Source organism: Luteimonas sp. Soil_C_5, assembly GCF_057656615.1.
Genome location: NZ_JBDGKA010000005.1, coordinates 1 through 55,778 on the forward strand (window position 1 = coordinate 1; position 55,778 = coordinate 55,778).

A 55,778-nucleotide genomic window follows, 5' to 3' on the forward strand; every position below is an offset into this window, starting at 1 on the left:
GCCGGCTCGGGCCCCTGCGCTTCTCGGGCACCGGGGCACGCAGCCCAAACTCGCTGCGCTCAGACATGGGCTGCTCTCCGGCCCCGCCGCCCTGCGATGCTCGGCTCGCTTTACGGCTCGATGAAGCCAAGGGCACAAGCCGAAGCCGAAACCGAAGCAGAGCGAAAGCCAAAACCAAAACCAAAACCAAAACCAAAACCAAAGCCAAAACCAAAACCAAAACCAAAGCCAAAACCAAAGCCGAGGCCGAGGCCGGAGCCGGGGCCGGGGCCGGAATCAAGGCAGAGGCCATAGCCCGAACGCCTTCGGGCGCCGGTACACATCGAACCAGAACACTGCTGTACGGCTGCGGCCGCAGGCCGACCAGCCAGGACGCCCGCCGGCGTCGACAACCGCTCAAGCATGGGGGCTTCAACCCCGCGGGTGGTTCAACACCAACCAGTACAGCCCGATCTGCTTGACCACTTCGACGAACTTGCCGAAATCCACCGGCTTGCGGATGTAGCTGTTGACGCCCAGCGCGTAGCTGGCCTCGACGTCGAAGGGCTCGGTGCTGGTGGTCAGCACCACGACCGGCAGGCCGCGCGTCGCCGGGTTGGCGCGCAGCGACTGCAGCACCTCGCGGCCGTCGAGCTTGGGCAGGTTGAGGTCCAGCAGCACGATCGACGGCAGGTCGGTCGGATCGCGATGCGCATGCGCGCCGCGGGCGAAGAGGTAGTCGAGGGCCTCGGCGCCGTCGCCCACCACGACCAGCTGGCTGTCGATCCCGGCCTCGGCGAACGCGATGCGGGTCAGCTCGGCGTCGTCGGGGTTGTCCTCGATCAGCAGGATCGTATGTGCGCTCATGGTCGTGCGGCGTCCTCGTCCGGCACCGCCGGCAGTTCGATGGTGAAGGTGGTGCCGATGTCCGGTTCGGACTGCACCCGGATGTGACCGCCATGCGCCTGCGCGATTCGCTGGGCGATGGCCAGGCCCAGGCCATGGCCTGCGCCGTCGTCGGCCCCGTGCAGCCGTTTGAACGGCACGAACAGTCGGTCAGCATAGCGCATGTCGAAACCGCGTCCGCCGTCGCGCAGGCGCAGCCGCATGCGGTCCCCGACGCGTTCGCCGTCGAGTTCGATGCGCACGCGGTCGCGGTGCGCGGAGAACCGCCAGGCGTTGTCGAGCAGCTTGCCGAGCAGCTGCTTGAGCGCGTGTTCGTCGCCCCAGGCCCACAGGTCGGGGGCGATCTGGACATCGGCGGCGCGCGTGGGCGCGGCGTCCTGCAGCTCGGCGCAGATCCAGTCGCCGAGCAGGCTGATGTCGACCGGGCCGGGCGCACGCGGCGGCCGCGAGGCGCGCATGGTTTCGAGCAGGCCGTCGATCAGACCGCCGGCCTGACCGGCAGCGGCGCGGATCCGCTGCAGATGGTCCAGTGCGGCATCGGTTTCGAGCGTCGCGCTGCGCTCGGCCAGCCGGCGCGAGAACTGTTCGATCGCCCGCACCGGCGCGCGCAGTTCATGGGAGATGCCGAAGGCCAGCGTTTCCTGCACCTGCTCCAGCGCATGCAGCGCGGTGACGTCGCGCAGCTGCAGCAGCAGGTCGCCGTCCGGCCCCAGGGCCTGCAGGTCGAGCAGACAGTGCCGGACGGGCCCGGTGTCGCCATCCAGCGCAACCGGCAGGTCGCGCAGACCGGTGCCGTCCCCGGCAAGCGCCGCATCGATGCGGGCGGCATCCGCCCCGGCGAAATGATCACGATGGGCCCGGCCGCCCCGCAGTACGTCCGGTGCCACGCCCAGCAGGGCGCCCATTGCCGGGTTGGCCTGGCGCCACTGTCCGTCCGCTGCCAGCACGGCGGCGGCCACCGACAGGGCATCGAGCAGGGCGGCGACCGTCACCTGTTCGGTGGACGGCGGCAGGACGGCAGCATCGGACATCGGCGACGGGCGCGGGCGGAAAGACCGCGCAGTGTAGGAAATCCCGGTGTGGACACGGGGTGCAGACCCCGTGAGGCGGGCCGCCCATCGGCCTGCTAGAACAGATCGCCCTGTGGCGACGCGGGCCGCAGCCGCTGGAACAGGTCGGTGCGCAGCGGCGGCAACCGCCCGAACCCGAGCGCGCGATGTGCCCGGGCGAAGCGCGAGGCCAGCAGCTCCGCGAACGGGCCCTGGCCGCGCATGCGCGTGCCGAAGCGGCTGTCGTAGTCCTGGCCGCCATGCAGCTGCTGCAGCAGGCTCATCACGTGGGCGGCGCGCTCGGGATAGTGCAGGGCCAGCCATTCGCGCCACAGCGTCTTCAGCTCGTGCGGCAGGCGCAGCACCACATAGCCGGCCGACGCCGCGCCGGCCTCGCGCGCCGCGCCCAGGATGGCCTCGAGTTCATGGTCGCTGATCGCCGGCACCACTGGCGCCACGATCACGCCGACCGGTACGCCGGCCTCGTGCAGCGTGCGCATCGCCCGCAGCCGCGCGTGCGGGGCGGCCGCGCGGGGCTCCATCCGGGCCGAGAGGCGGTTGTCGAGCGAGGTCACCGAGAAGTGCACCGTGACCAGGCCGTCGGCCGCCATCGGCGCCAGCAGGTCGAGGTCGCGGACCACGTTGGCGCTTTTGGTGACGATGCTGAAGGGATGCCGCGCCTCGGCCATGACCTCGATCAGCGCGCGGGTCAGTCCGTAGCGGCGCTCGATCGGCTGGTAGCCGTCGGTATTGATGCCCAAAGCAATCGGCGAGCACGCGTACGCCGGCCGGGCGAACTCGGCGCGCAGCTGTTCGGCGGCATTGGTCTTGGCGAACAGCCGGGTTTCGAAATCCAGCCCCGGCGACAGGTCCAGGTAGGCATGCGAGGGCCGGGCGAAGCAGTAGACGCAGCCGTGTTCGCAACCGCGATACGGATTCACCGACTGCGAGAAGCTGATGTCGGGCGACTGGTTGCGGCTGACGATGCTGCGGGCGCGCTCCTCGGTGACCACGGTCTGCGGCGCGTCCGCCTCGTCCTGCTGCGCCTGCAGGCCGTCCCAGCCGTCGTCCTCGGGCACGGCGACCTGGGTCTCGTAGCGCCCGGCCACCCACGACGCGCTACCGCGCCCCTTGCGGGCGGTGGCGACGGGTGGACGGAGGCGGCCAGCGGACATCGCGGCAGTCTGGCAGCCGCCGGTCTCACCCCGTGCGACGCCGCCGGTGGCCGATCCGCCCCCGGTCCCGCGTTGGTAACGCCGACAGCCGGGGCAAGGGAGAGGGGCATGTCCGTACATCAGAGGCCGGCAGCGACCGGTCCTGCGTCGTCGTCGCCGACCGGCGGGCCGGTATGGCGAGCTTGAACGCGCCGACCGCGCAGCGCTGCGCGATCTGGTTCGGCGCACCGACGCGGCGCGAGCAGGCGCAGCTTGCCGCCGGCGGCTGGCACCTGCGGGTGGCCGACCACGACGCCAGCCGCCAGGTCGGCATGCGCGGCGCCGACCTCGTAGTCATCGTCGCCGACCTGCGCGGCGCCGACGCAGGCCGCCTGGCGGCACTGGAACGCATGCTGCTGGAACATGTCGACCTGCCGTCGCTGGCGCTGGTGGACGGCGATGACGACGGCGACCCGATCGGCCAGCGCATCCGCACGGCCTGCGGCCGGGTGCTGCATGCGCCGCTGGATGCCGACCGGCTGGCCGACGCGCTGGCCGACCTGGTGGCCCGGCCGCGCCGCGACATCGACAGCATCGGCGGCCGCAGTCCAGCGATGCTCGGGGTGCGCGCGATGCTGCATCGCTACGCCGACGTCGACCTGCCGGTGCTGGTGACCGGCGAGTCGGGCACCGGCAAGGAACTCGCCGCGCATGCGCTGCACGACCTGTCACGCCGCCGCGAGCGGCCGTTCGTGGCGATGAACTGCGGCGCCATCGCGCCGACGCTGGTGCAGTCCGAACTGTTCGGCCACGAGCGTGGCGCGTTCACCGGCGCCACCACGCGGCGGGTCGGCCTGTTCGAATCGGCCGACGGCGGCACCGTGTTTCTCGACGAGATCGGCGACCTGCCGATGGAGGCGCAGACCAACCTGCTGCGCGTGCTGCAGGAAGGCACGCTGGAACGCGTGGGCAGCAACCGGGCCGTGCACGTGGACGTGCGCGTGATCGCGGCCACCCATGTCGATCTGGACGCGGCGATCGCCAGGGGCCGCTTCCGCGAGGATCTCTACTACCGCCTCGACGTGCTGCGCCTGCGCCTGCCGCCGCTGCGCGAGCGCGGCGACGACATCGAGCTGCTGGCGCGCGAGTGCCTCGACGCGTTCCGTGCGCGCCATGCGGTGCAGGCGCGCGGCTTCAGCGCGGCCGCACGGCAGTGCCTGCGCACGCATCCCTGGCCCGGGAACGTGCGCGAACTGCTCAACCGCGTGCGCCGCGCGGCCGTGGTCGCCGAGCACGCGCTGATCGAACCCGACGACCTGCAGATGGGCGCCGCGACCGCGCGCGTGGTCGCACTCGACGACCATCGCGACCGCACCGATCGCGATGCGCTGCTCGATGCGCTGCGCGCGACCGGCGGCAACGTCAGTGCCTGCGCGCAGCGGCTGTGCATTTCGCGGATGACGGTCTACCGGCTGTGCCGCAAGCACGGCGTGTCGCTGGACGCCTGCCGCTGGAAATGACGCCGGTACCGGCCGGCGCCGGGCACCGGCCCTACAGCGCGTAGGGCACCTTCACCGTGAGATTGAAGTCCGGCGCATCGGGCGTGAGACCGATGCCCAGCACGCCGACGAAGGTCGCGCTGGGCGTCATCGCATGGGTCACGCCCAGGCTCATCGTCGCGGCGTTGGCGTCGCTGCCGATCAGCTTGCTCCAGTCGCCGCCGTCGTAGCGGGTGCGCGCGCGGGCATTGAGCCGGTCGCTGAAGGAGATGCTCAGGCTGGTGCGTTCGTTGAACGCGAATGCCAGACCGGCGCCGAAATAGTAGGCATCGCCCAGACGCACGCGGCCGGGATTCACCGTGGCCGGGTTGTTGTCGAGATCGGCGAAATCGCGCGCGAACGAGCGCGCATAGCCGATGTTGCCGAACAGGATCGCCGGATCGGTGGTCTTGACCGCCGACAGGCCCACGGTCGCCTGCCACAGGCCGTTGCCGGTGGGCTGCTCCTCGGGCACGGCGAAGCGGATGAAGTCGTCGGCGTCGCGTTCGAGCACGCGCCACGGAATGCCGTAGGGCTCCTGTCCGGTCGGCGCGGTCACTCCGACGTTGAGCACCGTCTCCGGCCACGGCCCGCGTTCGCCGAAGAGTTTCCAGTTGGCGCTCGCGCTGATGTCGCCCAGGCCCGCGCCGTCGGTTTCCTCCTGCGCGATCGCCGCGGCCGCGCCGCCGGCGCCGCCCTTCTGGTAGACGGTCTTGCGCGCGATGTAGGGCACGTCGAGGTTGAGGCTCAGGCGCGGACTGACGCCCCAGCGCGCGGCGAAGTTGTAGTTCACCGTGTCGGATTCGACGTTCTCGATCGCGATGTTGCCGAGGAAGATCGCATCCAGCGCGAGAAAGCCGTTGAGCGTGACCTGCTTGCGGTCGTAACGGTTGTAGCTGATGCCGTTCTCCAGCGTGAGCCGGCGATTGAACAGTGCAGTGCTCTGCTGCTTGACGTCGGCGACGCTGCGCGAATCGGTCTCCTGCGCGCGTTCGGCATCCTCGGCGGTGCCGGCGTAGCCCGCGTCGCTGCGAGGCGACGGCGCTGCAGGCCCGGCGGGCGCAGGCGCAGCCGCAGGGGACGGACCCTGGGCACTCGCGGCGGTATCCGTCGACGGCGGCATCGCGCCGCCGACGCGCGCCTGCAGCGCCTGGATCTGCATGTCCAGTTCGCGCAGTCGGCGTACTTCCTGCGCGTAGCTCTGCTTAAGCGACGTGAGGTCCTGCAGCAGCTGCTGCATCTGTGCCCGGTCGGCCGGCGTCAGCGCGCCGGCATCCTGGGCCAGTCCGAGGGTCGGGGCGCACAACGCCAGCCCCAGCGCGATGGCCAGTGGCCGCCGCGCGCGTACGAGTGTCGATTTCAAGATTGCCCCCTCCCGCATCGACGCGTGGATGTGTGGTCTCAAAGCCCGCCGGCGCGGGTCATGCCGATGGCCTGGACCAGGTTCTGGTGGACGGTCTCGCTGGCCGGTGTGCCCTGGCGCACCAGATCGAGCTGCAGACGGTTGGAAACGGCATGGCCGTCGCCGGTGAGACGGATGCTCTGGCCGACGGCACGCGCGTCGATCCACTGCTCGACCGCGCCCTGGCCCGCGACCTGGAGCAGCACGCGCGCGCCGGCGCCGTCGACGGCCGCGCGCGCATGCGCGCCGGACGCTGTGGCTTCGGCGGATCCGCCACCTTCGCCGCCGACCTGCGACGGCACCGCGCCCTCGCGGATGCGCAGCCTGAGGCCATTGCGGGCGGTATTGCCGTCGCCGGCCACCTGCACCGCCTGGACCAGACCAGCCACATTCGCCAGGCCGGATGCATCGACCTGCCCGCTGCCGGCTGCCACGGCGGGCAGCGCACCGTCGGTGATGGTGACGCTGGGCTCGAAGCTCACATCGGGCCGGGCGCCACGCAGGTCGAAGCCCAGCGTCATCGCGCCCTGCAGGCGCTGGCCGGACGTGGTCATCCAGTCCGACACCATGGTCACGCCGAACCAGGCGACACGATCGTCGCCGACGATGTAGCGGCCGCGCATCGCGCCGAGTTCGGCATCGGGAATCTCGCGCAGGCCGAACGGCCGCGGCGACGCGTCGGTTTCGGCGCGGACCGGTGTCACCAGGGCGACCGCCAGCAGCACCAGACCCAGCCGCGATGTCATGTACGTCTTCATGTCGGAACCTCGTTCAGAACAGATCCGCGTGGCTGAAGCCGAAATCCAGCAGCTCGGCGTCGGTCAACGGCCCCTGGCGGGCGAACAGCGCCTTCGCGCTCGGGCGCGCGACCGGCTGCAGCAGCGCGGTCTCGCGATCGAAGTCACTGGCTATGACGATGAAAATGGCGCGCGACGGCCACGATTCGAGAAACTCGGCCATCGGCACGCTGCGGTTGCCGAGGATCGGATCGGCGACCTCGACGATGTCGTCGGCCACATGCTTGAGCACGACGAAATGGCGGAAGCCGCGGACGTCCATCAGCACCAGGCCCGGGACGCGCAGTGCGCGCAGGCGGTCCTCCTCGATGCGGTAGCCACGGCCGCGCATGCCCAGCGATTCCACGTAACGCTTGATGTCCAGCAGCGAGAAGCCGCGCGTCTGCACCACGTCCGGATCGGCCAGACCCATCATTCCTTCGATGACCGTGGCCTCGTCGACATCCAGCCGGTAGGCGTACTTGAGGACCGTCGCCAGTGCGGCCGCGCCGCAGCTGTAATCGGTGTGCTGGCGGACGATGTTGCGGAAGCGCGCCTCGCGCATGCTCTCCACCCGCACCGGCATCACCGCGCCATTGGGCAGGATGCCGTGCACCTGCACATCGGCCGCACGCGCACGCGCAGCGACCATCAACACCAGCAGCGCCAGTACGACGGCGGCGAGCAATCGGATCATCGTCGGGCCTCGTCTGCAGAGGAGGCCCCGCGCCACGGGGCAGGTGGCGCGGGGCTCCGGGGAAACCCCGACCCGGACCGCGGTCGGGGGTCACACCTGGTGGGCGCTTACTCGCCGCCACCGCCCGGGGGCGGCGCTGCGGCGCCCGGCTGCGCGACCGCCATCGACAGGCTGTTGGCCTGCAGATTGCCGGTCCCCGCCGCCACGTTCACACCGATGTTGCCGGAGGCGTTGCTTAAGGCACTGCCGCTCAGGCTGGCGGTGTTGGTCGCCGCCACCGACACCCAGCGGCTCGTGTTGACCTCACCGCTGAGCGCGGCCTCGAGCTCCATGTAGCCCAGCTCGATGAACGCCAGATCGCCTTCCTCGCGGCCCGAGTAGCTGCCGCGCGAATCGGTATCGAACGCGAGGCCGCCCACACCCTGACGGTAGGGATTGCGCACCGCGCCCTGGCTGTCGATGTCGAAGTCGGTATGGCCGGTCGAATCGCCCGCCGGATGCCGCTCGCCTTCCCACATGTCGGCGTAGAAGTTCGACTGCTGGTAGGCATTGCCGCGCGAGGTACTGGTGCCGGAGGACGATCCCTCATAGGCGCCCATGCCGACCGCGATCGAACCGCCGCTCATCGTGCCGCTGAGCGACATCTCGGTGGTGTCGTCGAAGCGCTCGTGGCTGCCGGCGTTCGACGTCACGTTGCCCGTCGACACCTGGTTGGAGCTGACGCTGGCCTGCGAATAGGCCGCGGTGGCGACCGAAGCGGCCATCGCGTTCTTCTGCGCATTGTTGTTGCCCGAGGCGATGTTGACGCCGATGTTGCCGCTCGCCGACGAGAACGCGTTGCCGCCCAGACCCGCGGCATTGGTCACGCCTTCGTTGACGGTGGTGTTGCCGTTGCCCGCCTGGTTCACGAACACCTCGGCATCGGCGAGACCGAATGCGAAGCCCGCATCGGCGGCCGACAGCGCCGCGGCATTGTCCTGCACGTTGTTGTCGCCGGCGGCGACGTTGAACAGCAGGTTGCCCGAGGCCTCCGCGCCCACTTCGTCGGCGATCGACGCTTCGTTCTCGACCACCTTGTTGAGACCGATGTTGCCGCTGACGGACTGGCGGTTGTCGACCACCGCGATCGCGGCCGAATCCAGATCGATGTCGCCGGTGATGGTCGGATCGCCGCTGAAGCTGATGTCCGAACTCAGCGAGAGATCCTTCTCGAGGTTCACCGCGACGCCGTGTTCGTTGCGCTCGCGGCGGATGTCGGAGTTGACGTTCTCGGTGCGCTCGATGTCTTCGTACACCTGGTTGGTGCGGATGCGGTGGGCCTCGTCGAGGCTCTGGCTGACGTCGCGGCTGTAGGTGTCGCTGGTGCTGATGTCGTGCGACTCGGTCAGGCTCTGGTCGACGGTCTGGGTGACGTCGCGGGTGAACGAATCATTGACGCTGATGTCCCAGGTTTCGGTCAGCGACTGGTCCACCGTCTGGCTGATGTCCTGGGTCTGGTTCACCGTGGTGTTGACCTCGGTGTTGATCGCCGTGTCGGTGTTGGTGACGTTGGTTTCGTAGTTGCGCGTGTCGTCGATGGTGATGTCGTAGTCGACGATCCGGCGGTCGACCTGCTGTGCCTGCGCGTTGCCCGCCGCGGCTGCGCCGACGGCCAGCGCCAGGACGGTCAATTTCATGGTCTTCATGTTGATGTCTCTCTCTCGTGGTTCGCGTGGAAGTTCGGTTGATTCCCGGTCACGGTCCGGACTGGATCGACATCGACACTGCGTTGCCGGTGTCGTTGCCCGAGCCCGCGACCTGGTTGAGTTGCACCACACCCTCGAAGCCCTGCAGCGCAGTGGACTCGACGGATGCCACGCGCCGTCCCCCGGCCGCGCCCCCTCGGTCGAAACCGTGCTGTTGCCCCGCCGACGCGAACGCCGCCGACAACGTGCCGTCGTCGTCGGTTTCGCGTATGCCCTGTTGCGCCAGTGCCAGGGCGACTCCGTTGAATGTGGAGTTGCCGCTGCCACTGGCCTGATTGATGCCGGCCAGTCCCGACGCGCCGGCGAAGGCCTGGCCGCCGATGACGGCCGATGCGCCGTCGGGTGGGGTCGCGCTGTCGCCGCGGCGTTGTTGCCGCAGTGCGACGTCGGCGCTCGCGTCCGGCCCGACGGCCAGTGCGCGCAGGTTGGCCTGCTGGTTGTGGTCGCCGGCGGCGACGTTGAGCGCGAGTGCACCCGAGGCGCCGGCGAACGCCTGGCCGTCGATGCGCGACTGGGTGAGATAGCCGAGCATCGCGCCGTAGTCGTCGGCGAGGACCGGCGCCGCGGCGATGCAGGCGAGTACGGCCAGTGCGAATCGCGTGCTCACGGACCGTTCCCCGCCGCGGCTTGCCCGAACGGCATCTGCGACAGCGCGCCGGTGATGTGGCCGCCGATGCCGCGGGTGGCCTGGCCGACCGCGCCGAGCGGCCCGCCGGTGGCGGCGCCCAGCGTGCCCGCGGTCTGCACGCCGCTGGCATCGCGCGCCGTGCCGCCGCCCATCGACGGGCCGGTGAGCGTGCGCACCATCGGACCGGCCAGGCCGCCCGACGCGGGACCGCGGGTCTGGACCTGCTGTCCGGTGTCGAGGGCGAGGAAATCCGCGTCGCTGAGTTCGTGGCTGGCCAGTGCGGGCAGCAGCTGTCGGTTCGGGGTCGGATCGACGATCAGGCCGATGCCCGGCGGCGACGGCCGTACCGCATGACGTGCACTGACATCGCGCAACAGGACCATCTCGCCCGGCTGGGGCTGCACGCCGGCGCGCGCGCCCGCGGCCTGGGCGGCAGGACCTGCGAACGCCAGGCAGGCGATCAGCAGGCCGACGCGGGTCTGGACTGGATGGCGCATGGCGGTTGATCCCCGGTTCGACTGATGGGGGAGTCAACGCATAGGCCGTGCCAGCCTTTTTATTCCTTGTATTTCAATTAGTTGATTGAAATCCCGTGGGATCGAACCCTTCCCTCGCGTCCCCGGCCTGTGGCAGCCCGCGAGCGAAACCCGGGCACCAGCCGCGTCACCGCGCGGTCCGCCGGCTGTCACAGGAGTGCGACAGCCGGATGTGACATGTCTCCGCCCGGGTGATGGCACGCACTGCGTCGCCGGCGATGTCGGTGCAGACAGGGCGCCGCCGGTACCCTGTGCGCCGGCGCGATGGGCGCCGCTCGCCGGGTCCACCATGTTCGACGCGCTTCAGCAGGCCTGGGATGCCCTGGTCACCGCACCGCATCTGATCGCGCTGCTCGGCGTCGGCTGGGTGCTTTACCTGGTGATGCTGGGCGGCTGGATCGTGCTGCAGAAGCGCGAGCCGGTGGCCACGTTGAGCTGGCTGTTGGGCCTGGCGTTGCTGCCCTATCTCGGCTTCCTGATCTATCACGTGTTCGGGCCGCAGAAGATCCGCCGCCACCGGCTGCGCCGCAGCCGCAGCCGCGCGGCGATGCACAAGTCGGCGCTGGATGCCGAAGACGGCGAGGCGGCCGAACTCGTCCGGCTGGCCCAGGCGACCACGGGCTTGCCGGTCACCTCGTCGGCGCAGGTCGAGTTGCTGGTCGACGGCGCCGCGAAGTACGAAGCGCTGCTGGCCGACATCGCCCGTGCCGAACATCACGTCCATCTCGAGTACTACATCTACGAACCGGACACGATCGGGCAGATGCTGCGCGACGCGCTGGTCGAGCGCGCACGTGCGGGCGTGCGCGTGCGCCTGCTGATGGATTTCGTCGGCTCCGGGGCGTCGCAGCGCTTCTTCGCGCCGCTGATCGAGGCCGGTGGCGAGATCGCCTGGTTCCATCCGATGCGGTTCGGGCGCATCTGGAAACGCCCGTGGACCAACCTGCGCACCCATCGCAAGATCGTCGTGATCGATGGCCGCATCGGCTACACCGGCGGCATGAACATCACCGACGAGCAGGACGAGCGCCAGCGCATCGATGCCTATCGCGACCTGCACATGCGCATGACCGGCAAGTCGGTGCGCGTGCTGCAGCTGGTGTTCGCCGAAGACTGGGCGTACGCGACCGGACGTCGCGATTTCCTCGCCGAGGTCGAGCAGCAGACGCCGGCAGCGGATCCGGGACCGATCCGCACCCAGATCCTGACCTCGGGCCCGGATTCGACCTGGGAAGCGATCCATCGCGCGCATGTCGGCGCGATCCACGCCGCGAAGCAGCGCGTGTGGATGACGACGCCGTATTTCGTCCCGGGCGAAGCGGCCATGATGGCGCTGACCTCCGCCGCGCTCGCCGGTCTCGACGTGCGCCTGATCGTGCCGCGGGTCAGCGATTCGCGCCTCGTCACGCTGGCGGCGCGTTCGTACTTCGGTCAGCTGCTGGTCGCGGGCGTCAAGGTCTACGAGTACCGCTCGCGCATGCTGCACAGCAAATCGCTGCTGGTGGACGACCACCTCGCGATCATCGGCAGCGCGAACTTCGATCACCGCAGTTTCCGCCTGAACTTCGAACTGTCGGTGCTGTTCGACGATCCCGGGCTGGCAGGCGGACTGGCGCGCCTGATCGAGAGCGAATTCGCCAACGCCTCGCGTGTGCACCGCGGTCGCCATCGCCCGCTGCTGACCGCGCGTCTGCCGGAAGCGCTCGCGCGGCTGTGTTCGCCCTTGCTGTGACGCGCAGTCCGCACCGCCCGCGCACGCACGCAACGCCACGGGCGCTTTCCTGACGCCGTGCCCGGTGGCGCGCGGGCCATGGTGGTTTAGACTGCGCCCACGTCCGGCGGAGACCGATCCATGCCTTGGTTGTGCCTGCTGCTCGCACTCGGTGCGCTCGTTCTTGCGTTCTCCACGACTTCGGTGCCGCTGGCTGCCATCGCGCTGCTGCTGGCCCTGGTCCTGATCGTCATCGGCGTGCTCGGGCTGCTGGCCCAGCGTGTCGGCAATCAGAGCCGCAGCGAAGCGATGATGGTCGACCCGGCCGAACTCCGCCGCCTGCGCGAGCAGGCCGAAGCCCGCCGCGCCGCCGCCGAAACCACGCAGGCGCCCGGCACGCCGCCGTCCGGCCTCTGATCCACCGATCGATGCACGACCCCGCCCGACCCCAGGCGCCGGCGACCCGGCTCAGCGTCAACCTCAACAAGATCGCCGTGCTGCGCAACTCGCGCGGCGGTGATGCACCGTCCGTGATCCGCGCCGCCACCGTCTGCCTCGACGCCGGTGCCCACGGCATCACCGTGCATCCGCGCCCCGATGCCCGCCATATCCGCGCTGACGACGTCTTCGCGCTGTCGGCACTGACCCACGCGCGCGGTATCGAATTCAATATCGAAGGCAATCCCTTCGCGCCCACACGCGACGGCTATCCCGGCCTGCTCGCGCTGTGCGAGCGCAACCGCCCCGCGCAGGTCACCCTGGTGCCGGATGGCGACGGCCAGCTGACCTCCGACCACGGTTTCGACTTCGCCCGCGATGCGGATGCGCTGCGCCCCTTGATCGCTGCATTCCGCGCACTCGGTTGCCGCGTCAGCCTGTTCGCCGATGCCGGCAGCGATGTCGAGGCGGCGGCCGCGATCGGCGCGGACCGCATCGAGCTCTATACCGGACCCTGGGCATCGGCATTCGCGGACGGTGCGCCTGACGCAGCATTGCCCGCCTTCGTCGACACCGCCCGCCGCGCGCGCGATGCAGGCCTGGGCGTCAACGCCGGCCACGATCTCAGCCAGGCCAACCTCGGCCCGTTCCTGGCGGCACTCGGCGGCATCGACGAGGTTTCGATCGGACATGCCCTGATCGACGAGGCCCTGTACGACGGACTGGACACGACCGTGCGCCGGTATCTCGAGATCCTCGACCGGCCGACCGACAGCACGGCCGCCGCCGCATAGCGCACGCCGTCACTCCCGCGAATGCGGGCATCCAGCGCCGTTCGCGTTTGCCCGAGACCGGCGCCAGACAGCACGATCAAGCCAGATGCCCGCGAGCGCAGGAATCACCTGACGACACGCGGTCCGCATCGGAATTCTGCATACGCCGCTGCTGATCTCGGCCTGATCCCGAACAGATTCGAAGGCGTGCAGATTTGCGCCGAGCCGCGGGCGGGTCGTCCGCCACCACGTCCCGGTCGGGCGGGATCAGCCGCACCGGGCATGGCCTCTTTGGACGGGCACTCGATCTTCTTGAAGACCTGCAGGCACCGCCGTCCGCCAGACACGACGCATGGATGGAGGCTTGGCGTGGCGCACCGTTGCACCACGACCATCTCCAGAACTGCAGCAGGAGAAGCCGCCGCAGGGTCAACGTACCCGCGTATTCCAAGCCTGTTTTCACGCCCAAAGAAAACGCCGACCTGTGTGCTTCTTGGCACAAAAAAAACGCCGCCCGAAGGCGGCGTCAAATCGAACAAGGGAAGCGTCGCGCGTGCTGCAGGCCCGCGCCGACGTTGATGCGTTTACTGCCGAACGAACCCGATCTTCTGCATCTGCGCGTTCTTGGCTTCGGCCAGTACCTTGGCCAGCACGCCATAGTCCGCGTCCGCGTTCGTATCGATCTCGAGCGTCGGCTGATTGGTCGGATCGCGCTGGATCTCCGACTCCATCATGTTGCGCAGCGCCGAAATCGGCGTCGGACTGTCGTTCCAGAACACCTGGCCCGAACCGTCGATGCGCAGCTTGATCGGCTCCGGTGGTTCGACCGGATTGTCAGGCGGCGTCGTCGAACGCTGCGGAAGATCGATGTCGATCGGGTAGGACGCCTTGGGCGCAGTGACCATGAAGATGATCAGCAGCACCAACATCACGTCGCAGAGCGGAATGATGTTGATGTCGGCCATTGGGCCTTCGCCACCGGAAGAAAATGCCATGCGTGTTGCTCCGGTTACCTGATTTCGGTCGTCGCGATGAAGCCCACCTTGCGCATGCCCTGGGCCTGCGCAACGTTGACCACGTCGTTGATCGTCCGGTACTTCGTCGTCGAGTCGCCACGAATATTGACCGGGGGCTGCGGCGTCTTCTGCGCTTCGACCGAGAACGTGCTCTCCAGCAGCTGGAGGGTCACGGGCTCGTCGTTGAGGAAGATGTCGCCTGCCTCGGTCACCGCCACGGTGAGCGGTACACCGGGCAGATTTTCCGGCCTTTCATCGAGGTCGGCCTCCGGCAGTTCGACCTGCACCTTGTGCGCCATCAGCGGTGCCGTGACCATGAAGATGATCAGCAGCACCAGCATGACGTCGACAAGCGGGACGATGTTGATCGTGGCGTTGACCTTGTCGTTGCCACCACCTGAGCTGAAAGCCATATCGAAACTCCGTTGTCGCTAACTGCTACGAGACGTTTTGTGCTTAGACCTTGGCCGAAGCCGGCGGAGCGACGTCACCGACGCGCGAACCGGTGGCGAAGAAGTCGTGCAGGTCGTGGGCGAACGTGTCGAGCTTGTTGTTCGTACCGCGGTTGATGCGGACGAAGAAGTTGTAGCCCAGCACCGCCGGGATCGCGACGCCCAGACCGATCGCGGTCATGATCAGCGCCTCGCCGACCGGACCCGCCACCGCGCCGATGTCGGCCTGGCCGCTGGCACCGATGCGGATCAGGGCGCGATAGATGCCCCACACCGTACCGAGCAGACCCACGAACGGCGCGGTTGCACCGACGGTGGCGAGCACGGTCAGGCCGTCTTCGAGCTTCAGCGATTCGCGGGTCACGGCCTGACGCAGGGCGCGATCGACGAATTCCGAACGGTTCAGCGACTCGACCAGACGCGAACCTTCATGACGCTGATGGTGCGCGGCGGCCTGGGCAGCGTCGAGGGCGACCTTCGAGAAGGGCTCGCTCTTCGGCTGCTCTTCCATGAAGCGGATCGCATCCTGCGCGTTCGGGGTTTCCCAGAACGTGTTGATGACGCGATCGTTGCTGCTGCGCAGACGCGCATTCTTGATCGCATTGAAGATGATCCAGAAGATCGACATGGCCGACATCACGATGAGCACGATCAGAACGGTCCAGTTGACCGCGTCCATGTGCTCGATCATGTCAGCGAAGCCCATCGACTCCAGACCTGCAGCGTTGGACACAGCGGCGTTGGTGGTTTCCTGCAGCATGACGCTTACCTTCTAGATGTAGTGGTATGAAGAGTTGAACGTTGAAACGGGTCTAGCGGGCGCTCCGTGTGGAGCGCCTGGATCTGTGTAACGCGGTCCGGATCAGCCGAGGCTGAAGTCGACCGGCACGCGGACGCGACCGGCGGCCGGCTGGCCATTCGACATGGCCGGCGCGAACGACCACTTGCGTGCGGCTTCGATCGCGGCGCGATCGAGGTCACGGTTGCGGCTGGACTTCTCGACCGACACGTTGGTCACGTTGCCGTTGGCGTCGACGTCGATGACCAGGATCACCGTGCCTTCGATCTGCGCGCGGGCAGCGGCAGGCGGGTAACGCGGCGGATTCATGTTTTTCGACGAGATGTCGACGCTGGCACCGATGTCAGGCGACGGCGCGGGCGGCGCAGGCGGAGCGGGCGGCGGGGCCGGCGTATCCATCGGCGACGGCTCGTCGAACACGACCGGCGGCGATTCCGGCGGCGGTGGCACCGGTGTCGGTCGCGGAGGCGAAAGCTCCTTGATCGGCTGCGGCTTCGGCGGTTCCGGCGGCGGCGGCGGCGGCGGCGGCGGCGGCGGCGGCGGTTCGATGATCACGACACGCGTGGCCATCTCTTCATCCGGCGCGGTATTCGGCGGGTTCACCGGGGCCAGCAGCAGCATGACGGCGGCGGCATGGAACGCGACCACCATCGTGAAGCCGGCGATGCGAGCCCAGTTCAAGCCCTCGTCTTCGTCGTTGGTCGTCGTCGAACGTTGCGTCATGCGGAGAACTCTGGTCAGGCCGGGGCGAACCCCGGTGGGAATATTGAACTGCAACCGTTGCGGGCAGCAGGAACCCTAAAGCTTATACCAAGACAAGCTGCGTGCACCATCCATGGGACACACAACTTTTCCTTAACGTGACGAGATGATGCGCTCGGCGTCCGCGTTGGATTTCAGACCCTTCGCAATCGCCTGGCGTGCCGCTTCCTTCGCTTCCGCGCTGCGGCCTTCCTGATGCAGCACGCGCGCGAGGTTGAGATAGGTCTCGCCATTCTCGGCCAGCGGTGCGGCCTTCTGCCACGCCTCGATCGCAGGACCGACCTGGTCGGAGAAGTAGTACGCCTGACCGAGCGCCGACATCGTGCGGTAGTCGGGCTGCAGGACGTTCTTCTCCAGGCCGTCGTTGATCACGGCGATGGCCTCGCGCTCCTTGTTCTCGCTGTTGAGGTACAGCGCGTAGAGGTTGCGGTATTCGCTGTCCTCGGTGAGCTGGCCGCTGGCGCGCAGGCGCTCGAACACCTCGATCGCCTTGTCGTTCTGGTCGGTCTGCAGATACGACACCGCGAGATTGATCTGCGAGCGCTTGTCGTCCGGCGTGGCCTGGGCGACCTGTTCGGCGAGGCGCGTGGCTTCGGCGTTGTTGCCGGACTCGGCATAGGCGCCCATCAGGATCTGCGTCCACTGCGGATCGACCTCACCACCGGATTCGACCAGCGGCTTGAGCACCGCGATCGCCTCCGGATAGCGCTCGAGGCGATAGAGCATGTTGCCCTTGAGCGCGAGGTCCTTGGGATCCGTGGAACCGGACTCGGTGAGGTAGCGATCGAGCGAGACGAGCGCGGTGTCGTAGTCCTGCTCCTGCGCCTGCAGCTGGGCAATGATCAGCATCGCCTGGAAATGGTTGCTGTTGTCGAGGCCGCCCAGATCGATGGCCTGCTGCAGATACGTCGTGGCACGCGCGTTGTCCTCGTTGAGGAGCAGCTGGCCGGCGAGCAGCGCGGCGATCGACTTGTCGTATTCGTTGGCGCGATCGTTGGCGAGGATCTCCTCGGCGATCGGCAGGCCCTTGGCCGCGTCCTGCGCGGTATTCGCCTCGGACAACGTGTTGAGCTGCTTGGCCAGACGCTGGCTCGCCGACACGCCCGGTTCCTGGCGCGTCGCGTTCGGGTAGCGCGCCGCCTGCTGCGGCTCGGCCGCCGCTGCCTGGCGTGCGTTGCGACGCTCGCTGCGATCGCTCGAACGCGCACTGCTGTCCTGGGCATGGACCGCGACGGGTGCTGCGAAGGCCATCAGCGCGGTCGCAACAGCACCGGCCAGGATCGAGTTGGACAGGCGGAACTTCGACATCGAATCACCTCGTTGGGCAACCACGACCGCTCGGAGACGGTCGCGAAAATGGAAGACGGCCATTATGGACGAGCGGTCACGCGTCGCCCAGCCACGGCCTGTGTGCGGGTTTTTTAGCCGCAGTTCGGACGGCGGCCCGCCGCGCGCGCCTGCTCGTACGTCGGCACCAGTGCATTGGCGCGCGTCTGCAGTTCGCTGATGCGGCTCTCCGGGTTGGGATGGGTGGACAGCCACTGTGGGGGACGGTTGCCGCCGCTCGCCGCGATCATGTTCTGCCACAGGCCCACCGCTGCACGCGGATCGAAACCGGCCTTGGCCATCAGTTCCTGGCCGACCACGTCGGCCTCGGTCTCCTGCGTGCGCGTGCCCGGCAACAGGAACGTCGCCTGCAGGGCAGCGCCGCCGAGCTGGTTGGTCGACTGCTGGGCGCCTTCGCCATAGCGCGAGCCGAGCAGGGCGCCCGCGACGCCCAGCGCGCCCTGGGCGCCCATCTGGCGGGTGATGCGCTCGTCATGGTGATTGGCGTAGACGTGACCGATCTCGTGCGCGATCACCGCCGCCAGCTGGTCCTGGTTCCGGGCGACCGTGAGAATGCCGGTGTGCACGCCGACCTTGCCGCCCGGAAGTGCGAACGCGTTGGGGTTTTCGTCGACGAAGACGACAGATTCCCAATTCAGCTGCTGCCAGTTCGCGGGCAGCTCGCGCACGATGTCGGTCACGATACAGCGCACATAGGCCTGCTGCTTCGCGTCCGGCGACTGGCGCATCTTGGTCTTGGTTTCGGCGAAGGCCTGCTCACCCATCTGGTTGAGTTCGGCCTGGGACACGGCGCCCACGTACTGGGTGCGGCCGGTAGGCGACGTCGAGGTCGCGCAACCGGCGAGCGCGAGCGCGGTCGCGAGGGCAGCTGTCAGCGCTTTCATGGGTGGTCTTCCCCTGTTCAAGGACGACCGTTGTAGTGCGGCCCGGATTAACGTTCCGTCAACGGGCGCACGATGCCGTGCGCCCGTCGCGACTCAGACGTCGAGGTTGGCGACCTTCAACGCGTTGTCGTCGATGAATGCACGACGCGGTTCGACCACGTCGCCCATCAGCGTGCTGAAGATCTCGTCGGCGGCGACCGCATCCTCGATCCGCACCTGCAGCAGGCGACGCGTCTCCGGGTTCACCGTGGTGTCCCACAGCTGCTCGGGGTTCATTTCGCCCAGACCCTTGAAGCGCTGGATCTGGCGGCCCTTCTTGGCCTCGTCCATCAGCCAGGCCTGCGCCTCGGCGAAGCTGTTGATCGGATGGGCGCGGTTGCCGCGAACGATCTGCGCGCCGTCCCGGATCAGGCCATGCAGCGCACGGGCGGCTTCGCCGATGGTGCGCAGCTCGCCGGTTTCCAGCGTCGCCAGCGGCACCAGCTGCACCACGTCGAGGCCCATGTGCTGGCGATCGATAGTCAGCACCGCGCCGCGGGCTTCGGTGGCCGGCTGGACCGCGAACTTGAAGCGCGGACGCCCCAGACCCTTCTGGTTGAGGCGCGATTCCAGCGACCGTAGCGCGGTGTCGATTTCCGCATCGGTGCCGGCCGCGATCGGCGCCGCATCGAGCAGCAGCTCCATGACGGCCGGATCGTAGCGATGGGCGTTGCGGGCGATGGTGTCCTTGGCCGCGGCGAAGGTCAGCAGCAGCTTCTCCAGCGCGGTGCCTTCGATCGCAGGCTCACCCGCCGCCGGCGTCAGCGCGGCGCCTTCGACGGCGTTGCCGGCGAGGTAGGCGTCGAGCGCGGCGTCGTCCTTGAGGTAGAGCTCGTTCTTGCCCTGCTTGATCTTGTACAGCGGCGGCAGGCCGATGTAGACGTAGCCGCGCTCGATCAGTTCCGGCATCTGCCGGTAGAAGAACGTCAGCAGCAGCGTGCGGATGTGCGATCCGTCCACGTCGGCGTCGGTCATGATGATGATGCGGTGATAGCGCAGCCTGTCCGGGTTGTACTCGTCCTTGCCGATGCCGGTGCCCAGCGCGGTGATCAGCGTGCCGACCTCGGCGCTGGCCAGCATGCGGTCGAAGCGCGCGCGCTCGACGTTGAGGATCTTGCCTCGAAGGGGAAGCACCGCCTGGTTCTTGCGGTTGCGGCCCTGCTTGGCCGAACCGCCTGCCGAGTCACCCTCGACGATGAAGAGTTCGGACAGCGCCGGATCCTTCTCCTGGCAGTCGGCCAGCTTGCCCGGCAGGCCGGCGATGTCGAGCGCGCCCTTGCGGCGCGTCAGGTCGCGGGCCTTGCGCGCGGCCTCGCGGGCGCGGGCGGCATCGACGATCTTGCCGGCGATCGCGCGGGCTTCGGCCGGGTTCTCGTCCAGGAATTCCTGCAGCCGCTGGCCGAAGGCGCTCTCGACCACCGGGCGGACCTCGGAGGAGACCAGCTTTTCCTTGGTCTGCGACGAGAAACTGGGGTCCGGCACCTTGACCGACAGCACCGCGATCATGCCTTCGCGCATGTCGTCGCCCGACAGCGCCACCTTGGCCTGCTTGGCGATGCCGTTCTGCTCGATGTAGTTGGTCAGCGTGCGCGTCAGCGCGGCGCGGAAACCGATCAGGTGGGTACCGCCGTCCTTCTGCGGAATGTTGTTGGTGAAGCAGAACATCGTTTCCTGGTAGGCGTCGGTCCACTGCAGGGCGACGTCGACCGTAATGCCGTTCTGCTCGCCGGTCACCGAGATCACGTTCGGATGCAGCGGCGTCTTGAGCTGCGCCAGGTGCTCGACGAACGAGCGGATACCGCCCTCGTACTCGAACAGGTCCTGGCGGCCGTCGCCGCGCAGGTCGACGAGATTGATGCGCACGCCCGAGTTGAGGAACGAGAGCTCGCGCAGGCGGCGCGCCAGGATGTCGTAATGGAAAGTCACGTCGGAGAACGTGGCCACCGCGGGCCAGAAGCGCAGCAGGGTGCCGCGCTTGTCGCTGGCTTCCAGCGTTTCCAGCGGGGCGACGGGCTCGCCCATCGCGTATTCCTGGTGGTGGCGATTGCCGTCGCGCCAGATCTCGAGCGTCAACTTCTCGCTCAGCGCATTCACCACCGACACACCCACGCCGTGCAGGCCGCCGGAGACCTTGTAGCTGTTGTCGTCGAACTTACCGCCGGCATGCAGCTGGGTCATGATGACCTGCGCCGCCGAGACGCCCTCTTCCTTGTGGATGTCGACCGGAATGCCGCGGCCGTTGTCCGACACCGACACCGAGCCGTCCTCGTGGATGGTCACCACGATGTCGTCGGCGTGACCGGCCAGCGCTTCGTCGATCGCGTTGTCGACGACCTCGAACACCATGTGGTGCAGGCCGGTGCCGTCGTGCACGTCGCCGATGTACATGCCGGGCCGCTTGCGCACAGCCTCCAGGCCACGCAGGACGGTGATGCGGCTGGAATCGTAGTCGGAGTTGGCGGGGGCGCCGCTGGGGATCGTCTCGTCGCTCATTCGGTTCGCTGTCTGGCCGGAGCGCGGCCTCCAGACGCGGCCCGGAAGGTCCGGAGCACCGCGCGGCAGGAGAGACCGCAAGGAGCGAATTGTAACACTGCGGCCCCGTACGGCCCGGGCGTGGTTCCACGTGGAACATGCCGGGAGCCGGCCATAAGACAGGTTCCACGTGGAACATCGCCTAACTCATTTCGGACCGTGCTGGACAGGACCAGCGGCGGGATCAACTCGAACGAAGCTTGCCGTGTTCCACGTGGAACATGCGCGCTGCGGCCTGCACGGCGGGCGCCCAGTGCGCAGGCAGCTCGGTGCCGGTGATCAGGATCTGTGCGTTGCCGGGCATCAGATACTCCAGCACCTGGTGCTGATGGTGACGGTCCAGCTCCGAGGCCAGATCATCGAGTGCGATCACCGGCCAGTGGCCGCCATCCTGGGTGGCGCAATCCAGTGCCTGTGCCAACAGGCAGCAGAGCGCAGCCTGCTTGGCCTGGCCGCGGGACAGCAGCGCCTGTTCCCGGTGATCGTCGAAACGGAGTCGCCAATCGGCCCGGTGCGGGCCGAGGCTGGTGTAGCCGGCCATGCGGTCGCGGTCCCGCGCGACCAGCAGGGCGTCCGCCAGCGACAGTTCGTTGCGCCGCCAGCCCGGAAGGAATTCCAGCTCCGGTTCGCCCAGTTGGGGGGCGATCGCGCTGGCCACCGCGCGCACAGCCGTCTGCAGGCGCTGCAAGTAGGCCCGGCGCCGGATATCGAGCGGCTCGGCCGCGTCCGTGAGCTCGAAATCCCAGGCATCCAGCTGCGCGGCACCGGCGCCGGACTTCAGCAGGGCATTGCGCTGCTTGAGCGCCCGGGCGTAGCGCCGCCACTGGGGCAGATAGTCCTGTTCCACGTGGAACAATCCCCAATCCAGGAACCGGCGCCGGATTTCGCTGCTGCCTGAAATCAGCGAATGGCTGCCCGGCTCCACCGTCACCACCTTCAGCGCCGCGCACAGATCGCCGAGCTGGGCCACGTCGGCGCCATCGAGTCGACCGGACCAGTCCTGCCCGCTGTGACGCAATCCTGCGCGGCGGGTGATACCCGGATGCCGGGCAGCATCCTGCCATTCGGTGTAGACCTCCAGCGCGTCCTGACCTCGTCGGATCAGGCCGTCGCGGACGCGCCCACGGAAACTCCGTCCGTAGGCCATCAGGTGCAACGCCTCCAGCACACTGGTCTTGCCGGCACCGTTGTCACCGACGAACAGGTTCAGACCCGGACCCAACTTCAGCGAAGCATCGTCCACGTTGCGTACGTTGCGAAGATCGAGACGGGTGATCAGCACGAATATCCAGAAGCAGGCAGGCGGTCGCCAAACGGAAGACGCCCGGAAAACCGGGCGTCATGTTCCACGTGAAACATGCGGAGCCGAGGCCCACGCATGGTACCGGTCCCGTCAGAGACGCAGCGGCATCACGACGTGGCGGCTTCGCTCATCGGTGGCCTCGCGGACCAGGGCCGACGAATTCGCATCGCGCAGCTTGATGACGACCTGTTCCCCGCGCAGCGCGGTCAGCGCGTCCAGCAGGTAGTTCACGTTGAAGCCCACCGCCAGCTCGTCGACCTTGGTATCGGCCTCGACTTCTTCCTGGGCCTCTTCCTGCTCCGGATTGTGCGCATTGATGCGCAGCAGGCCGGGCGAGACTTCCATGCGCACGCCACGGTACTTCTCGTTCGACAGGATCGCGACGCGCTGCAGGGCGGCGCGCAGCAGTTCACGGTCGATCGTGACCTCGCGGTCGGCACCGATCGGGATCACGGCCTCGTAATCCGGGAACCGGCCGTCGATCAGCTTGCTGGTGAAGGTGACATCGTCGCGCTTCACCCGCAGGTGGTTGCGGCCGAGTTCGAGCTCGAGCGTCTTGTCGCCGCCTTCCAGCAGGCGCTGCAGCTCGGTCACGCCCTTGCGCGGCAGGATGATCTGGCGCTTGGTCTGGACCGCATCCTCGAGCGTGGTCTCGCACAGGGCCAGGCGATGCCCGTCCGTCGCGACGCAGCGCAGGCGCGTGTCCCCCAGATCGAACAGCAGGCCGTTGAGGTAATACCGCACGTCCTGCTGGGCCATCGCGAACGCGGTGCGTTCGATCAGCTCCTTCAGCGCGGCCTCGGGCACTGCGATGGTCTCAGTCGCTTCGACTTCGTCCACCGACGGGAAATCGCCCGCCGGCAGGCTCGACAGGGTGAAGCGGCTGCGGCCGGCCTGCACCGTGATCTTGTCGCCCGACTGCGAGATCACGACCTTGCTGCCATCGGGCAGGGCGCGAACGATGTCGAACAGCTTGCGCGCCGGAATCGTCGTCTCGCCGTCCTGCGCATCGTCGACCGCCCGGCGCGAGACCATCTCGACTTCGAGGTCGGTTCCCGTCAACGACAGCTGGCCGTCGGTGACCTGCACCAGCAGGTTGGCCAGCACGGGCAGGGTCTGCCGGCGTTCGACGACATTGACGACCTGAGCCAGCGGCTTCAGCAGAGTTTCGCGTTGAAGACTGAAACGCATGTCGGTGTTATCCCCTAGGTCCGTGCTTTAAACAAAAGGATATAAATCTAAAAATGGTGGTGCTGGGTGAAGCCAAAAGCGGGGGATATGTCATCCAAGCTTTTGATTTGAATCATGTTTACCGCACTGACAACCCGGTGGATGGAGGGGCTGTCAGCAGGGGATGATCCTGTGGACAACTTCGGGGGGGCCAACTTGTCCACACCCTGTCCACGTCCCGTCCCGGGGTTGTGCACTCCCGGAATATGCGCAGCTTACTCGCTGAGCTTGCGGATGAGCTTGTCCCAATCCTCGCGCAGTTTGCCGTCGCTTTCGATCAGGGTGCGGATCTGACGGCAGGCATGCAGGACGGTCGTGTGGTCGCGACCGGCAAAGGCCTCACCGATCTCCGGCAGGCTGTGCTCGGTCAATTCCTTGGACAGCGCCATCGCCACCTGCCGCGGACGCGCCAGCGAGCGCGTACGGCGCTTGGACAACAGATCTTTGATCTGGAGGCCGTAGTAGTCGCCGACGACCTTTTGGATGTTGGCGATGCTGATCGCCTGCTGCTGGGCCCGCAGCAGGTCGCGCAACGTCTCCTGGGCGAACTCGACGGTGATCGGACGGCCCATGAAGTTCGCCCGCGCGGCCAGCGTGTTGAGCGCGCCCTCGAGGTCGCGCACGTTGGAGTGCATCTTCTTGGCCAGCAGAAACGCCACGTCGTCGGGCACCTGGGTCCCGCGTTCGGCGGCCTTGGCCAGCACGATCGCGGCGCGGGTCTCGAAATCGGGTGGATCGATCGCCACCGACAGGCCCCAGGCCAGGCGCGACTTCAGCCGCGGCTCCAGGCCGTCCACCTCACGCGGATAGCGGTCGCAGGTCATGATGATCTGCTGCTTGCTGTCGAACAGCGTATTGAAGGTGTGGAAGAACTCTTCCTGGGTGCGGTCCTTGCCGGCGAAGAACTGGATGTCGTCGATCAGCAGCGCGTCGATCTGGCGGAACTGGCGCTTGAACTGGTCCGAGGTCTTTTCCTGGATCGAACGGAAGAACGCGCTGTAGAACTCCTCCGAGCGCAGATACAGCACGCGCGCACGGGGGTTGGCCTGGCGCATCGCATTGCCGGCGGCGAACATCAGATGGGTCTTGCCCAGGCCCGTGCCGCCGTAGAGCAGCAGCGGGTTGTGTGCACGGTCGCCCGGCTTGAGCGCGGCCTGCCACGCGGCGGCGCGGCCCATCTGGTTGCTGCGGCCCTCGACGAAGTTGTCGAAGGTGTAATGGCTGTCCATGTTGCCGGCGAACGCCTCGATCGGCGCCGACGATGTCGCGGGGCGCAGGTCGGCCGCCGTCACCGGGCCGGCGGGCGCCACCGCACGCGGCAGGGAGCCGACCTGCAGGCTGACTTCCGACGTGCCGGCGAAATGTTCCAGCAGCTCGCGGATCCGCGGCATGTAGCGGGCCTGGACCTCGTCGCGGACGAACGCGTTCGGCGCGTACAGCACCGTACTCTGTGCATCGCCGCGGGCCTGCAGGGGCTTGAGCCAGGTGTGGACGTCCTCGGCCGGAAACTCGGCTTCGAGGCGTTGGAGACAGCGGGGCCAAGCATCCATCATGCGCAAATTCGACAAAGCGGGCACCGCCACGCGGGTGCGCGGAAACCGGTACCGGGAAAGGGCAGGCAGACTATCATGCTGCCGTGCGGCCCCGGCCCGGTCCGCGGCCTGGCCGCCGGGCTCCGGCGTCACACCCGCTTGACCCTGCGGGTGGTCGACCGCTAGAATTTCCGGTTCCTTTTTGTCGCGTTGCCCGAAGGCATCCTCATGGCTACCAAGCGCACCTACCAACCCAGCAACCTGAAGCGCAAGCGCGACCACGGCTTCCGTGCCCGCATGGCGACCGCCGATGGCCGCAAGATCCTGGCCCGTCGTCGTGCCAAGGGCCGCAAGGTCCTCTCGGCCTGATCCTGCCGGGCCGGTGAGCTGCATCATCCTGCTCACCTGCCGAACAGCATCCGTCCAATGACCGCACGTGCCAGCTTCCCGCGGCACGTGCGTGTTCGTGCGCGTGCGGATTTCGACCGCATCTTCGCCGCCGCCACGCGTACCGCGTCGCCGCTGCTGGCCGTGCATCTGCTGCGCGAATCCGGGCCTGCGCGCCTGGGGCTTGCGGTGTCGCGCAAGGTCGATCGCCGCGCGGTCGGCCGCAACCGCATCAAACGCCTGTTGCGCGACGAGTTCCGCCGGCTGCGCACGCAATTGGCGCCGGGCAGCTATGTCGTGGTCGCGCGACCTGCTGCGGCCAGCGCCGATCCTGGCGCACTGCGTGCGGCCTTCGTGTCCGCTCTGCGGCGGGCACGCGCGTTGCCGCTGACCGCCCCGGGCGGCACAATGCCCGCCTCCCCGAATCCACCTACGCCGGCACCGTCCGGCGCATGAGCTTGCCTGCCTGATGAACCAGATCCGTACCTTCCTGATCCTCGCCTGGCTGATGGTGGCCGTGCTGTTGTGGATGGAGTGGGGCAAGGAGCAGGCTTCGGCCGCCCAGCCGCCGCAGACCACGTCCACCACCGCGACCTCGGCCACCGTGCCGGGCGTGCAGGCCGGCGGCAGCGCCGCGGTGCCCAGCGCGCCGACCGATGCCGCGCCGATGCCTGCCGTCCCCGGCACCGCGCCGGCGGAGACGCCGGCCACCGCCGCGTCGCGCCAGGTCGTCGTGCAGACCGATGTACTGCGCGTCGTGCTCGACGGCGGCAACGTCGTCCAGGCCGATCTGCTGGGTTATCCGCAGACGCGTGACGACGGCGCACCGCCGGTGCGCATGTTCGATACCGACCCGGCGCATTTCTATGCCGCGCAGAGCGGCTGGGTCAGCGGCGCCAACGATGCGCCGAGCCACGAGGGTGCGTTCGTGCCCGAGGGCACCGTCAGCAGCCACACCCTGGCCGATGGCGAGACCACGCTGGTGGTGCCGTTCGTGTGGACGGGAACCGACGGCGTCACCATCCGCCGCAACTTCATCCTCAATCGTGGTGACTACGCGATCGAAGTGCGGGACGAGATCGCCAATGCCGGCAGCGCGCCGTGGCAGGGCTTCGCCTATCGCCAGTTGATCCGCAGCGCGCCTGCGGTCAAGCGCGGGATGACCAATCCGGAGTCGTACAGCCTGACCGGCGCGACCTGGTTCGGCAGCGAAATCGGCTACAGCCGTCGCGCGCTCGGCGATTTCGAAAGCGACGGTCCGCTCAACGCGCGCGATCGCCAGATCTGGATCGCGATGGTCCAGCACCACTTCTTCAGCGCGTGGATCCCGCGTCCGGACGACACCGGCGAGATCTCGATGCAGGTCGACCGCAGCAGCGGCGCGCCGCATTACCTGATCCGCGAACTCGGCCCGCCGGTCGCGGTCGCCGCCGGCCAGCAGGCATCGACCTCGGCCCGCCTGTGGGTCGGCCCGAAGCAGGTCGATCTGATCCAGGCGCAGGGCGTGCGTGGCCTCGACCGCGTGGTCGACTACAGCCGCTTCTCGATCTTCGCGATGCTCGGCGAAGGCCTGTTCTGGGTGCTGGCCAAGCTGCACGGCCTGATCGGCAACTGGGGCTGGTCGATCATCGGTCTGGTGCTGCTGGTGAAGCTGGCGCTGTATCCGCTGTCGGTCGCGCAGTACAAGTCGATGGCGAAGATGCGCAAGTTCCAGCCGCGCATCGCCCAGCTCAAGGAACGCTACGGCGACGACCGCCAGAAGTTCCAGACGGCGATGATGGAGCTGTACAAGAAGGAGAAGATCAACCCGATCGGCGGTTGTCTGCCGGTGCTGCTGCAGATGCCGGTGTTCTTCGCGCTGTACTGGGTGCTGCTGGAATCGGTGGAACTGCGCCACACGCCGTGGATGCTGTGGATCCAGGATCTGACCGCGCGTGATCCGTACTTCATTCTGCCGGTGCTCAACATCGCGATCATGTGGGCGACGCAGAAGCTCACGCCGATGGTCGGAATGGATCCGATGCAGGCGAAGATCATGCAGTTCATGCCGCTGGTGTTCGGCGCGATCATGATCTTCTTCCCGTCCGGTCTGGTGCTGTACTGGGTCACCAACGGCGGCCTCGGCCTGCTGCAGCAGTGGTGGATGATCCGGCGCTACGCCGAGGCGCCGGCCAAGGCCTGATCGCCCCGCCTGATCCACCGACACGAGCCCGCCGCATGGCGGGCTCGTGCGTTCCGGGAGAATCCCCGCATGTACGACACCGACACCATCGCCGCGATCGCCACGCCTGCCGGTGCCGGCGGCGTCGGCATCGTGCGGCTGTCGGGCGCCGATGCGCGCCGGATCGCGCACGCGATCTGCCGCCGCACGCTGCGCCCCCGCCAGGCCCACCACGTGCGTTTCCGCGACGACGACGGCGGCGTGCTGGACGACGGCATCGCGCTCGCCTTCGTCGCACCGGCCAGCTACACCGGCGAGGACGTTGTCGAACTGCAGGGCCATGGCAGCCCGGTCGTGCTGCAGCAGCTGCTGGCGCGTTGCCGTGCACTGGGTGCCCGCCTCGCGCGGCCCGGCGAGTTCAGTGAGCGCGCCTTCCTCAACGGCCGGCTCGATCTCGCCCAGGCAGAGGCCGTGGCCGACCTGATCGCAGCCGGCGATCTGCGCGCGGCGCGGGCGGCGCGACGGTCGCTCGACGGCGTGTTCTCGCAGCGTTGCGAGGCGATCGCAGCCGAACTGCTGCATCTGCGTGTGCACGTCGAGGCGATGATCGATTTCTCCGACGAGCCGATCGACGCCCTCGGCGGCGATGTCGTCGCGCGCCGCATTGATGCGCTTGCCGACGCGCTGGAGGCGTTGCGGATCGAAGCCGAACACGGGCGCCGGCTGCGCGACGGCCTGCATGTGGTGATCGTCGGCCCGCCGAACGCGGGCAAGAGTTCGCTGCTCAATGCGCTGGCCGGCAGCGACCGCGCGATCGTCACCGACATCGCCGGCACCACACGCGACTTGTTGCAGGAAACGGTGCGCATCGACGGCGCCGAACTCACCCTGGTCGACACCGCCGGCCTGCGCGATGCCGGCGACGCGATCGAACGCGAAGGCATGCGCCGCGCACGCCGGGAACTGCAACGCGCGGACTTGGCGATCGTGGTCGTCGATGCACGCGATGCCCGCGCCGGACTCGCCGCGATGGCCGACGAGATCGCCGGCGTGCCGGACCGGATCGTCGCGCACAACAAGACCGACCTGACCGGCGGCCGCATCGACGGCGAGGGGCTGGCGATCTCGGCTGCCACCGGCATGGGCCTGGATGCGCTGCGCGCCGCGCTGGCGCAACGGCTGGCCACGCCCGGCGCGTCCGGCGATGGCGCCTTCACCGCGCGCCAGCGCCACGTCGATGCACTGCGCGATGCCGCCGACGCGGTGGACGATGCGGCGCTGACGCTGCGCGGCGAAACCCTCGAGCTGACCGCCGAGGCGTTGCGCGTCGCGCACGATGCGATCGGCACGATCACCGGGCGCACGCTGCCCGACGATCTGCTCGGCCACATCTTCTCGAGCTTCTGCATCGGCAAATAGCCGCCGGCGTGGGGCTATCGGAAGCGCGCGAAAGCGGGCAGGATGCATCGGGTGGATGCGGTCCGGAGGGGTTCCGGCGCAGCGCGGAGGTTGACAAATCTCCGCCGCTGCCGCGTCCTACGCAATCTTGCAGACATGCATCCTTGGGGAAAGATGATGGTCTCGAAGCATTCGACGCCGGCATGGACGTCGCGGGCGCGTCTGGCCGCGGCACTCGGTGTCGCGCTGGCGCTCACCGCCTGTGGCAGTCAGGACGACGCGGCACCGGCCGCCACGCCCGCGGCCGAACCGGCTGCGGTCACGCAGCAGGCCACCGAGCAGGCAGCGCGCCAGCAGCAGGCGGCCGACGATGCGATCGCGGGCCTGTCGGTCGACGAACTGCGCACGTCCGCCAACGCCGCCTACCAGGAAAGCCGTCTGTACTCGCCGGCCGGCGAGAACGCGATGGAGTACTACCTCGCCCTGCGCGAGAAGCAGGCCGGCGACGCCGCGGCGTCCAGCGCACTGATCGATCTGCTGCCGATGACGGTCATCGCGACCGAACAGAGCCGCGACCGTGAGGACTTCGCCGAAGCGCGTCGTCTGTTCGGTCTGATCGAACGCGCCGACGCCGCGCATCCGGCGCTCGAGCGTCTGCGCGCCAGCATCGCCACCGCCGAAGAACAGGTCGCCCGCCGCGCCGAGCAGCAGAAGCTCACCGCCGAGCAGGAAACCCAGCGTCAGCAGCAGCTCGAACGCGATCGGGTCCAGCAGCAGCAGCAACAGCAGGCCTCCGCCGCGCAGCAGCTCGCGCAGCAGCAGGCCGCGGCGGCCGAGCAGGCGACGCGCGACGAAGCCGCGCGCCAGGACGCCGAGCGTCAGGAAACCGCACGCCGCGAAGCCGCGCAGCGCGAGGCCGCACGCCAGGCTGCGGCGCCGACACCTGCGCCCGCGCCTGCAGCCGCTGCCGCACAGGCAGTCGCCCAGCTGCGTCCGCTCAGCACGCCGGCGCCGCGCTATCCCGCCGATGCTCTGCGCGCCGGTGCCTCGGGCGAAGTGCAGGTCGAGTTCACCGTCGGTGTCGACGGCTCGGTGACCAATGCGCGCGTGGTCCGCGCCGATCCGCCGCGCACCTTCGATCGCGAGGCGCTCACCGCCGTGCGTCGCTGGCGCTTCGAGCCGGTGCCGGCGCCGGTCACCACGCGTCGCACCATCGGATTCTCGCCGGACAACAACTGAGGCGGGACTGCAGCACGAACAAAAGCCCGGCCTAGGCCGGGCTTTTTTTTATTCCGCTGTCGACCTTGCCGCTGCGGTCGGCTCGGGCCGGGCGCGTGCCCGCGTTCGGCGGATGCGCAGGCGGTCGTGCAACCGCCTGGGCCGTCTCGGGACGCCGCGTCTGCACCGTCGCCGGGGCGGCGTCCCGTCCTGCCGGTCCCGTCAGCCGGAGACCGCCAGCTTCTCCTGCTGGTAGCGGCGCACGGCGGCGAACCACAGCAGACCGGCCAGTGCCAGGCTGGCGCCGAGGTAGATGCCCCAGACCTGCATCGCGATGGGTTCGGCGCGGATCACCTTCAGCAGCAGCTGGTTCTGGGCGAGGAACGGCACCGCGAACTGCCAGGCTTCGGTCTTGATCGGATTCACCATCAGCACGATGCTCGGCACCATCGGCAGCAGCATCAGCCAGACGATGTGGCTCTGCGCTTCCTTCATACTCTTGGCGGTCGCGGCCAGCAGCGTCAGCAGCGACGTGCCGATGAAGAGCATCGGCAGCAGCACCAGCAGCATCTTGCCGATCGCCGCGAAACTGACATCGAGCATCCGTGCCGAACCCGTCCCCATCTGCGCACTGAGTTTGAAGGCGAGCATCGTCAGCAGCAGCGACGTCAGTCCGATCATGCAGGCCGCCGCGATCTTGCCGCTGACGATCGCGCCGCGCGTGGCCGGCGTCGCCAGCAACGGCTCCAGCGACTGGCGTTCGCGCTCGCCGGCGGTCGCATCGAGGATCAGGTACGAGCCGCCGATGAAGCTCGACAGGATCAGCAGATACGGCAGCAGCACCGCCAGCATCACGCCGCGCTTCGCTTCCTCGGTGGCCATGTCGCGGGTGCCGACCGCGACCGGTTGCACGACAGCCGGATCGATGCCGCGGGCGAGCAGACGCAGCGCGCCCACCTGCTGGCCGTAGGCCGCGACCGCGGTGCGCACGCGCAAGGCTGGCGTCTGCGCATTGCGACGCGTGCTGTCGCTGATCACCTCGACGGTGGCCGGGCGACCGGCATGCCAGTCGTCGGCGAAGGCGGCGGGGATCTCGATCGCCACGTCGACCTGCTGCGCCGCGATCGCGGCGTCGAGGTCGGCCGGCGGATCGACCGCGCGGATGCCCATCGTCGCGAGATGCGCGACCAGGTTCGGCGCATGCTCGGCGCCGATCACCGGCACCTCCAGCACGCGGTCCTGCTCGGTCTTCATGCGCGTCTCGGCCATGAAGTTCAGGCCGACCATCAGCAGCGGATACATCAGCGGGCCCAGCAGCAGTGCCATGAACAGCGTGCGCCGGTCGCGGCCGATGTCGAGCAGCTCCTTGCGCGCGACGCTCCACATCCAGCGCATGTTCGATGTCCGGTTCGTGCCGCTCATGCCAGCAGGCCCTCGTCCGAGCCGATCGCCTTGACGAAGGCGTCCTCGAGATTGTCGTGGCCGAAACGCGCGCGCAGTTCGTCGGCGGTGCCGTCGGCGACGACGCGGCCCTTGGCGACGATGACGATGCGGTCACACAGCGCGGCGACCTCCTGCATGATGTGGCTGGAGAAGATCACGCAGCGGCCGTCGTCGCGCAGCTTGAACAGGAACTCGCGCATCGCGCGGGTGGTCATCACGTCCAGGCCGTTGGTCGGTTCGTCGAGAATCACGTTGCGCGGGTCGTGCACCAGCGCGCGGGCGATCGCGGTCTTGGTGCGCTGGCCCTGGCTGAAGCCTTCGGTCTGGCGATCGAGAATCTCGCCCATGTCGAGCTGTTCGCTGAGCACACGCGTGCGCTCATTGATTTCAGCCTTCGACAGACCATGCAGCTCGCCGAAGTAACGGATGTTCTCGCGTGCGGTCAGGCGCTTGTAGACGCCGCGCGCATCGGGCAGCACGCCGAGCACGCGACGCACCGCCGCCGGGTCCTGCGCCGCATCGATGCCGTCGACGAGGACGCGGCCGCTGTCGGGCTTCATCAGCGTGTAGAGCATGCGCAGCGTCGTCGTCTTGCCGGCGCCGTTGGGTCCGAGCAGGCCGGTGATGCGGCCGTCCTCGGCGACGAAGTCGACGCCGTCGACGGCCTGGACCGTGCCGGTCTTCGTCTTGAATGCCTTGTGCAGGTGCTGGGCAGTGATCATCGAAAGTCCGTGATTGGTGATTGATGAAAGCTGTGATTGGTCATTCGTGATTGGTCATTCGTGATTGGGAGAAGCGGTGTTCGCGCGGGTGTTCGGATGATTGATGGAAGCGGCAACTGCTGTTGCCGTTTCGAATCACGAATCACCCAACTCGAATCACGGCGACCATCCGTTGAAGCTGGTGAACGGCGGCACCGGACGCATCGCATCCAGGCACGTCACGTCCAGCGCCTTGGCGTCGGTCGATTCGATGAACTGCGCGAGCAGCTTGGGCGCGCAGCCGAGCGCGAACGTGCCGTGGCCCTGGCCCTTGAACACCAGATGGCGACCGTTGGGCAGACCGGCCAAGACGCGCTCGGCGTACGCGGGCGGCGTCACCGGGTCGAGTTCACCCGACATCAGCAGCGCGGGAACGTCCGACTGCAGCGCCGCGGTGTGGTTGGCCGGCGGCGTGCCGGTGGGCCAGGTGCGGCAGGCGCCGAAGAACATGCGCGCGACACCGGGGCCGAGGATGGTGTCGGCGACGCGGCCGTCTTCGCGATAGCGGCCCGCGTCTTCGGCGCAGATCACCGACCACTGCATGCCGCGCGTCATCTGCCCGCCGACGTTGCTGTACATGAGTTGCGACAGCGACATCAGCGGGCCGTAACGGCCTTGCGCGGCTTCGTCGAGGATCAGCGGCAGTAGCGATGCGGTCTGCGGCGCGTACGAGAACAGGAACGCGAGGCCGGTCACCGTGTCCGGCGTGACCACGCCATCGCGCTGCGCGCCGGTGGTCGGATCGCGATAGGTCACCGGCGCCGGCGTCGTCTGCAGCGTCGACAGCACACCGCGCAGCTGCGCCTGCAGATCGGTCGGAAAGCGTTCCCGGCACTGGGCGTCCTGCGCGCACTGCTTCGATTGCAGGGACAGCGCATCTTCGAAGGTGTGCGCGAACTCGCCGCCGACGACCAGGTCGTTCGGTGCCACGCCGTCGAGCACGATGCTGCGCGTGTGCTGCGGATACGCCATCGCGTACTGCTGCGCGACGCGCGTGCCGTAGGAGCCGCCGACCAGGTTCACCTGTTCGGCGCCGAGCGCGGCGCGCACGGTGTCGAGATCGCGGATCGCGTTGGCGGTCGTGTAGAAGCGCGGATCCGCGCGGTCTTCCAGGCCGGCCAGGCATCGGCCGACGTAGGCGTCGAGCGCGGCGTCGTCGGGCGCGGTCAGTGCATCGAGTTCCATCGCCTCGCCATCGGCATCGGTGCAGGTCAGCGGATTCGAGCTGCCGGTGCCGCGCTGGTCGACCAGCACGATGTCGCGCTGGCGGCGCACTTCGCGCAGACCGGCGTTGATCTGCGCAGCGAGTTCGGTCGCCGCCTGGCCGGGACCGCCGGCGAGGAAGAACACCGGGTCCGCGGTGCCACCGTCGCTCGCGTTCGCCGGCAGCCACGCGATGTTGAGGCCGATTTGGCGGCCCTCGGGCGCGTCCGGATTCTCCGGCAGCTCGAAGGTCGCGCACAGCGCTTCGACACGTGTGGCGGCATTGCCGCCGTCCAGCGTGCAGGCGTGGAACGGGATCTGGCCGAACATGCGCGCCGGTCGCGCGCCGTCACCGTCGCCTTCGACAGGGGACGGCGCAGCGCCGCTGCAGCCGGCGAGGGCCGCACTCGCGGCCAGCGCCAGCAGGGAAAGCCTCGTTGCTCTCATGGAACATCCTCGAACAGGAAAATGGATTCGATGGGCTCGGCGAACTCGCGTGCGATCCGGAACGCCAGTGGCAGGCTGGGGTCGTACTTTCCGGTTTCGATCGCGTTGATCGTCTGTCTCGATACATCCAGACGTTCGCCGAGCTGTGCTTGTGACCAGCCGCAGGCCTCGCGCAGTTCCCGCACCCGGCTCTTCATGGCCGCGCGCTCACCGGTAACGCCGGGCGACGACGGACTTGACGATGCCGTAGGTGCCGCACAGCAGCGGAAACACCCACAGCATCGCCGCGCTCGCCGGCACGTCGATGACGCGTGCTGCCTGCAGGAAACCGGCGGTCATGTACGCGAACGACACCAGGGCGGCGGCGATGCAGACCGCTTCGAACTCGATGCGCTGCTGCAGTTCGTCGACGCCGCGGATGAAATAGACCATCGCCCGCAGCACCAGGGCGATCGGTGCGACCGGCAGCAGGGCGACCAGCGCGCGCAGGGCCGGCGTTTCGACATGGCGCAACAGCCACAGCGAGCCGAACAGCAACACCATGTAGGCGCCCATGCCGACCATGACGTCACGCGTGTACCGGCGATGCAGCGCACGGGGCGCGCCGTCGCATGCGGTCGCATGGCGCGACAGGGCAACCGCGCCGACGACGGCCGCCGACAGCAGGATCAGGCCACTGGCCCAGCCCGGTGCCGTGGGCACCGCCAGGCGCAGGACGATCGCCGCCGCGAGCAGCATCAGGGCGACGACCAGCAGGGGACGGCGGGCGGAGTTTGTGTCCACGGCGGCACCATGTGTCAAGTGAGCTTGACATCGAGCATGCGCGGCGCCGTGCCGGGTGTCAAGCGTGCTTGACACGACAGGCGCCGGGTCCGCCCGGCTGCTCGCGCGGCCACAGTCCGGTCGCCGCACGGGGCCGCCGGAACGGCCTTGTCCGATGCGCCGTGCGGCGGATGGCGACGTACAGTACGTGCCCCTTTGAAGAGAACCGCGCCATGTCCCGAGCATTCCGCCTGTCCGCGTTGCCGTCGCTGCTGCTGCTCGCCGCGCTGCTGCTGCCCGTCGCCCACGCGGCCGAAGGCGCAGCGCAGCGGATCGACCTGGCCGGCACCACGTACGCGCACCAGTGGTCGAAGAACGGACAGAACGAATACCTGCCCGCCGGGCAGACCCTCGGGACCTGGGAAGACATGGTCACCCTGGTGGTCAACGAGAACGCGCGCGACGGCGAGACCCTCGCCGGACTGGCCAACGCCGTGCTGTCGAACTACCAGCAGAGCGGCGTGATCGTGCGGACGAATTCGCTGCCGATGACCGCGGAGCGTCCGGCCGAGCACCTCATCGTGGCGATGCTGCAGGGCAACGGCGTCGCCGAAGCGGTGTTCGCGCGGCTGGTGCTGCACGACGGCGCCGGCTTCGTGGTCGTGCGTTCGAAGCGCGCCCGCGGCGAGGGCGATGCGGCCGTCGATACCCTCGCTCGCTGGCTGTCCTCGGACGGCGAGGCGACCGAAACCGCGCTGATGGCGTGGAACGGTCTGCCGTCGCTGGCCGCGGTCAAAGCACTGCCGCAGACGCCCTGAGGTACCGCTTCAAGCGTTGGCCGGCACCGTCGCACCGCGGCGGTCGGCCGGCGCCGTGATCTCGGCACGCAACGCCGTCAGGCGTTCGTCGAAGACCAGCCGGCTTGCGGCATCGGGAATGCGCGGCGCCAGATGCGCGGCCTGTTCCAGATGCGCGAGGGCGGCGCCGGGATCGCCGTCGTGGACGGCGATCTCCGCATCCAGCCACGCCCGGTAGGGCGACAGGTCCAGCAGGCCCCCCTCGCAGAGCGCGCGCCATGCAGCGATCAGGCCGCGGTCGCCGACCAGCAGGGCCGCATGGACGGCCAGATTGACCGCGATCGAAGCCCGCCAGGTCGGGGCCGCGTCGTTGAAGGCGGCCGTCAATGCCAGCGCATCGGCCCGCGCGGCCGGCCGGTCGCGCAGGTCGATCGCCCGTGACAGGCGCAGCAGCTGGGCCGTCTGCCGGAGTCCGGCACTGGACCCGCCCGCCTCCGCCGCCGGCATCGAGGCCGCCGGCCAGTCCCGCGCCCGCACGCCCGCCAGGCTCAAGGCCATCAGCTGATTGATCTGCAGCTGCAGCGCCGCATCCGGCGCCTGGCGCAGCAGGTCGAGCAGGCCACGCCCGTCCGAGCGCCAGCCCTGCACGTGCAGGGGCAGCAGATTGCCCAGGCCCATCGTCACGGCAGCCAGGGTCACGCCCAGCAGGCCGGCGGCCAGCAGCGTGGGCATCGGCAGCCAGGCCGCGGCGGCGGCGGCCAGCGCGGCCGTCGCCAGATTCGCCATCGGGCCGCCGAGCAGGAAGACCGCCTGGTCGAGGCGCGACAGCCCGCGTGCGTCGCGGGGCAGCAGCGCCGCGAAACCGCCGACCCCGGCGATGCCGCCGCCGTGGCGCCAGCGCCAGCGGCCGTCACTGCCGCGTTCCAGCCGGAACGGTCCCACGCCGAACGCGATCGCCTGCATGCCACGCGCGATGCCCGCGGCCGCATGGCCTGCCTCGTGCAGCACGATGTGCGGCCACAGCGACACGAAGTAACCGACCAGCAAGGCGACGCCCGCGCCTCGCGGCAGCCCATCGAGCGCCGGCAGACCCACCATCGCGACGCCTGTCCCGATCACGCCACCGCCGAGGAAGCCCAGCAGCGTCGGCAGCGCACGCCGCCACCACGGCCGTTTCGCCGCCGGTGTATCGGGGGGCGGCATCAGGGCCGCGATGTCGGCGTCGAACGCTGGGGCCCCGGTCGTGCCGGCCAAGGTCATCGGGGCGAGGCTGCGGACAACGAACGGCGCGCGCATGCGATGCCGCGCGTGCGCGTGGCGCCTGCGACCGCGGCGAGGGACCCGGCCGACAGGCTGATGCGGGTCATCGTCTGCCCGCGCACGTGACGCAGTACCGGGCAGGCAACGGACGCGCCGGCGATGCGGCGCGCTGCCGGGCGGCCGACTACCGACGCGCTATTTGCTGCTGACATATTTCTCGCGGCGGATCAGCGGGATCGGCAGGCCGAAGCCCTTCAGCGCTTCGAACGTCGCGTCGACCATGTTGGGATTGCCGCACAGATAGGCGATGTCGCCTTCGCCCGGGGCGAATTCCTCGAGGAACTGCTGCACATAGCCCTGGCGCACGTCGGCATGCGGCGCGTCCGGCAGCTCGCGCGAGAAGCACGGCACGAAGCGGAAGTTCGGATGCTGATCGGCGAACGCGCGGAAGTCGTCGCCGTACAGCAGCTCGGCCGGCGTGCGCGCGCCCATCAGCAGCACCACCTCGACGCCGCGCTCGGCGATCGCCTGTGCCAGCAGCGGCAGCATCGCCCGGTACGGGGTCACGCCGGTGCCGGTGCCCACCAGCAGATAGCGCCGGTTGGTGTCCTGCGGCATCAGGCAGAAGCGGCCGAATGGGCCGCTGGCCTGCACCGTATCCCCCAACGCCATGCCTTCGAACAGCGCGGTCGCCGCGCCGCCGGGCACGTAGCTCACCGCGACTTCGATCGCCTCGCCCGGGCCGATCGCATGGTCGTGGATCGTCGCCAGCGAATACGAACGCTTGGTCGCGGTGCCGTCGGCATATTCGAAGTGGATCTGGATGAACTGCCCGGGGATGAAGTCCAGCGGCTGGCCGTCGTCGCGGACGAAGGACAGGTGGGCGACGGTCGGCGCGACCATGCGCCGCGAGACGAGCTTGATGGGGAATTGCGTGATGGCCACTGGGGGATTTGTCCGTGATTCGGCGAGCGTCCGGCGCTGTGTGCGACCGGGTGGGGGCTCCATTTCGCCTATGGTAGCGGGTCGGGGCAGGACGCCCTGCACAGGAGCGGCGCCCGATATGGCGGTCCCCATCCGTTTGCAGCAGTGCATTTTCGCCGCCGTGCTGGCGGCAGCGTCCGGCGCCTGCGCCGCCCATGCCCCCCGCGAGTGCGTGACCGCCGAGGAGGTCCGGGCCAGCCTCGCGATCGCGTATGTCGAGGACGACATCCTGGTGTTCCGGCCTGCGGCGCCCGTCGCGGGCAGCGACGAGCCTCCCATCGCGCTGGTCCGCTATCGCAGTGACACCGGCTGCCGGCCCGAGCCGGTCGACCGCTACGAGACGGAAGGCGGGCCGCCGCATCTGCACGAGATCTTCGTGCACCCGGTGCAGGGCGCGCCGAACCTCTTCGCGATCGTGTCGTGGCCCATCTGGCACGCAGGCGAGGGCATACGCGGTACCCGTTACGCGGTGTACGCCTACCGCGTCGACGGTGATCACTGGGCGCGCAACGACGTCATCGTGAAGCACCCGGCGCTGTATGGCGGCATCGTCGGCACCGTGCAAGGCGCGCCTTCGACATTCGAGGGCACCACGCGCGACGGCGTCGTGGCCATGCTCCACCGGCTGGGCCTCGACTGAGACCCGGCCATCGCAGCAACACCTGCACGGCGCCACGCATGCAACGCGCCGTTGCGGCCGGGCCCGTCGGCGCGTCCCTATACTACGGACCCCCGCCGCGCCATCCGCGGCACGAGCGATGGACATGTCTCCCATTCCCCAGGCAGACGCCGCCCTTTCGGTGCGCGATCTGCGCAAGACCTATGACGGCGGTGTCGAGGCGCTCAAGGGCATCTCGCTCGACGTCGCGCCCGGCGATTTCTTCGCCCTGCTCGGCCCCAACGGCGCCGGCAAGTCGACGCTGATCGGCATCATCTCCTCGCTGGTCAACAAGACCTCGGGCGACGTGCGCCTGTTCGGCACCGATCTGCACACGCACCGCGATGCGGCGATGCGCCTGATCGGCCTGGTGCCGCAGGAAATCAACTTCAACTTCTTCGAGAAGCCGTTCGACATCCTCGTCAATTACGCGGGTTTCTACGGCATTCCGCGCGCCGAGGCGATGGTACGCGCCGAAGAGGAACTCAAGCGCGCGCAGCTGTGGGACAAGGCGTTCACGATGTCGCGCACGCTGTCGGGCGGCATGAAGCGTCGGCTGATGATCGCCCGCGCGATGATGACGCGCCCGCGGCTGCTGATCCTCGACGAGCCCACCGCCGGCGTCGATATCGAGATCCGCCGCGGCATGTGGCAGACGCTCAAGGAGATCAACGCCGCCGGCACGACGATCATCCTGACCACGCATTACCTCGAAGAAGCCGAGAACCTGTGCCGGAATCTGGCGATCATCGATCGCGGCATCATCGTCGAGCAGGGTCCGATGCGCGTGCTGCTGTCCAAGCTGGACGTCGAGGGTTTCATCTTCGACATCGATGGCACGCTGCCCGCCACGCTGCCGCCGATCGAAGGCACCACCCTGGTCGCGACCGATGACCACACGCTGGATCTCGACATGCCGCGCGCGATGGATCTCAACCGCGTGTTCGCCACGCTCGACAGTGCCGGCATCCGCGTGCGCTCGATGCGCACCAAGTCCAACCGGCTGGAAGAACTGTTCGTGCGCATGACCGGCCCCAATGCCGCCTCGCAGCAGGAGAAGACGGCATGAGCACCCAGTCCACCGATGTCGCCGCCGTCGAAGGCACCGCGCAGCGCCACTGGGTCGCGCTGTATACGATCGCCCGCCGCGAAATCGTCCGCATCATCCGCATCTGGGGCCAGACGCTGGTACCGCCCGCGATCACGATGACGCTGTACTTCCTGATCTTCGGCGGCCTGATCGGCAGCCGCGTCGGCGAGATGGACGGCATCCGCTACATGGATTTCATCGTGCCGGGCCTGGTGATGATGAGCGTGATCCAGAACAGCTACGGCAACATTTCGTCGAGCTTCTTCGGCGCGAAGTTCGGCCGTCACGTCGAGGAACTGCTGGTCAGCCCGATGCCGAGCTGGGTGATCCTGGGCGGTTACGTGATCGGTGCGGTGGCGCGCGGTCTCGCCGTCGGCGTCATCGTGCTGTGCATCGCGATGCTGTTCACCACGGTGCGCATTCCGCATCCGGTGGTGACGTTCTTCACCGTGCTGCTGGGTGCGACGATCTTCGCGCTGGCCGGCTTCGTCAACGCGGTGTACGCGAAGAAGTTCGACGACGTCGCCATCGTGCCGATCTTCATCCTGACCCCGCTGACGTATCTGGGCGGCGTGTTTTATTCGGTCTCGCTGCTGCCCGGCTGGGCCGAGACCGCGACGCATGCCAACCCGGTCTTCTACATGGTCAACGCGTTCCGCTACGGCCTGCTGGGCGTCAGCGATGTCTCGCTCGGCGTGTCGTTCGCGCTGATGATCGGCTTCGTCATCGCACTCGGCGCCTTGGCGCTGTGGCTGCTCAAGCGCGGCATCGGCCTGCGTAGCTGAGGCGTTCGCGCGTTTGCTAAGGTTTCCCCCTCATCGAATGGGGGAGACAGGGAATGTCGGGAACACATCGTGCATGGGCGGCGTGTCTTGCTGTCCTGATCGCGGGCTGCGCGCAGCCCGCCGACGTGCCGGCCGACGCGCAGCCGGCCGCTGCGCCGCTCGAACAGGGCGCACCCGTCGTGGACGACGCCGCCGACGCGGCGCCCGTCGAAACACCTGCACGGGATGGCGACGCTGCACCGGCCGGATTCGACATCGCTGCACTGCCGCTGTCGACGACGCCGCTGGGCGCGTTTCCGTTCTTCTCGCTCCCCGACGGCTATGCGCCCACCTCCAATGCGGAGCGCACGCTCGACTTCGCCGAGGCCGCGTTCTGGAACGGGCATGACCTGACGCATGTCGAGGGCCGTCTCTACGCCACCGGCATCCGCCTGAGCCGCGCATCGCGCGGTCAGAAGGAATTCTCCGATCTCGAAGTCGTGCGCAATCTGCAGCAGGTGATCACCGCAGCAGGGGGCGTGGAAATCGCATCCGGCGAAACGCCGCGCGATCTCCGCAATGCATTCCATGGCGCCATGCGTCCGTATCCGGGCGAGTCGAGGTGCTACCCGCACTCTCCGCAGCAGGTCTTCGTCCTGCGCCGGGACGACGGCAACATTTGGGTGCGTACCTGCCGTGGCGGCACGCACGCAGGCCTGATCGTCGTGCAGGAACAGCCGCTGCAGGTCACGTCGACGCTGCTGCCCGCCAGTGCGCTGGAACAGGCAATCGCCGACACCGGCCGCGTCGCGCTGCAGGTGCATTTCGCGACCGACCGGGCGGAGATCCTGCCCGAATCACAGCCGCAGATCGCGCAGGTCGTCGAACTGCTGCGGGCCGACGACGCCCTGGCGCTGTCGATCGAAGGCCACACCGACAACACCGGCGATGCCGCGCGCAATCGCACGTTGTCGCAGGCGCGCGCGGCGTCGGTGGTCACCGCGATCACGAACGCGGGCATTGCAAGCGAACGCCTCGCATCCGCCGGACACGGCGACACGCAACCGGTCGCCGACAACACCACCGAAGACGGACGCGCGCAGAACCGGCGTGTCGAGCTGGTGCGACGCGACTGAGGGTCGGGCCACAGAATTGCGTGGGTTAGCATGGCCGGTCACTCGCTACCGGCAACCGTGCCTGTGACCAGCCGTTTCCGCATTCCGCACACGCTCGTCCTGCTGTTCCTGATCATGATCGCGGCCCTGGTCGCGACCTGGCTGCTGCCCCAGGGCAGTTTCACCACCGAGCCGGACGACGCCGGCCGGATGATGGTGGTGCCGGGCAGTTACGCAGTGCATGCCGAACGCGTCTGGCTCAGTCCCGCGGCGTTGTTCACCTCGGTGCCGTGTGCGCTGGCCGATGCGCAGGCGATCATCTTCTTCCTGCTCATCGTCGGCGGCGCGATTGCGGTGCTGCGCGCGACCGGCCTGATCGACGCGGTGCTGGGCTGGCTGCTGCGCACGATCGGCGGCCGTCCAGGTCTGTTGATCGTGCTGGGCACCGGCGCGTTCGCGATCGGTTCCGGCACGCTCGGCGTCTCCACCGAATACATCCCGTTCGCGGCGGTGCTGGTGGCGCTGTGTCTGGCGATGCGCCTCGATGCGATGACCGCGATGGGCATCATGATCGGCGGTTACGCGGTGGGCTACGGCGTGGCCTGGACCAATCCCTACACGGTGCTGGTGGCGCAGGAAATCGCCGAACTGCCGCCCACATCCGGCATCGGGTTCCGGCTCGCGCTGTTCCTGCCGTTCGTGCTGATTTCCGCGCACCACGTCTGGCGTTATGCGCGCCGCGTGGCGGCCGATCCTGCCGCCAGCCTGATGGTCGGTGTCGACGCTGGCGGGCCTGCCGCGATGGAGGCACCGCCGCCATTCGATCGTCGCCACGCCGCGATCGCCGGTGTCGTGGTCGTCGCGGTCGGCCTGATGGTCTACGGCATCTCGCAACTCGGCTGGTACCTCACCGAACTCGGCGCGCTGTGGCTGATGGTCGCGCTGGCGGCGGGCCTGATCGGCGGTCTGGGCGTCGATGGCACCGCGAAACGCTTCGCATCGGGCGCCGCGGAACTGGCGGTGGTCGCCCTGCTGGTCGGCTTCGCGCGTTCGATCGCGCTGATTCTCGAGGACGGCCAGGTGCTGCACACCATCGTGCATGCGGCGTCGATGCCGCTGTCGCGCCTGGGGCCGGAACTGTCGGCAGTCGGCATGCTGCTGATGCAGACGCTGATCAACTTCTTCATTCCGTCCGGCTCCGGCCAAGCCTTCGCCACGATGCCGATCATGACGCCGCTGGCCGACGTCGCCGGCATCGAGCGCCAGGTCGCGGTGCTGGCGTTCCAGTTCGGCGACGGCTTCGCCAACCTGATCCTGCCGACCAACATCGTGCTGATGGCGATCCTCGGCATGGCCGGCGTGCCCTACGACCGCTGGTTCCGGTTCGCCTGGCCGTTGATGCTGAAACTGATGATCGCCTCGGCACTCGCGCTGGTGATCGCGGTGTGGATCGGCTACGCCTGACGCGCGCGACCCATGACGCCCCGCGGCGCGGCGGCTACCATCGGGACATGCGAATTCTTGTGCTCGGCGCCGGCGGGACCGGCGGTTACTTCGGCGGCCGCCTTGCGCAGGCCGGTGTCGACGTCACGTTTCTGGTGCGCCCGGCGCGCGCGGAACAGCTTGCACGCGATGGCCTGCGCATCCGCAGCGATCTCGGCGATGCGCAGTTCCCGGTCGCGCATGTCACCGCAGACGCCTTGCCGGCGCTGGCTGCGGAGACGCCCTTCGACCTCGTGCTGCTGAGCTGCAAGGCCTACGACCTCGACAGTTCGATCGAGGCCATCGCGCCGGCCGTCGGCGCGGACACCACCGTGCTGCCGATCCTCAACGGCCTGCTGCACTACGCCGCGCTCGATGCGCGCTTCGGCGCCGCGCGCGTGCTCGGCGGGCTGTGCTTCATCAGCGCGATGAAGGGCGACGACGGCGAGGTGGTGCATCTGCCGTCGCCGCCATCGATGACCTTCGGCGAGCGCGATCCGGCCGCCAACGGCAGCGCACGCACGCAGGCGCTGGACGCCTTGTGCGCGACTGCGCCCGGGTTCGATGCCGTGCGCAGCGACGCCTTCCTGCAGGCGGCCTGGAACAAGTTCTCGTTCCTCGCCAGCCTGGCGGCGGCCACCTGCCTGATGCGCGCGAGCATCGGCCGCATCGTCGACGCCGACGGCGGCCCGGCTTTCCTCGCGGCGTTGCACGACGAATGCCTTGCGGTCGCCGCGGCCGACGGCCATGCGATTCCAGAGGCAGCCGCGCAGCAGGCGCGCGCCTTGCTGACCAAGGCCGGTTCGCCGGTCACCGCCTCGATGCTGCGCGATCTGGAATCCGGCCAAGACGTCGAGGCCGCACAGATCATCGGCGACCTGCGCGCGCGCGCCCACACCGCCGGCCAGGCGGTGCCGCAGCTCGACGCCGCCTGGGTGCACCTGCAGGCCTATCGCAGTCGCCGGGCCACGCCGCAGACGCCGTGACGGCGGCCACCCGCACTTCGCATCGTGACTGCTAGGGTCACGCCACCCGACCCCCAGGAGTTCTCCATGACGCACCCACGCATCCGCGCGCTCGCGGGCATTGCCACGCTCGCCACCACGCTGGGACTCGCCGCCTGCGGCGATCGCGCCCCGCAACCGGCCGTTGAAGAAGGTACCCAGACCCAGGGCATCGACGAGACCCGCACCGAGCCGTCCGAAGCCGCGCGCGCGCAGCAGTCCGGCGAAGCCGCCACCGCGCCCGAAGGCACGCCCGGCCCGACCGCGCCGATGGGCGATGCGCCGCCGGCGGCGATGTTGAACCAGCTCGCCAGCCTCGGCGGCGCGATGCACGCGGCGGTCGAACTGTGCGATCCGAGCATCGGGCCCGCGCAGCTGGCCGAAGCCAAGGAACGTCAGCAGGAAGAGTTCGCGCGCCTCGGCGGTGACGTCGCCACGTTCGATCGCGAATTCGCCACCGCCAGCGACGGCGTCCGCGCGCAGTACACCAGCGCCACGCCGGCGCAGCAGCAGCAGATGTGCGCCGAGCTCGAAGCGATGGCCCAGCAGGGCCCGACGCCCACACCGCCGCAGAACTGACGCACCCGCCGCGCCCGCATCACTCCGCGGGCGTGGCCGGTGTCGGGGCCTCGAAGTCGCCGCCGACAAAGACCGACAGCTGCGCCGGATCCACGTGCCGCGCCATCGCCGCGCGCACGTCGGCCGGCGTCACCGCGCGCAGGCGGTCCTCGAACGCCGCCGAGAACGCCAGGTCGCGGTCCAGATACAGATTGTCGTTGAGCATGCCGACCAGCTGCGCATCGTTCGCGCGGGCGGTGCGGCGTGCGCGCAGCAGGCCGTCCAGGGTGTCGGCCAGTTCCGCCTGCGGCATGTCGGTCGTGCGCAGCTGTTCCACTTCCTCGCGGAACGCGGTCTCCAGCGCCGCCATGTTTTCCGGCGCGGCGATCGCATAGCCACCGAAACTGCCCACCGGATCGAAGGCGTTCGCACTGAAGTTCGAACTCACGCTGTAGCTCAGGCCTTCGCGCTGGCGGATGCGGTCGGCCAGGCGCGACTTCATGCCACCGCCGCCGAGCACGTGGTTGCCCAGCAGCAGCGCGGGATAGTCCGGATGGTCCTGGTCCAGCGCCAGCGCCTGGCGTGCCATGAAGACCGCATTCGGCCGGTCGGGCGTCGACAGCTGCACGTGGACCGCCGGCTGCGGTGCGTAGGGCATCGGGATGCGCGCGAATGCGGTGGCCGGCCGCCAGTCGGCGAACAGGCGCTCGAGTTGCGCGTGCACGGCATCGGCATCGACGTCGCCGACGATCGCAATCGTCGCGCCCGGGCCCATGCCGTACAACGCGCGATGGAAATCACGCAGCGCCGCCACGTCCAGCGCCTGCAGGCCGGCGATGCGCTGCTCGAAGCTCGGGCTGTGATACGGATGCCCGGGCGCGAAGGTGTCGAAGTGCTGCGCCATCGCCTGGTTCGCCACCGCGCCGGGCTCGGTCAGGCTGCCGCGGATGCCGGTGATCGCCTGGCTGCGCAGCTGCGCGAACTCGCCCTCGGGAAACGTCGGTGACCGCAGCACGGTCGCGAGCAGGTCGAGCAGTGCCTCGACGTGCGCGCGATCGGTGGTCGCGGCCACGCTGACGCCGGTCGCGCTGCCGCCCACCGACAGCGTCGAGCGCAACGAGGTCAGTTCGCGCGACAGCGCGGCGCGATCGAAGTCGCCTGCGCCGCGCATCAACATCGCACCGGTCATCGCGCCGGCATCGGCCAGGCCGTCCAGGCTGACGGCATCGCCGAGACGCAAGGTCATGCGCAGCTGCACCGCGGCGCCGCGCGTGGCCTTGTCGAGCACGGCGAGGCGCGCGCCGTTGGACAGCGTCCAGGTGTGGGTGCGCGCGTCGATGTTGGCCGGCGACGGATCGAAGGCTTCGCCGGCGGCCAGCGCCGGGCGGCCGACATAGCCTTCGAGCAAGGTGTCGGCATCGGGCGGTTCGGGCAGCGTCACCCGGGTGGCGCGCTCGGTCGGCACGAAGCGCCCGCTGGTGCGGTTGTCAGCCTGCAGATAGGTCGCCGCGACGCGGTTGACGTCATCGGCGGTCACCGTCTCCAGCCGGTCGCGGGCCAGCAGCAGCAGGCGCCAGTCGCCCTGCGAGATGGCTTCCGACAGGGCCACGCCGATCGCGTTGGGATCGCGCATCGCACGTTCGTAGCCGGCCAGCAGGCGCTGCCGCGCCTCGTCGACCTCGGCCGCGGTGAACGGCGTGGCCGACGCCTGCTCCAGCGCGTCCAGCAGCGCCGTCTGCAGCGCATCGAGATCGGCATCCTCGGGGCCTTCCACCAGGAAGGCGAGATAGCCGGCCTCGTCCAGCGCATAGGGCGAGGCCGACACGCCGGTCGCGCGTCCATCCTCGACCAGCAGCCGGTGCAGGCGTCCGCCCGGCGTGTGGCCCAGCAGCTGGGCCAGCACCGAGATCGCCGCGCTGTCGGCATGCCGGCTGGCGGGCGTGTGATAGCCGGCGGCGAGATACGGCGTGCGTCCGACGCGGCGCACGTCGACGTGCCGCGCGCCGTCCTGCGCCGGCTCCCGGGTCCAGGTGCGCGGCAGGGTGCGCTGCGGACGCGGCAACGCGCCGAAGCTGTCGCCGACCAGCGCCAGCGCCTGCGCCGGATCGAAATCGCCGGCGATCACCAGCACCGCGTTGTCGGGCTGGTACCAGGTCCGGTAGAAGGCCTGCAGGCGTTCGATCGGCACGTTCTCCACGTCGCTGCGCGCGCCGATCGTGGCGTTGCCGTAGTTGTGCCAGGTGTAGGCGGCGCCCATGACCCGCTGCATCAGCACGCGCGTCGGGCTGTTCTCGCCCGATTCCATCTCGTTGCGCACCACGGTCATCTCGCTGTCGAGATCCTCGCGCGCGATGCGCGAATTGACCATGCGGTCGGCTTCCATCCGCAGCACCCAGGCCAGCGTGTCCGCATCGCTGGAGAAACTGGCGAAGTAGTTGGTGCGGTCGTACCAGGTGGTGCCGTTGTAGCGGATGCCGCGCGTGCGCATGTCGCCGGGGATGTCGGGATGGTCGGGCGTGCCCTTGAACACCAGGTGTTCCAGCAGGTGCGCCATGCCGGTCTCGCCGTAGTGTTCGTGCCGCGAGCCCACGCGATAGGTCACGTTGACCGTGGTCACCGGCTTGCTGGCATCGGGAAACAGCACCAGCCGCAAGCCGTTGTCGAAGCGGTATTCGTCGATGCCTTCGGCGCTGTGCACCGGCGCGCCCGCCCGCGGCGCCTGCGCGAAGACGGGCCATGCCACGCCTGCGGACAGACACACGGCGAACAGGCAGACGCGGAACCGGAACAGCATGCGGAGGTTTCCCGATCGAAGACGATCGCCGAAACTACCAGATCGCGCACGGCGGTCCGGGCGCCCGGACATGGCCTTGCGGAGGCGCGCGATGATCGAAGTGCGGTATGCGGATGCGTCGCTGGCGGTGGTCGACAAGCCTGCCGGACTGATGGTCCATGACAGCAAGCTCGCCCGCGACGAGCATGATTTCCTGGCCGATCGCCTGCGCGAACAGTTCGGCCGGCCGCTGTTCCTGGTGCATCGCCTGGACCGCGCGACCAGCGGCTGCCTGCTGCTGGCCTTCGACCGCGAGACCGCGTCCGCGCTCGGCACGCAGTGGATGGCGCGCTCGGTGGAGAAGCACTATCTGGCGATCTGTCGCGGCTGGCCCGATGTGGAGATCCTCGTCGACCATCCGCTCGACGGCGGCCCCGGCAAGCCGGTCAAGAAACCCGCGCAGACGCGCTTCACCCGCGTGGCGACGACCGAACTCGCGCTGCCGTCGGCCGGCTTTCCCACCTCACGCTATGCCCTGCTGCGCGCCGAACCGCTGACCGGGCGCTTCCGCCAGATCCGCCGGCATCTCAAGCATCTGTCGCATCACCTGATCGGCGACACCAGCCACGGCGATGGCCGCCACAACCGCAACTTCCGCATGCTCGGCATCCACCGCATGCTGCTGCACGCCGAACGGCTGGTGTTCGACCATCCGCACACCGGCGAACGGCTGACGGTCAGCGCGGCGCCGGGCGACGAATTCGCGAAAGCGCTGGTGCTGTTTCCGGGCGCGGCCGCCGACTGAGCGTCGGCACCCCGCGCGCCGAGCTCACTGGCTGACGGGCGTGGCGTCGTCGAGCTGCTGCTGCAGGTCGTACTGCAGCCGCTCCAGCATCGGCAGCACCAGTCCCTGCACCGCGGTCATCGTGTTCTGCATCAGCAGCGGCATCTTGTCGAGCAGGTTCTGCCCGGCCGGGCTGCTGTAGAACGCGACCATCGCGTCGGTGTCCTCGGCGCTGAACGTCCGGACGTAGATGTCGCGGTACACCGGCTGCAGCGATTCCCACGACAGCGCCGATTCGACCGCACGCAGCGATGCCGCCGCGGCCTGCATCGCGGCCTTGCGCTGCGCCGGCGACGCGTTGCGCGTGGCCTGCTCGACCAGTTGCTGCTGCGAGGCCCGGACCTGCGGCAGCACCGCTTCGACAGTCTGTTCGGCGCGCATCACCTCCAGCAGCCGGTCGATCTGCGCTTCAGTCGGCGGCGCGGCCAGTGCCAGCGGGGCGCTCAGCAGCAGGGCGAGCAGGGCGGTGGTGCGGGTGCGCAGGGTCATCGGATCGCTCCATGATCGGGAAAGGGCCGACATGGTAGCCGCCGGCGCGCGCGGGCGCAGTCCGGCGCAGCGTCTACAATCGCCGCCGATGTCCACGCCGCCCGCCATTCCCGAAGACGAACTCGTCGAACGCTTCGTGCGCGCAAGCGGCCCCGGCGGCCAGAACGTCAACAAGGTCTCGACCGCGGTCGAACTGCGGTTCGACATCGCCGGCTCGCCCTCGCTGCCCGATCACGTGCGTGCGCGGCTGCTGGCCAGGCGCGACCGGCGCATCACCGAGGCCGGCGTGCTGGTGCTCAACGCCCAGCGCTTCCGCACTCAGGAACGCAATCGCGAGGACGCCCGCGAGCGCCTGGCCGCCTTCATCGCCGCCGGTTACGAGGTGCCCAAGGCGCGCCTCGCCACGAAGCCCACGCGCGGATCGAAAGAGCGCAGGCTCGGCGCGAAACGCGAACGCAGTACCATCAAGCGCGGTCGCGCCACGCGCGACTGGGATTGATCCACCACCGCAGGCCCTGCGCCGAGGACGCATGAGCACATCGAAGTACCCGTTCCTGATCCCCGTTCCGCCGCGCGCACCGCGCGTCAAACCCAGTGGCCTCGCGCGCTGGATCGGTCGCAGCATCCTGCGGCTGGGCGGCTGGCGTGTCGTCGGCGAACTGCCAGACGTCTCGCGCCTGGTGCTGATCGGCGCCCCGCATTCGTCCAACTGGGACGGCGTCTGGGGCTTCGCGGCCAAGGCCGCGCTCGGCCTGGACATCCGCGTGCTCGGCAAGGATTCCCTGTTCCGCGTGCCGGTGCTCGGCTGGGCGCTGCGCGGCCTCGGCGTGATTCCGGTCGATCGCAGCCGCGCGTCGCGCGTGATCGACCAGGCGGCCGCCGCCATCCACGGTGAGGAACCCTTCTGGTACGGCCTCGCGCCCGAAGGCACGCGCAAGCGCGTCGAGCGCTGGAAGACCGGCTTCCTGAAGATCGCCAAGGCGGCCAACGTGCCGGTGCAGACGCTGTACTTCCACTATCCCGACAAGGTCATCGGCTTCGGCCCGATGTTCCACCCCAGTGATGATCCCGACGCCGACATGGCGAAGATCCGTGCCTGGTACGCGCCCTGGATGGGCAAGAACCGCGGCACCGTCTGAGGTCGTCCTGGCCGGCGTCTGCCGGCTCTGCGCGCATCGCGGAAGCGCCGAGATCGCCCGCCCGCTGACGGGCGTGCACGCGGCGGCCGCCGAAACCGCACGCGCGCCGCGTTCGAGGCTGCTCCGCAGCGATCCGCTTCGCCCTGATCGCGCCTGCACCCGCACCGCCAATGCATCGCATCCGCCACGTGCGCCGCCCGGCCGGCATCCGCGACGCACCACACGCGGGCAGCTGACCGGGCAAGCCGTGCACACCCGGCGCACCCGACACTGAACCGGCCAACCAACGGCACATATCCAAGCGCCCGGGACAGGCGCACGCTGCGCGGCTGGCGGGCCGCATGCCGCGACCGACGCCGTCACTTCGTTGCCTTTCCCGGAGTTGCCACCCATGTTGCGTCCTCTGCTCCTGTCGTCCGCGATCGCGCTGGCCCTCGTCGCCTGCGGCGATCGCACTGCCCCCGAGTCCACGATGCCCGCCACTGACACCGCCACCGCCGCGCCGGCGCAGAACGCCCTGTTCGCCGCCAGCACGCTGCCGTTCCAGGCCCCGCCCTTCGACAAGCTCAAGAACGCCGACTACCAGCCGGCCATCGAAGAGGGCATGAAGCAGCACCTGGCCGAGATCCGCACGATCGCCGACAACCCTGAAGCCCCGACCTTCGAGAACACCCTCGAGGCCATGGAGCGCAGCGGCGAACTGCTGACCCGTTCGGCCAACGTGTTCTTCATGCTGACCGGCGCGCACACCAACGAGACCCTGCAGGCCGCCGAGGAAGCGCTGGCGCCCAAGCTCGCCGAGCACAGCGACGCGATCTATCTGGATCCGGCACTGTTCGCGCGCGTCAAGACCATCTACGACCAGCGCGCCACGCTGGGCCTCACGCCCGAGCAGACCACCGTCGTCGAACACACCCACGACAATTTCGTCCGCGCCGGCGCCCTGCTCAACGACGCCGACAAGGCCGAACTGCGCAAGCTGAATTCCGAGTCGTCCACGCTGTCCACCGCGTTCGGCAACAAGCTGCTGGCCGCCAACAACGCCGGCGGCGTGTTCGTCACCGATGTCGCCGAACTCGACGGTCTGGATGAAGGCGCGATCGCCGCCGCCGCCGATGCCGCCAAGGCCGCGGGCAAAGAAGGCCAGTGGCTGTTGAGCCTGCAGAACACCACGCAGCAGCCGGTGCTCGCCTCGCTGAAGAACCGCGCCTTGCGCGAGCGCGTGCTCGCCGCGTCTACCGGCCGCACCGAACACGGCGACGGCAACGACACCCGCGCCACCATCCAGCGCCTCGCCGAACTGCGCGCGCGCCAGGCCCAGCTGCTCGGCTTCCCGAACTACGCCGCCTACAGCATCGCCGACCAGATGGCCGGCACGCCGGAAGCCGCGCTCAAGCTGCTCACCGACACCGTGCCCGCCGCCACCGCGCGCGCGCGCGCCGAGCTCGCCAAGATCCAGGGCGTGGTCGATGCGCAGAACGGCGGCTTCACCGCCGGCGCCGCCGATTGGGATTTCTACGCCGAGCAGGTCCGCAAGGCCGAGTTCGATCTCGACGAATCGCAGATCAAGCCCTACTTCGAGCTCGACCGCGTGCTCAACGACGGTGTGTTTTTCGCCGCCAACCAGCTCTACGGCATCACCGCCAAGGAGCGGAAAGACATCCCCGTCTACCATCCCGACGTGCGCGTGTTCGACATCTTCGATGCCGACGGCAAGCAGCTCGCCCTGTTCTATCTCGACCCCTTCAAGCGCGACAGCAAGCAGGGTGGCGCATGGATGGGCAACTTCGTCGAGCAGAACGGCCTGACCGGCACGATTCCCGTCGTCTACAACGTCGAGAACTTCACCAAGCCCGCCGCCGGCCAGCCCGCACTGCTGAGCTTCGATGACGTGACCACCCTGTTCCACGAGTTCGGCCACGCCCTGCACGGCTTCTTCTCAAACACGACGTATCCGTCCGTCGCCGGCACCAACACCCCGCGCGACTTCGTCGAGTTCCCCTCGCAGTTCAACGAGCACTGGGCGCTCGACCCCAAGGTCTTCGCCAACTACGCCAAGCACTACCAGACCGGCGAAGCCATGCCGCAGGAGTTGGTCGACAAGATCGTCACCGCGCGCACTTTCAACCAGGGCTACGCGACCACCGAATACCTCTCGGCCGCCCTGCTCGACCTCGCCTGGCACACCCTGCCCGCGGGCGATGCCCAGCAGGATGTCGACGCCTTCGAGAAGCAGGCACTGACCCAGTACAAGGTCGACCTCGCCGCCGTGCCCCCGCGCTACCGCACGAGTTACTTCAGCCACATTTGGGGTGGCGGCTACGCGGCCGGTTACTACGCCTACTTCGGTGCCGAAGTCCTCGACCACGACGCCTTCCAGTGGTTCCGCGAAAACGGCGGTCTGACCCGCGAGAACGGTCAGATCTTTCGCGACAAGATTCTGTCGATCGGTCATTCGCAGGATCTGGCGGTGGCGTACCGCGAGTTCCGCGGCAAGGAGCCGAGCGTGGAGCCGTTGTTGGAGCATCGTGGGTTGAAGTGAGGGGCGATGCGTGCCTGCGTGCACTGAGATGAAGCATCCAGAAAGGCGGCCCCTGGGCCGCCTTTCTTCTGTGCGCGTAAATCGATCTCTGCGTTATGCGACGAAAACGCTTGATAACGCGCTGGATATCGGGATGCCGCATAACGCGGCATTGGATTTCGTAGGGCTACAGGCAGGAGCGGCGCAAGCGACTGATCCTCTATGAAATTTTGCTGCGTGGCAGGAGACACGCCGACGCGCCATAATCGGGTGCAACACCCCGCATCCGGGGTCTAATACTAGTTAGGCGCGCAAGGAGAGCTCATAGTGAATCAGGAAGATCGGAAGTCAGAGTGTGAAGGCGTAGACGGTGATGATCGTTTCTGCCCGGAATGCAGCACACAGTTGGGGCCTGAAGATTGCGAGGAGAGAAGGCCGCCTCGCGGTATGCCATCCTGCCTCTGGCTTTGCACTTGCCCCAGTTGTGGGCATCAGTGCTGCTGCGAGAGGGAAGCGCCTACACCCCGCCCTGCACCACCTCCAAGACCTCGTGGTCCGCGCCCGCGTTGACCTGCTTGGTGCACGCTAACAATTCATTCAAGCCGCACCCGCTTCGCGAGTCGGCTTAATTCGGGCGTTAGGCTTCATGTTGAGCTACCGGACGTATCCAGCCGTTCTTTCAACTGCCACAGTGCTTTCGGCATTTTCGCTCTCAATTTTTCTGGGTGCGGTTTGGCCTGAAATCTGCTGGCTTCCTCGTATCGGCGGCACGTTAGTTGGCCTGTCCGTTTTTATCCATGGATATATCCATGTAAATAAAGATCGTTTTGAGGAAGCGTGGCGCTGGGGCCTAACTCGCGACCAGGCCTACACTCACTTCGCAAACATATCCGCTATTTTTGGCACATTCGCATGGGCATTTGGTGATCTACTACCAAAGATTCTTTGGGCCTCAAATTGTGCGTGCACTTCGACATGCTGAGGCCTAACAACTCATTCAAGCCTATGCCGCTTCGAGGCACGGCTTAATTCAGACGTTAGACGTGTTTACCACCACCAAGGAGAACTGCATGGAAAAGCAATTCGTCGGTGCCATTCACTCGCTCAACAAAGTCCGTATCACTTTTCACTCCAAGGAAGATGCAGCCCCCTTGTCTCGGGTCTGCGCTCCGATGGACTTTGGGCCGAGCCGACGCGCCCACAACAAGGATGATCGTTTTCACTCCTGGGACTATGAGAGCGACCAGAAAAATCACGTTCTAAGTCTATTGCCAGACCAGGTCATCTCAATTGAAGTTCTAGATGATCAATTCGACCCTTCCGAGTTTGTCACTTGGCAGCCGGATTGGTTTGTTACGAGAAATTGGGGTGCGCACTCGTAAAACGTCTAGTAATTCATTCAAGCCGACGCCGCTCCGCGGCGCGGCTTAACTCAGCCGTTAGAGCGCGAAATGGGCTATGCGCGATATTGAAGGCATCGACGAAGTCGTCCAAAAGATTCGGCCTCACGTGCCGGAGATCGAGGAGAACTTTGAGCGCGAGAACGAGCGCTTCAAGTCGCTCCTAGCTCACGACCATGACCTAATCGGTCGTGTCTTGAAGTGCCATCTTATTGTTGAGAACTATCTCGATAGATTTCTTGCAACGCACTTCAAGACTTCTAGTCTGAAAGATGCAAAGCTAGGCTTCTTCCAGAAGGTTCAACTGTTGCCGAGCGAAGGCCACGCCATAGCTTTTGTCAAACCCGGCATCGTCAAACTCAACGGCGTGAGAAACAAGTTCGGGCACACGCTGGAGCCGGATCTCAACTTCGGCGAGTTAGAGCCAATGCACGAAGTGCTCCGTGTTACGCGTCCAACAGCCACGTTCGCCGAGCCAGTCCAACTCATTGAGGCATTCACCACAGTCGCCTGCACATGGCTCATTGTTACCCCACCTCATCTCCAAACGGTATGGGCTGATGCGTTCGCAAGTGTCCGGGTCTCGCCCTAACAATTCATTCAAGCCGACGCCGCTTCGCGGCACGGCCTAATTCAAGCGTTAGCCCCCGCCATGGATGACGAGTTCTTAGAACACCTGCGCTTCAACCTAAGCAGTACTTCGGTAGGTGCGTCCACCGTCAGACGGATGGGACCGCCTGGCACGGCCGCGTGCGCAGCTGGAAGTTTGCGAAGCATTGATCTTCAGCGGATCGTACGGAAGAGCCGAGCATCTTTCGCGCGAGCTCTCGACGGGGTCACGGACGAACTCATGAAATCTCTACCCGAAGGCGGGAGACACTGGGGTAGCTCGAGAAAGTTCCTAAACATCTACCTCAGGAACTGCTTGTATAACCGCTACATGTGTGCCGCGCACGGCCTTGAAAAGATTGAATGCTGGTTGGAGGTTCCACTCGATAGCCATACTGCCAAAAGACTTCGCGAGCGCTCTGGGGGGAAGCTACCCCGATGGCAGTCCGTCATCGGACTAGACCACGAAACTAGCAATGCGTATCAAGAAGTGGCCTCCAGATGGGCGCTCGAGCTAAAAGTTGCACGCGTCCATCTCGACCTAAAGTTGTGGCGGGGTGGAGGTGGTGAGTTGGACTCAGGAAGCCTGCCTTCAGTAGGAGACCATTAGGGCCTAACGAGTCGTTGCCGCCGGCGTTGCATCGCTGTGTGGCCCAAGCGGCAGTTAGAGCTTGCCACTTGATCCTCAGCCCGCTACAACGCGGCTGAACTCTGGTTTTAGAGCGCTCAGGAAACATCATGGCTTCTGACAAACTGCAGCCACCGAAATCCAGCAGAGGCGACACCGCCTACGCCTTGGCTAAAGCTGGAATATCGGCGATTCCAATGATTGGGGGTCCCGGTGCTGAGCTTTTCCAACACATCGTGCAGCCGCCTATCGAGAAGCGTCGCGTTGAATGGATGGGATACGTTGGTGAGAAGCTGATCGAACTGGAAAGCCGCGGTGTTGACATCGGGCAGCTCAGCGAGAATGAAGAGTTTGTTTCAGCAGTGTTGCATGCTTCGCAGATGGCTATCCGCACACACCGTCAAGAGAAGCGAGAGGCTCTTCGCAATGCCTTGTTCAACATTGCTTCTGGCAAGGCCCCCGAAGAATCTCTACAGCAGATATTTCTTGAGTACATCGACGCCTTCTCAACGCTTCACGTACAGCTACTCAAGTTCTTCCAGACGCCTCCAAAAACATCTAACGTAATGATGGGCGCGTTGTCGTCCGTCATTGAGCAAGGGATGCCGAACCTCAAGGGCAAGCGACAGGCTTACGGACAGGTATGGAATGATCT

The 55,778-nt window shown here is 67.9% G+C and carries 53 protein-coding genes (1 of these 53 running past the window's edge); 24 read left to right on the plus strand and 29 right to left on the minus strand.

Features of this window, described 5'->3' with window-relative positions; all coding sequences use genetic code 11:
- Positions 1–110: 110 nt before the first annotated feature.
- The 4 genes from AC3A5K_RS14315 to AC3A5K_RS14330 form a co-directional block, all read right to left on the minus strand.
- Positions 111–404: a hypothetical protein gene (locus AC3A5K_RS14315; RefSeq protein WP_487618224.1), complete on the minus strand. Its 294-nt coding sequence runs from the start codon at positions 402–404 to the stop codon at positions 111–113.
- A gap of 7 nt (positions 405–411) precedes the next feature.
- Positions 412–846 carry a response regulator gene (locus AC3A5K_RS14320; RefSeq protein ID WP_487618225.1) on the minus strand — a complete coding sequence of 145 codons (435 nt, stop codon included), beginning with the start codon at positions 844–846 and terminating at the stop codon, positions 412–414.
- Entirely contained in the window at positions 843–1,916 is a 1,074-nt protein-coding gene (locus AC3A5K_RS14325) for a sensor histidine kinase (protein WP_487618226.1), read from the minus strand. Before AC3A5K_RS14325 ends, AC3A5K_RS14320 begins: the two co-directional genes overlap by 4 nt.
- 95 nt (positions 1,917–2,011) lie before the next feature.
- Positions 2,012–3,109 (minus strand): PA0069 family radical SAM protein, encoded by a 1,098-nt coding sequence (locus tag AC3A5K_RS14330; RefSeq protein WP_487618227.1) that lies wholly within the window; start codon positions 3,107–3,109, stop codon positions 2,012–2,014.
- A gap of 173 nt (positions 3,110–3,282) precedes the next feature.
- Here AC3A5K_RS14330 and AC3A5K_RS14335 point away from each other — a divergent pair, with 173 nt between their 5' ends.
- Positions 3,283–4,608 carry a sigma-54 interaction domain-containing protein gene (locus AC3A5K_RS14335; RefSeq protein ID WP_487618228.1) on the plus strand — a complete coding sequence of 442 codons (1,326 nt, stop codon included), beginning with the start codon at positions 3,283–3,285 and terminating at the stop codon, positions 4,606–4,608.
- 31 nt (positions 4,609–4,639) lie between these two features.
- On the opposite strand, the gene AC3A5K_RS14340 is transcribed toward AC3A5K_RS14335, so the two are convergent.
- The 6 genes from AC3A5K_RS14340 to AC3A5K_RS14365 all read right to left on the minus strand — a co-directional run bounded on the left by AC3A5K_RS14340 (position 4,640) and on the right by AC3A5K_RS14365 (position 10,371).
- Complete coding sequence (locus tag AC3A5K_RS14340) at positions 4,640–5,989, minus strand: hypothetical protein (protein WP_487618229.1); 1,350 nt, start codon at positions 5,987–5,989, stop codon at positions 4,640–4,642.
- Between the two features lie 38 nt (positions 5,990–6,027).
- Positions 6,028–6,786, minus strand: a complete 759-nt coding sequence (locus AC3A5K_RS14345) for a hypothetical protein (RefSeq protein ID WP_487618230.1) — start codon at positions 6,784–6,786, stop codon at positions 6,028–6,030.
- 13 nt (positions 6,787–6,799) lie between these two features.
- A complete protein-coding gene (locus AC3A5K_RS14350) occupies positions 6,800–7,501 on the minus strand; it encodes a C39 family peptidase (RefSeq protein WP_487618231.1) in 702 nt (233 codons plus the stop codon).
- Between the two features lie 107 nt (positions 7,502–7,608).
- The gene (locus tag AC3A5K_RS14355; RefSeq protein ID WP_487618232.1) at positions 7,609–9,186 is read right to left on the minus strand and encodes an adhesin; all 1,578 of its coding nucleotides are present in this window, start codon (positions 9,184–9,186) and stop codon (positions 7,609–7,611) included.
- A gap of 49 nt (positions 9,187–9,235) precedes the next feature.
- Positions 9,236–9,853, minus strand: coding sequence for a hypothetical protein (locus AC3A5K_RS14360; protein ID WP_487618233.1), 618 nt, complete (start codon positions 9,851–9,853; stop codon positions 9,236–9,238).
- On the minus strand, positions 9,850–10,371 hold the full coding sequence (locus tag AC3A5K_RS14365) for a hypothetical protein (RefSeq protein WP_487618234.1): 522 nt from the start codon (positions 10,369–10,371) through the stop codon (positions 9,850–9,852). Before AC3A5K_RS14365 ends, AC3A5K_RS14360 begins: the two co-directional genes overlap by 4 nt.
- A gap of 328 nt (positions 10,372–10,699) precedes the next feature.
- Between AC3A5K_RS14365 and cls the strand changes: the two genes are divergently transcribed.
- The 3 genes from cls (at position 10,700) to AC3A5K_RS14380 (ending at position 13,353) form a co-directional block, all read left to right on the plus strand.
- Positions 10,700–12,142 carry a cardiolipin synthase gene (gene cls / locus AC3A5K_RS14370; RefSeq protein ID WP_487618235.1) on the plus strand — a complete coding sequence of 481 codons (1,443 nt, stop codon included), beginning with the start codon at positions 10,700–10,702 and terminating at the stop codon, positions 12,140–12,142.
- Between the two features lie 120 nt (positions 12,143–12,262).
- A complete protein-coding gene (locus tag AC3A5K_RS14375; RefSeq protein WP_487618236.1) occupies positions 12,263–12,538 on the plus strand; it encodes a hypothetical protein in 276 nt (91 codons plus the stop codon).
- A gap of 11 nt (positions 12,539–12,549) precedes the next feature.
- Positions 12,550–13,353: a pyridoxine 5'-phosphate synthase gene (locus tag AC3A5K_RS14380; RefSeq protein WP_487618237.1), complete on the plus strand. Its 804-nt coding sequence runs from the start codon at positions 12,550–12,552 to the stop codon at positions 13,351–13,353.
- A 563-nt stretch (positions 13,354–13,916) separates the two neighbouring features.
- Here AC3A5K_RS14380 and AC3A5K_RS14385 read toward each other — a convergent pair.
- From AC3A5K_RS14385 to dnaA, 10 genes are all read right to left on the minus strand, one after another.
- Complete coding sequence (locus AC3A5K_RS14385; RefSeq protein ID WP_487618238.1) at positions 13,917–14,327, minus strand: ExbD/TolR family protein; 411 nt, start codon at positions 14,325–14,327, stop codon at positions 13,917–13,919.
- Between the two features lie 14 nt (positions 14,328–14,341).
- Positions 14,342–14,761 carry an ExbD/TolR family protein gene (locus tag AC3A5K_RS14390; RefSeq protein WP_487618239.1) on the minus strand — a complete coding sequence of 140 codons (420 nt, stop codon included), beginning with the start codon at positions 14,759–14,761 and terminating at the stop codon, positions 14,342–14,344.
- A gap of 43 nt (positions 14,762–14,804) precedes the next feature.
- Positions 14,805–15,560 (minus strand): MotA/TolQ/ExbB proton channel family protein, encoded by a 756-nt coding sequence (locus AC3A5K_RS14395; RefSeq protein WP_487618240.1) that lies wholly within the window; start codon positions 15,558–15,560, stop codon positions 14,805–14,807.
- Positions 15,561–15,662: 102 nt separating this feature from the next.
- Positions 15,663–16,322, minus strand: coding sequence for an energy transducer TonB (locus tag AC3A5K_RS14400; protein ID WP_487618241.1), 660 nt, complete (start codon positions 16,320–16,322; stop codon positions 15,663–15,665).
- 132 nt (positions 16,323–16,454) lie between these two features.
- A complete protein-coding gene (locus AC3A5K_RS14405; protein WP_487618242.1) occupies positions 16,455–17,669 on the minus strand; it encodes a tetratricopeptide repeat protein in 1,215 nt (404 codons plus the stop codon).
- Positions 17,670–17,782: 113 nt separating this feature from the next.
- Positions 17,783–18,592, minus strand: a complete 810-nt coding sequence (locus tag AC3A5K_RS14410) for a M48 family metallopeptidase (RefSeq protein WP_487618243.1) — start codon at positions 18,590–18,592, stop codon at positions 17,783–17,785.
- Positions 18,593–18,685: 93 nt separating this feature from the next.
- Positions 18,686–21,124, minus strand: a complete 2,439-nt coding sequence (gene gyrB / locus AC3A5K_RS14415) for a DNA topoisomerase (ATP-hydrolyzing) subunit B (protein WP_487618244.1) — start codon at positions 21,122–21,124, stop codon at positions 18,686–18,688.
- Positions 21,125–21,347: 223 nt separating this feature from the next.
- A complete protein-coding gene (gene recF, locus AC3A5K_RS14420; RefSeq protein WP_487618245.1) occupies positions 21,348–22,445 on the minus strand; it encodes a DNA replication/repair protein RecF in 1,098 nt (365 codons plus the stop codon).
- 111 nt (positions 22,446–22,556) lie between these two features.
- Positions 22,557–23,657 (minus strand): DNA polymerase III subunit beta, encoded by a 1,101-nt coding sequence (gene dnaN / locus AC3A5K_RS14425; protein ID WP_487618246.1) that lies wholly within the window; start codon positions 23,655–23,657, stop codon positions 22,557–22,559.
- Positions 23,658–23,911: 254 nt separating this feature from the next.
- Complete coding sequence (gene dnaA, locus AC3A5K_RS14430) at positions 23,912–25,246, minus strand: chromosomal replication initiator protein DnaA (RefSeq protein ID WP_487618247.1); 1,335 nt, start codon at positions 25,244–25,246, stop codon at positions 23,912–23,914.
- Positions 25,247–25,456: 210 nt separating this feature from the next.
- On the opposite strand from dnaA, the gene rpmH reads away from it, so the two are divergent.
- The 5 genes from rpmH (at position 25,457) to AC3A5K_RS14455 (ending at position 30,413) form a co-directional block, all read left to right on the plus strand.
- The gene (gene rpmH / locus AC3A5K_RS14435) at positions 25,457–25,597 is read left to right on the plus strand and encodes a 50S ribosomal protein L34 (protein WP_047138036.1); all 141 of its coding nucleotides are present in this window, start codon (positions 25,457–25,459) and stop codon (positions 25,595–25,597) included.
- Between the two features lie 57 nt (positions 25,598–25,654).
- Complete coding sequence (gene rnpA / locus AC3A5K_RS14440; protein WP_487618248.1) at positions 25,655–26,071, plus strand: ribonuclease P protein component; 417 nt, start codon at positions 25,655–25,657, stop codon at positions 26,069–26,071.
- 13 nt (positions 26,072–26,084) lie between these two features.
- The gene (yidC, locus tag AC3A5K_RS14445) at positions 26,085–27,797 is read left to right on the plus strand and encodes a membrane protein insertase YidC (RefSeq protein WP_487618249.1); all 1,713 of its coding nucleotides are present in this window, start codon (positions 26,085–26,087) and stop codon (positions 27,795–27,797) included.
- A 69-nt stretch (positions 27,798–27,866) separates the two neighbouring features.
- The gene (mnmE, locus tag AC3A5K_RS14450) at positions 27,867–29,195 is read left to right on the plus strand and encodes a tRNA uridine-5-carboxymethylaminomethyl(34) synthesis GTPase MnmE (RefSeq protein ID WP_487618250.1); all 1,329 of its coding nucleotides are present in this window, start codon (positions 27,867–27,869) and stop codon (positions 29,193–29,195) included.
- A gap of 135 nt (positions 29,196–29,330) precedes the next feature.
- Complete coding sequence (locus AC3A5K_RS14455; protein WP_487618251.1) at positions 29,331–30,413, plus strand: energy transducer TonB; 1,083 nt, start codon at positions 29,331–29,333, stop codon at positions 30,411–30,413.
- Positions 30,414–30,614: 201 nt separating this feature from the next.
- Here the strand turns inward: AC3A5K_RS14455 and AC3A5K_RS14460 are convergent, their stop codons facing one another.
- The 5 genes from AC3A5K_RS14460 to AC3A5K_RS14480 form a co-directional block, all read right to left on the minus strand.
- Positions 30,615–31,814, minus strand: coding sequence for an ABC transporter permease (locus AC3A5K_RS14460; protein WP_487618252.1), 1,200 nt, complete (start codon positions 31,812–31,814; stop codon positions 30,615–30,617).
- Positions 31,811–32,557 carry an ABC transporter ATP-binding protein gene (locus AC3A5K_RS14465; protein WP_487618253.1) on the minus strand — a complete coding sequence of 249 codons (747 nt, stop codon included), beginning with the start codon at positions 32,555–32,557 and terminating at the stop codon, positions 31,811–31,813. Before AC3A5K_RS14465 ends, AC3A5K_RS14460 begins: the two co-directional genes overlap by 4 nt.
- A gap of 156 nt (positions 32,558–32,713) precedes the next feature.
- Entirely contained in the window at positions 32,714–34,246 is a 1,533-nt protein-coding gene (locus tag AC3A5K_RS14470) for an alpha/beta hydrolase (protein WP_487618254.1), read from the minus strand.
- Positions 34,243–34,443, minus strand: a complete 201-nt coding sequence (locus AC3A5K_RS14475) for a helix-turn-helix transcriptional regulator (protein ID WP_096296798.1) — start codon at positions 34,441–34,443, stop codon at positions 34,243–34,245. Before AC3A5K_RS14475 ends, AC3A5K_RS14470 begins: the two co-directional genes overlap by 4 nt.
- Before the next feature lie 10 nt (positions 34,444–34,453).
- The gene (locus tag AC3A5K_RS14480; protein ID WP_487618255.1) at positions 34,454–35,029 is read right to left on the minus strand and encodes a hypothetical protein; all 576 of its coding nucleotides are present in this window, start codon (positions 35,027–35,029) and stop codon (positions 34,454–34,456) included.
- A gap of 212 nt (positions 35,030–35,241) precedes the next feature.
- Here AC3A5K_RS14480 and AC3A5K_RS14485 point away from each other — a divergent pair, with 212 nt between their 5' ends.
- Positions 35,242–35,826, plus strand: coding sequence for a hypothetical protein (locus AC3A5K_RS14485; RefSeq protein WP_487618256.1), 585 nt, complete (start codon positions 35,242–35,244; stop codon positions 35,824–35,826).
- A 9-nt stretch (positions 35,827–35,835) separates the two neighbouring features.
- Here the strand turns inward: AC3A5K_RS14485 and AC3A5K_RS14490 are convergent, their stop codons facing one another.
- Positions 35,836–37,101, minus strand: coding sequence for a hypothetical protein (locus AC3A5K_RS14490; RefSeq protein WP_487618257.1), 1,266 nt, complete (start codon positions 37,099–37,101; stop codon positions 35,836–35,838).
- A 159-nt stretch (positions 37,102–37,260) separates the two neighbouring features.
- Positions 37,261–38,073: a ferredoxin--NADP reductase gene (locus tag AC3A5K_RS14495; RefSeq protein WP_487618258.1), complete on the minus strand. Its 813-nt coding sequence runs from the start codon at positions 38,071–38,073 to the stop codon at positions 37,261–37,263.
- A gap of 148 nt (positions 38,074–38,221) precedes the next feature.
- Between AC3A5K_RS14495 and AC3A5K_RS14500 the strand changes: the two genes are divergently transcribed.
- From AC3A5K_RS14500 to AC3A5K_RS14530, 7 genes are all read left to right on the plus strand, one after another.
- On the plus strand, positions 38,222–38,689 hold the full coding sequence (locus AC3A5K_RS14500) for a hypothetical protein (RefSeq protein ID WP_487618259.1): 468 nt from the start codon (positions 38,222–38,224) through the stop codon (positions 38,687–38,689).
- Positions 38,690–38,813: 124 nt separating this feature from the next.
- Positions 38,814–39,776: an ABC transporter ATP-binding protein gene (locus AC3A5K_RS14505; RefSeq protein WP_487618260.1), complete on the plus strand. Its 963-nt coding sequence runs from the start codon at positions 38,814–38,816 to the stop codon at positions 39,774–39,776.
- Complete coding sequence (locus AC3A5K_RS14510; protein ID WP_487618261.1) at positions 39,773–40,582, plus strand: ABC transporter permease; 810 nt, start codon at positions 39,773–39,775, stop codon at positions 40,580–40,582. Before AC3A5K_RS14505 ends, AC3A5K_RS14510 begins: the two co-directional genes overlap by 4 nt.
- A gap of 53 nt (positions 40,583–40,635) precedes the next feature.
- The gene (locus AC3A5K_RS14515; RefSeq protein WP_487618262.1) at positions 40,636–41,697 is read left to right on the plus strand and encodes an OmpA family protein; all 1,062 of its coding nucleotides are present in this window, start codon (positions 40,636–40,638) and stop codon (positions 41,695–41,697) included.
- Positions 41,698–41,760: 63 nt separating this feature from the next.
- The gene (locus AC3A5K_RS14520; RefSeq protein ID WP_487618263.1) at positions 41,761–43,140 is read left to right on the plus strand and encodes a YfcC family protein; all 1,380 of its coding nucleotides are present in this window, start codon (positions 41,761–41,763) and stop codon (positions 43,138–43,140) included.
- 47 nt (positions 43,141–43,187) lie between these two features.
- Positions 43,188–44,144 carry a 2-dehydropantoate 2-reductase gene (gene panE / locus AC3A5K_RS14525; RefSeq protein ID WP_487618264.1) on the plus strand — a complete coding sequence of 319 codons (957 nt, stop codon included), beginning with the start codon at positions 43,188–43,190 and terminating at the stop codon, positions 44,142–44,144.
- Positions 44,145–44,210: 66 nt separating this feature from the next.
- A complete protein-coding gene (locus tag AC3A5K_RS14530) occupies positions 44,211–44,741 on the plus strand; it encodes a hypothetical protein (RefSeq protein WP_487618265.1) in 531 nt (176 codons plus the stop codon).
- Positions 44,742–44,760: 19 nt separating this feature from the next.
- On the opposite strand, the gene AC3A5K_RS14535 is transcribed toward AC3A5K_RS14530, so the two are convergent.
- Positions 44,761–47,514: a M16 family metallopeptidase gene (locus tag AC3A5K_RS14535; protein ID WP_487618266.1), complete on the minus strand. Its 2,754-nt coding sequence runs from the start codon at positions 47,512–47,514 to the stop codon at positions 44,761–44,763.
- 91 nt (positions 47,515–47,605) lie between these two features.
- On the opposite strand from AC3A5K_RS14535, the gene AC3A5K_RS14540 reads away from it, so the two are divergent.
- Positions 47,606–48,298 carry a pseudouridine synthase gene (locus AC3A5K_RS14540; RefSeq protein ID WP_487618267.1) on the plus strand — a complete coding sequence of 231 codons (693 nt, stop codon included), beginning with the start codon at positions 47,606–47,608 and terminating at the stop codon, positions 48,296–48,298.
- Positions 48,299–48,322: 24 nt separating this feature from the next.
- On the opposite strand, the gene AC3A5K_RS14545 is transcribed toward AC3A5K_RS14540, so the two are convergent.
- A complete protein-coding gene (locus AC3A5K_RS14545) occupies positions 48,323–48,826 on the minus strand; it encodes a DUF2059 domain-containing protein (RefSeq protein ID WP_487618268.1) in 504 nt (167 codons plus the stop codon).
- An 88-nt stretch (positions 48,827–48,914) separates the two neighbouring features.
- Between AC3A5K_RS14545 and arfB the strand changes: the two genes are divergently transcribed.
- From arfB to AC3A5K_RS14575, 6 genes are all read left to right on the plus strand, one after another.
- Positions 48,915–49,325, plus strand: coding sequence for an alternative ribosome rescue aminoacyl-tRNA hydrolase ArfB (gene arfB / locus AC3A5K_RS14550; protein ID WP_487618269.1), 411 nt, complete (start codon positions 48,915–48,917; stop codon positions 49,323–49,325).
- Positions 49,326–49,356: 31 nt separating this feature from the next.
- Positions 49,357–49,965 carry a lysophospholipid acyltransferase family protein gene (locus AC3A5K_RS14555; protein WP_487618270.1) on the plus strand — a complete coding sequence of 203 codons (609 nt, stop codon included), beginning with the start codon at positions 49,357–49,359 and terminating at the stop codon, positions 49,963–49,965.
- Between the two features lie 391 nt (positions 49,966–50,356).
- On the plus strand, positions 50,357–52,507 hold the full coding sequence (gene dcp / locus AC3A5K_RS14560; protein ID WP_487618271.1) for a peptidyl-dipeptidase Dcp: 2,151 nt from the start codon (positions 50,357–50,359) through the stop codon (positions 52,505–52,507).
- A gap of 1,049 nt (positions 52,508–53,556) precedes the next feature.
- Positions 53,557–53,868, plus strand: a complete 312-nt coding sequence (locus AC3A5K_RS14565; protein WP_487618272.1) for a hypothetical protein — start codon at positions 53,557–53,559, stop codon at positions 53,866–53,868.
- A 76-nt stretch (positions 53,869–53,944) separates the two neighbouring features.
- Complete coding sequence (locus AC3A5K_RS14570) at positions 53,945–54,478, plus strand: hypothetical protein (protein WP_487618273.1); 534 nt, start codon at positions 53,945–53,947, stop codon at positions 54,476–54,478.
- Positions 54,479–55,233: 755 nt separating this feature from the next.
- A protein-coding gene (locus AC3A5K_RS14575) for a hypothetical protein (protein ID WP_487618274.1) crosses the window boundary here: on the plus strand, positions 55,234–55,778 show its 5' portion. 127 nt of this gene lie beyond the right edge of the window; 545 of the gene's 672 nt are visible here — the first part of the coding sequence; its start codon is at positions 55,234–55,236; its stop codon lies off the right edge, out of view.

What these genes read in the sequence shown, in the direction of transcription:
- AC3A5K_RS14315 (WP_487618224.1), bottom strand. Translation starts at nt 404, where the DNA reads ATGCTTGAGCGGTTGTCGACGCCGGCGGGCGTCCTGGCTGGTCGGCCT.
- AC3A5K_RS14320 (WP_487618225.1), bottom strand. Translation starts at nt 846, where the DNA reads ATGAGCGCACATACGATCCTGCTGATCGAGGACAACCCCGACGACGCC.
- AC3A5K_RS14325 (WP_487618226.1), bottom strand. Translation starts at nt 1,916, where the DNA reads ATGTCCGATGCTGCCGTCCTGCCGCCGTCCACCGAACAGGTGACGGTC.
- AC3A5K_RS14330 (WP_487618227.1), bottom strand. Translation starts at nt 3,109, where the DNA reads ATGTCCGCTGGCCGCCTCCGTCCACCCGTCGCCACCGCCCGCAAGGGG.
- AC3A5K_RS14335 (WP_487618228.1), top strand. Translation starts at nt 3,283, where the DNA reads ATGGCGAGCTTGAACGCGCCGACCGCGCAGCGCTGCGCGATCTGGTTC.
- AC3A5K_RS14345 (WP_487618230.1), bottom strand. Translation starts at nt 6,786, where the DNA reads ATGAAGACGTACATGACATCGCGGCTGGGTCTGGTGCTGCTGGCGGTC.
- AC3A5K_RS14350 (WP_487618231.1), bottom strand. Translation starts at nt 7,501, where the DNA reads ATGATCCGATTGCTCGCCGCCGTCGTACTGGCGCTGCTGGTGTTGATG.
- AC3A5K_RS14355 (WP_487618232.1), bottom strand. Translation starts at nt 9,186, where the DNA reads ATGAAGACCATGAAATTGACCGTCCTGGCGCTGGCCGTCGGCGCAGCC.
- AC3A5K_RS14365 (WP_487618234.1), bottom strand. Translation starts at nt 10,371, where the DNA reads ATGCGCCATCCAGTCCAGACCCGCGTCGGCCTGCTGATCGCCTGCCTG.
- cls (WP_487618235.1), top strand. Translation starts at nt 10,700, where the DNA reads ATGTTCGACGCGCTTCAGCAGGCCTGGGATGCCCTGGTCACCGCACCG.
- AC3A5K_RS14375 (WP_487618236.1), top strand. Translation starts at nt 12,263, where the DNA reads ATGCCTTGGTTGTGCCTGCTGCTCGCACTCGGTGCGCTCGTTCTTGCG.
- AC3A5K_RS14380 (WP_487618237.1), top strand. Translation starts at nt 12,550, where the DNA reads ATGCACGACCCCGCCCGACCCCAGGCGCCGGCGACCCGGCTCAGCGTC.
- AC3A5K_RS14385 (WP_487618238.1), bottom strand. Translation starts at nt 14,327, where the DNA reads ATGGCATTTTCTTCCGGTGGCGAAGGCCCAATGGCCGACATCAACATC.
- AC3A5K_RS14390 (WP_487618239.1), bottom strand. Translation starts at nt 14,761, where the DNA reads ATGGCTTTCAGCTCAGGTGGTGGCAACGACAAGGTCAACGCCACGATC.
- AC3A5K_RS14395 (WP_487618240.1), bottom strand. Translation starts at nt 15,560, where the DNA reads ATGCTGCAGGAAACCACCAACGCCGCTGTGTCCAACGCTGCAGGTCTG.
- AC3A5K_RS14400 (WP_487618241.1), bottom strand. Translation starts at nt 16,322, where the DNA reads ATGACGCAACGTTCGACGACGACCAACGACGAAGACGAGGGCTTGAAC.
- AC3A5K_RS14405 (WP_487618242.1), bottom strand. Translation starts at nt 17,669, where the DNA reads ATGTCGAAGTTCCGCCTGTCCAACTCGATCCTGGCCGGTGCTGTTGCG.
- AC3A5K_RS14410 (WP_487618243.1), bottom strand. Translation starts at nt 18,592, where the DNA reads ATGAAAGCGCTGACAGCTGCCCTCGCGACCGCGCTCGCGCTCGCCGGT.
- gyrB (WP_487618244.1), bottom strand. Translation starts at nt 21,124, where the DNA reads ATGAGCGACGAGACGATCCCCAGCGGCGCCCCCGCCAACTCCGACTAC.
- dnaN (WP_487618246.1), bottom strand. Translation starts at nt 23,657, where the DNA reads ATGCGTTTCAGTCTTCAACGCGAAACTCTGCTGAAGCCGCTGGCTCAG.
- dnaA (WP_487618247.1), bottom strand. Translation starts at nt 25,246, where the DNA reads ATGGATGCTTGGCCCCGCTGTCTCCAACGCCTCGAAGCCGAGTTTCCG.
- rpmH (WP_047138036.1), top strand. Translation starts at nt 25,457, where the DNA reads ATGGCTACCAAGCGCACCTACCAACCCAGCAACCTGAAGCGCAAGCGC.
- rnpA (WP_487618248.1), top strand. Translation starts at nt 25,655, where the DNA reads ATGACCGCACGTGCCAGCTTCCCGCGGCACGTGCGTGTTCGTGCGCGT.
- yidC (WP_487618249.1), top strand. Translation starts at nt 26,085, where the DNA reads ATGAACCAGATCCGTACCTTCCTGATCCTCGCCTGGCTGATGGTGGCC.
- mnmE (WP_487618250.1), top strand. Translation starts at nt 27,867, where the DNA reads ATGTACGACACCGACACCATCGCCGCGATCGCCACGCCTGCCGGTGCC.
- AC3A5K_RS14455 (WP_487618251.1), top strand. Translation starts at nt 29,331, where the DNA reads ATGCATCCTTGGGGAAAGATGATGGTCTCGAAGCATTCGACGCCGGCA.
- AC3A5K_RS14460 (WP_487618252.1), bottom strand. Translation starts at nt 31,814, where the DNA reads ATGAGCGGCACGAACCGGACATCGAACATGCGCTGGATGTGGAGCGTC.
- AC3A5K_RS14465 (WP_487618253.1), bottom strand. Translation starts at nt 32,557, where the DNA reads ATGATCACTGCCCAGCACCTGCACAAGGCATTCAAGACGAAGACCGGC.
- AC3A5K_RS14470 (WP_487618254.1), bottom strand. Translation starts at nt 34,246, where the DNA reads ATGAGAGCAACGAGGCTTTCCCTGCTGGCGCTGGCCGCGAGTGCGGCC.
- AC3A5K_RS14475 (WP_096296798.1), bottom strand. Translation starts at nt 34,443, where the DNA reads ATGAAGAGCCGGGTGCGGGAACTGCGCGAGGCCTGCGGCTGGTCACAA.
- AC3A5K_RS14485 (WP_487618256.1), top strand. Translation starts at nt 35,242, where the DNA reads ATGTCCCGAGCATTCCGCCTGTCCGCGTTGCCGTCGCTGCTGCTGCTC.
- AC3A5K_RS14490 (WP_487618257.1), bottom strand. Translation starts at nt 37,101, where the DNA reads ATGCGCGCGCCGTTCGTTGTCCGCAGCCTCGCCCCGATGACCTTGGCC.
- AC3A5K_RS14495 (WP_487618258.1), bottom strand. Translation starts at nt 38,073, where the DNA reads ATGGAGCCCCCACCCGGTCGCACACAGCGCCGGACGCTCGCCGAATCA.
- AC3A5K_RS14505 (WP_487618260.1), top strand. Translation starts at nt 38,814, where the DNA reads ATGTCTCCCATTCCCCAGGCAGACGCCGCCCTTTCGGTGCGCGATCTG.
- AC3A5K_RS14510 (WP_487618261.1), top strand. Translation starts at nt 39,773, where the DNA reads ATGAGCACCCAGTCCACCGATGTCGCCGCCGTCGAAGGCACCGCGCAG.
- AC3A5K_RS14515 (WP_487618262.1), top strand. Translation starts at nt 40,636, where the DNA reads ATGTCGGGAACACATCGTGCATGGGCGGCGTGTCTTGCTGTCCTGATC.
- panE (WP_487618264.1), top strand. Translation starts at nt 43,188, where the DNA reads ATGCGAATTCTTGTGCTCGGCGCCGGCGGGACCGGCGGTTACTTCGGC.
- AC3A5K_RS14530 (WP_487618265.1), top strand. Translation starts at nt 44,211, where the DNA reads ATGACGCACCCACGCATCCGCGCGCTCGCGGGCATTGCCACGCTCGCC.
- AC3A5K_RS14535 (WP_487618266.1), bottom strand. Translation starts at nt 47,514, where the DNA reads ATGCTGTTCCGGTTCCGCGTCTGCCTGTTCGCCGTGTGTCTGTCCGCA.
- AC3A5K_RS14540 (WP_487618267.1), top strand. Translation starts at nt 47,606, where the DNA reads ATGATCGAAGTGCGGTATGCGGATGCGTCGCTGGCGGTGGTCGACAAG.
- AC3A5K_RS14545 (WP_487618268.1), bottom strand. Translation starts at nt 48,826, where the DNA reads ATGACCCTGCGCACCCGCACCACCGCCCTGCTCGCCCTGCTGCTGAGC.
- arfB (WP_487618269.1), top strand. Translation starts at nt 48,915, where the DNA reads ATGTCCACGCCGCCCGCCATTCCCGAAGACGAACTCGTCGAACGCTTC.
- AC3A5K_RS14555 (WP_487618270.1), top strand. Translation starts at nt 49,357, where the DNA reads ATGAGCACATCGAAGTACCCGTTCCTGATCCCCGTTCCGCCGCGCGCA.
- dcp (WP_487618271.1), top strand. Translation starts at nt 50,357, where the DNA reads ATGTTGCGTCCTCTGCTCCTGTCGTCCGCGATCGCGCTGGCCCTCGTC.
- AC3A5K_RS14565 (WP_487618272.1), top strand. Translation starts at nt 53,557, where the DNA reads ATGGAAAAGCAATTCGTCGGTGCCATTCACTCGCTCAACAAAGTCCGT.
- AC3A5K_RS14570 (WP_487618273.1), top strand. Translation starts at nt 53,945, where the DNA reads ATGCGCGATATTGAAGGCATCGACGAAGTCGTCCAAAAGATTCGGCCT.